Source organism: Streptomyces sp. NPDC088706, assembly GCF_044752765.1.
GTDB lineage: Bacteria > Actinomycetota > Actinomycetes > Streptomycetales > Streptomycetaceae > Streptomyces.
In genome coordinates this window covers 1-57,671 of sequence record NZ_JBIVLW010000005.1, presented here as the reverse complement: position 1 = coordinate 57,671, position 57,671 = coordinate 1, and the positions used below count along the sequence as shown (strand labels likewise).

51 protein-coding genes, 2 tRNA genes and 1 pseudogene (1 of these 54 running past the window's edge) are annotated in these 57,671 nt (G+C 71.5%); 44 read left to right on the top strand and 10 right to left on the bottom strand.

What is annotated here, in order from left to right; translation table 11 throughout:
* A tRNA-Val gene (locus ACIQAK_RS15350) sits at window positions 1-15 on the top strand (it extends 57 nt beyond the left edge of the window).
* 91 nt (window positions 16-106) lie between these two features.
* Here ACIQAK_RS15350 and ACIQAK_RS15345 read toward each other — a convergent pair.
* Complete coding sequence (locus tag ACIQAK_RS15345; protein WP_366389844.1) at window positions 107-2,578, bottom strand: SCO7613 C-terminal domain-containing membrane protein; 2,472 nt, start codon at window positions 2,576-2,578, stop codon at window positions 107-109.
* A gap of 169 nt (window positions 2,579-2,747) precedes the next feature.
* Between ACIQAK_RS15345 and ACIQAK_RS15340 the strand changes: the two genes are divergently transcribed.
* Window positions 2,748-2,819 (top strand) — tRNA-Val (locus ACIQAK_RS15340).
* Between the two features lie 66 nt (window positions 2,820-2,885).
* Here ACIQAK_RS15340 and ACIQAK_RS15335 read toward each other — a convergent pair.
* Entirely contained in the window at window positions 2,886-3,611 is a 726-nt protein-coding gene (locus ACIQAK_RS15335) for a 3'-5' exonuclease (RefSeq protein ID WP_366389845.1), read from the bottom strand.
* 226 nt (window positions 3,612-3,837) lie between these two features.
* On the opposite strand from ACIQAK_RS15335, the pseudogene ACIQAK_RS15330 reads away from it, so the two are divergent.
* From ACIQAK_RS15330 to thrS, 3 genes and pseudogenes are all read left to right on the top strand, one after another.
* A pseudogene (locus tag ACIQAK_RS15330) lies at window positions 3,838-4,424 on the top strand (DUF4365 domain-containing protein); the annotation flags it as partial.
* Window positions 4,425-4,426: 2 nt separating this feature from the next.
* Window positions 4,427-5,677: a hypothetical protein gene (locus ACIQAK_RS15325; protein WP_366389846.1), complete on the top strand. Its 1,251-nt coding sequence runs from the start codon at window positions 4,427-4,429 to the stop codon at window positions 5,675-5,677.
* A gap of 98 nt (window positions 5,678-5,775) precedes the next feature.
* Window positions 5,776-7,752, top strand: coding sequence for a threonine--tRNA ligase (gene thrS, locus ACIQAK_RS15320; protein WP_366389847.1), 1,977 nt, complete (start codon window positions 5,776-5,778; stop codon window positions 7,750-7,752).
* A 29-nt stretch (window positions 7,753-7,781) separates the two neighbouring features.
* Here the strand turns inward: thrS and ACIQAK_RS15315 are convergent, their stop codons facing one another.
* Complete coding sequence (locus ACIQAK_RS15315; RefSeq protein ID WP_366389901.1) at window positions 7,782-8,450, bottom strand: ion channel; 669 nt, start codon at window positions 8,448-8,450, stop codon at window positions 7,782-7,784.
* A gap of 66 nt (window positions 8,451-8,516) precedes the next feature.
* On the opposite strand from ACIQAK_RS15315, the gene ACIQAK_RS15310 reads away from it, so the two are divergent.
* The gene (locus ACIQAK_RS15310; RefSeq protein ID WP_366389848.1) at window positions 8,517-9,077 is read left to right on the top strand and encodes an HIT domain-containing protein; all 561 of its coding nucleotides are present in this window, start codon (window positions 8,517-8,519) and stop codon (window positions 9,075-9,077) included.
* A 71-nt stretch (window positions 9,078-9,148) separates the two neighbouring features.
* Here ACIQAK_RS15310 and ACIQAK_RS15305 read toward each other — a convergent pair whose 3' ends face one another.
* Window positions 9,149-10,819, bottom strand: coding sequence for a hypothetical protein (locus ACIQAK_RS15305; protein WP_366389849.1), 1,671 nt, complete (start codon window positions 10,817-10,819; stop codon window positions 9,149-9,151).
* A gap of 154 nt (window positions 10,820-10,973) precedes the next feature.
* Complete coding sequence (locus ACIQAK_RS15300; protein WP_366389850.1) at window positions 10,974-13,208, bottom strand: elongation factor G-like protein EF-G2; 2,235 nt, start codon at window positions 13,206-13,208, stop codon at window positions 10,974-10,976.
* Window positions 13,209-13,494: 286 nt separating this feature from the next.
* On the opposite strand from ACIQAK_RS15300, the gene pgsA reads away from it, so the two are divergent.
* The 15 genes from pgsA to ACIQAK_RS15225 all read left to right on the top strand — a co-directional run bounded on the left by pgsA (window position 13,495) and on the right by ACIQAK_RS15225 (window position 28,850).
* Window positions 13,495-14,169: a phosphatidylinositol phosphate synthase gene (gene pgsA / locus ACIQAK_RS15295; protein ID WP_366389851.1), complete on the top strand. Its 675-nt coding sequence runs from the start codon at window positions 13,495-13,497 to the stop codon at window positions 14,167-14,169.
* A complete protein-coding gene (locus ACIQAK_RS15290; protein WP_366389852.1) occupies window positions 14,166-15,077 on the top strand; it encodes a phosphatidylinositol mannoside acyltransferase in 912 nt (303 codons plus the stop codon). The genes pgsA and ACIQAK_RS15290 overlap by 4 nt, the downstream gene beginning before the upstream one ends.
* Window positions 15,074-16,234, top strand: a complete 1,161-nt coding sequence (locus tag ACIQAK_RS15285) for a glycosyltransferase family 4 protein (protein WP_366389853.1) — start codon at window positions 15,074-15,076, stop codon at window positions 16,232-16,234. The genes ACIQAK_RS15290 and ACIQAK_RS15285 overlap by 4 nt, the downstream gene beginning before the upstream one ends.
* A 65-nt stretch (window positions 16,235-16,299) precedes the next feature.
* Window positions 16,300-16,848 (top strand): hypothetical protein, encoded by a 549-nt coding sequence (locus ACIQAK_RS15280; RefSeq protein WP_356835664.1) that lies wholly within the window; start codon window positions 16,300-16,302, stop codon window positions 16,846-16,848.
* A gap of 122 nt (window positions 16,849-16,970) precedes the next feature.
* Window positions 16,971-17,891: a pyridoxal 5'-phosphate synthase lyase subunit PdxS gene (gene pdxS, locus ACIQAK_RS15275; RefSeq protein ID WP_003970325.1), complete on the top strand. Its 921-nt coding sequence runs from the start codon at window positions 16,971-16,973 to the stop codon at window positions 17,889-17,891.
* A 6-nt stretch (window positions 17,892-17,897) separates the two neighbouring features.
* Window positions 17,898-18,491 (top strand): pyridoxal 5'-phosphate synthase glutaminase subunit PdxT, encoded by a 594-nt coding sequence (gene pdxT, locus ACIQAK_RS15270; protein ID WP_366389854.1) that lies wholly within the window; start codon window positions 17,898-17,900, stop codon window positions 18,489-18,491.
* Window positions 18,492-18,552: 61 nt separating this feature from the next.
* The gene (locus tag ACIQAK_RS15265) at window positions 18,553-19,305 is read left to right on the top strand and encodes a YebC/PmpR family DNA-binding transcriptional regulator (protein WP_026242063.1); all 753 of its coding nucleotides are present in this window, start codon (window positions 18,553-18,555) and stop codon (window positions 19,303-19,305) included.
* A gap of 155 nt (window positions 19,306-19,460) precedes the next feature.
* The gene (ruvC, locus tag ACIQAK_RS15260) at window positions 19,461-20,075 is read left to right on the top strand and encodes a crossover junction endodeoxyribonuclease RuvC (protein WP_366389855.1); all 615 of its coding nucleotides are present in this window, start codon (window positions 19,461-19,463) and stop codon (window positions 20,073-20,075) included.
* On the top strand, window positions 20,072-20,698 hold the full coding sequence (gene ruvA / locus ACIQAK_RS15255; protein ID WP_366389856.1) for a Holliday junction branch migration protein RuvA: 627 nt from the start codon (window positions 20,072-20,074) through the stop codon (window positions 20,696-20,698). The genes ruvC and ruvA overlap by 4 nt, the downstream gene beginning before the upstream one ends.
* A gap of 29 nt (window positions 20,699-20,727) precedes the next feature.
* Window positions 20,728-21,816 (top strand): Holliday junction branch migration DNA helicase RuvB, encoded by a 1,089-nt coding sequence (gene ruvB / locus ACIQAK_RS15250; protein WP_366389857.1) that lies wholly within the window; start codon window positions 20,728-20,730, stop codon window positions 21,814-21,816.
* Window positions 21,817-21,982: 166 nt separating this feature from the next.
* A complete protein-coding gene (gene yajC / locus ACIQAK_RS15245) occupies window positions 21,983-22,501 on the top strand; it encodes a preprotein translocase subunit YajC (RefSeq protein WP_366389858.1) in 519 nt (172 codons plus the stop codon).
* 150 nt (window positions 22,502-22,651) lie between these two features.
* A complete protein-coding gene (gene secD, locus ACIQAK_RS15240) occupies window positions 22,652-24,427 on the top strand; it encodes a protein translocase subunit SecD (protein ID WP_366389859.1) in 1,776 nt (591 codons plus the stop codon).
* A 1-nt stretch (window position 24,428) separates the two neighbouring features.
* Window positions 24,429-25,529, top strand: coding sequence for a protein translocase subunit SecF (gene secF / locus ACIQAK_RS15235; protein ID WP_366389860.1), 1,101 nt, complete (start codon window positions 24,429-24,431; stop codon window positions 25,527-25,529).
* Window positions 25,529-26,080 carry an adenine phosphoribosyltransferase gene (locus ACIQAK_RS15230; protein WP_366389861.1) on the top strand — a complete coding sequence of 184 codons (552 nt, stop codon included), beginning with the start codon at window positions 25,529-25,531 and terminating at the stop codon, window positions 26,078-26,080. The genes secF and ACIQAK_RS15230 overlap by 1 nt, the downstream gene beginning before the upstream one ends.
* A 433-nt stretch (window positions 26,081-26,513) precedes the next feature.
* Complete coding sequence (locus ACIQAK_RS15225; RefSeq protein WP_401367163.1) at window positions 26,514-28,850, top strand: RelA/SpoT family protein; 2,337 nt, start codon at window positions 26,514-26,516, stop codon at window positions 28,848-28,850.
* Between the two features lie 102 nt (window positions 28,851-28,952).
* Here the strand turns inward: ACIQAK_RS15225 and ACIQAK_RS15220 are convergent, their stop codons facing one another.
* Complete coding sequence (locus ACIQAK_RS15220) at window positions 28,953-30,182, bottom strand: DUF349 domain-containing protein (RefSeq protein ID WP_366389862.1); 1,230 nt, start codon at window positions 30,180-30,182, stop codon at window positions 28,953-28,955.
* A gap of 203 nt (window positions 30,183-30,385) precedes the next feature.
* Window positions 30,386-31,180, bottom strand: coding sequence for a peptidylprolyl isomerase (locus tag ACIQAK_RS15215; protein WP_366389863.1), 795 nt, complete (start codon window positions 31,178-31,180; stop codon window positions 30,386-30,388).
* A 148-nt stretch (window positions 31,181-31,328) separates the two neighbouring features.
* Here ACIQAK_RS15215 and ACIQAK_RS15210 point away from each other — a divergent pair, with 148 nt between their 5' ends.
* From ACIQAK_RS15210 to ACIQAK_RS15195, 4 genes are all read left to right on the top strand, one after another.
* On the top strand, window positions 31,329-32,018 hold the full coding sequence (locus ACIQAK_RS15210) for an MBL fold metallo-hydrolase (protein ID WP_366389864.1): 690 nt from the start codon (window positions 31,329-31,331) through the stop codon (window positions 32,016-32,018).
* A gap of 20 nt (window positions 32,019-32,038) precedes the next feature.
* Window positions 32,039-33,301, top strand: coding sequence for a histidine--tRNA ligase (gene hisS, locus ACIQAK_RS15205; protein ID WP_366389865.1), 1,263 nt, complete (start codon window positions 32,039-32,041; stop codon window positions 33,299-33,301).
* Between the two features lie 330 nt (window positions 33,302-33,631).
* Window positions 33,632-34,270: a vitamin K epoxide reductase family protein gene (locus ACIQAK_RS15200; RefSeq protein ID WP_366389866.1), complete on the top strand. Its 639-nt coding sequence runs from the start codon at window positions 33,632-33,634 to the stop codon at window positions 34,268-34,270.
* Window positions 34,271-34,331: 61 nt separating this feature from the next.
* Entirely contained in the window at window positions 34,332-35,699 is a 1,368-nt protein-coding gene (locus ACIQAK_RS15195) for a replication-associated recombination protein A (RefSeq protein ID WP_366389867.1), read from the top strand.
* A gap of 22 nt (window positions 35,700-35,721) precedes the next feature.
* Here ACIQAK_RS15195 and ACIQAK_RS15190 read toward each other — a convergent pair whose 3' ends face one another.
* Complete coding sequence (locus ACIQAK_RS15190; protein WP_366389868.1) at window positions 35,722-36,423, bottom strand: DUF2470 domain-containing protein; 702 nt, start codon at window positions 36,421-36,423, stop codon at window positions 35,722-35,724.
* A 188-nt stretch (window positions 36,424-36,611) separates the two neighbouring features.
* Here ACIQAK_RS15190 and rpsD point away from each other — a divergent pair, with 188 nt between their 5' ends.
* On the top strand, window positions 36,612-37,226 hold the full coding sequence (gene rpsD, locus ACIQAK_RS15185) for a 30S ribosomal protein S4 (RefSeq protein ID WP_015607373.1): 615 nt from the start codon (window positions 36,612-36,614) through the stop codon (window positions 37,224-37,226).
* A gap of 17 nt (window positions 37,227-37,243) precedes the next feature.
* On the opposite strand, the gene ACIQAK_RS15180 is transcribed toward rpsD, so the two are convergent.
* On the bottom strand, window positions 37,244-39,448 hold the full coding sequence (locus tag ACIQAK_RS15180) for an AAA family ATPase (protein ID WP_366389869.1): 2,205 nt from the start codon (window positions 39,446-39,448) through the stop codon (window positions 37,244-37,246).
* A 240-nt stretch (window positions 39,449-39,688) separates the two neighbouring features.
* On the opposite strand from ACIQAK_RS15180, the gene ACIQAK_RS15175 reads away from it, so the two are divergent.
* The 13 genes from ACIQAK_RS15175 to nusB all read left to right on the top strand — a co-directional run bounded on the left by ACIQAK_RS15175 (window position 39,689) and on the right by nusB (window position 53,011).
* Complete coding sequence (locus ACIQAK_RS15175) at window positions 39,689-40,147, top strand: DUF948 domain-containing protein (RefSeq protein ID WP_366389870.1); 459 nt, start codon at window positions 39,689-39,691, stop codon at window positions 40,145-40,147.
* A 7-nt stretch (window positions 40,148-40,154) separates the two neighbouring features.
* Complete coding sequence (locus ACIQAK_RS15170) at window positions 40,155-40,502, top strand: DUF6167 family protein (protein ID WP_366389871.1); 348 nt, start codon at window positions 40,155-40,157, stop codon at window positions 40,500-40,502.
* On the top strand, window positions 40,502-43,171 hold the full coding sequence (gene alaS, locus ACIQAK_RS15165; RefSeq protein WP_366389872.1) for an alanine--tRNA ligase: 2,670 nt from the start codon (window positions 40,502-40,504) through the stop codon (window positions 43,169-43,171). The genes ACIQAK_RS15170 and alaS overlap by 1 nt, the downstream gene beginning before the upstream one ends.
* 8 nt (window positions 43,172-43,179) lie before the next feature.
* Complete coding sequence (ruvX, locus tag ACIQAK_RS15160) at window positions 43,180-43,653, top strand: Holliday junction resolvase RuvX (RefSeq protein WP_366389873.1); 474 nt, start codon at window positions 43,180-43,182, stop codon at window positions 43,651-43,653.
* A gap of 101 nt (window positions 43,654-43,754) precedes the next feature.
* Entirely contained in the window at window positions 43,755-45,503 is a 1,749-nt protein-coding gene (mltG, locus tag ACIQAK_RS15155; protein WP_366389874.1) for an endolytic transglycosylase MltG, read from the top strand.
* The gene (locus ACIQAK_RS15150; protein WP_366389875.1) at window positions 45,500-46,327 is read left to right on the top strand and encodes a shikimate dehydrogenase; all 828 of its coding nucleotides are present in this window, start codon (window positions 45,500-45,502) and stop codon (window positions 46,325-46,327) included. The genes mltG and ACIQAK_RS15150 overlap by 4 nt, the downstream gene beginning before the upstream one ends.
* Window positions 46,328-46,473: 146 nt before the next feature.
* A complete protein-coding gene (gene aroC / locus ACIQAK_RS15145; RefSeq protein ID WP_366389876.1) occupies window positions 46,474-47,658 on the top strand; it encodes a chorismate synthase in 1,185 nt (394 codons plus the stop codon).
* Window positions 47,655-49,292: a 3-dehydroquinate synthase gene (aroB, locus tag ACIQAK_RS15140; protein ID WP_366389877.1), complete on the top strand. Its 1,638-nt coding sequence runs from the start codon at window positions 47,655-47,657 to the stop codon at window positions 49,290-49,292. Before aroC ends, aroB begins: the two co-directional genes overlap by 4 nt.
* Window positions 49,289-49,729 (top strand): type II 3-dehydroquinate dehydratase, encoded by a 441-nt coding sequence (aroQ, locus tag ACIQAK_RS15135; RefSeq protein WP_366389878.1) that lies wholly within the window; start codon window positions 49,289-49,291, stop codon window positions 49,727-49,729. The genes aroB and aroQ overlap by 4 nt, the downstream gene beginning before the upstream one ends.
* A gap of 130 nt (window positions 49,730-49,859) precedes the next feature.
* The gene (locus ACIQAK_RS15130) at window positions 49,860-50,723 is read left to right on the top strand and encodes a Pro-rich N-terminal domain-containing protein (RefSeq protein ID WP_366389879.1); all 864 of its coding nucleotides are present in this window, start codon (window positions 49,860-49,862) and stop codon (window positions 50,721-50,723) included.
* A gap of 130 nt (window positions 50,724-50,853) precedes the next feature.
* Window positions 50,854-51,960 carry a M24 family metallopeptidase gene (locus ACIQAK_RS15125; protein WP_366389880.1) on the top strand — a complete coding sequence of 369 codons (1,107 nt, stop codon included), beginning with the start codon at window positions 50,854-50,856 and terminating at the stop codon, window positions 51,958-51,960.
* A 50-nt stretch (window positions 51,961-52,010) separates the two neighbouring features.
* Entirely contained in the window at window positions 52,011-52,577 is a 567-nt protein-coding gene (gene efp / locus ACIQAK_RS15120; RefSeq protein ID WP_366389881.1) for an elongation factor P, read from the top strand.
* Between the two features lie 2 nt (window positions 52,578-52,579).
* Window positions 52,580-53,011: a transcription antitermination factor NusB gene (nusB, locus tag ACIQAK_RS15115; RefSeq protein WP_366389882.1), complete on the top strand. Its 432-nt coding sequence runs from the start codon at window positions 52,580-52,582 to the stop codon at window positions 53,009-53,011.
* 199 nt (window positions 53,012-53,210) lie between these two features.
* On the opposite strand, the gene bldD is transcribed toward nusB, so the two are convergent.
* Window positions 53,211-53,711 carry a transcriptional regulator BldD gene (gene bldD / locus ACIQAK_RS15110; RefSeq protein WP_006123181.1) on the bottom strand — a complete coding sequence of 167 codons (501 nt, stop codon included), beginning with the start codon at window positions 53,709-53,711 and terminating at the stop codon, window positions 53,211-53,213.
* 221 nt (window positions 53,712-53,932) lie between these two features.
* Between bldD and pyrR the strand changes: the two genes are divergently transcribed.
* The 5 genes from pyrR to ACIQAK_RS15085 all read left to right on the top strand — a co-directional run.
* Window positions 53,933-54,517, top strand: coding sequence for a bifunctional pyr operon transcriptional regulator/uracil phosphoribosyltransferase PyrR (pyrR, locus tag ACIQAK_RS15105; RefSeq protein WP_018515203.1), 585 nt, complete (start codon window positions 53,933-53,935; stop codon window positions 54,515-54,517).
* Between the two features lie 98 nt (window positions 54,518-54,615).
* Entirely contained in the window at window positions 54,616-55,635 is a 1,020-nt protein-coding gene (locus tag ACIQAK_RS15100; protein WP_366389883.1) for an aspartate carbamoyltransferase catalytic subunit, read from the top strand.
* 2 nt (window positions 55,636-55,637) lie between these two features.
* Window positions 55,638-56,924: a dihydroorotase gene (locus ACIQAK_RS15095; RefSeq protein ID WP_366389884.1), complete on the top strand. Its 1,287-nt coding sequence runs from the start codon at window positions 55,638-55,640 to the stop codon at window positions 56,922-56,924.
* Window positions 56,921-57,499, top strand: coding sequence for a hypothetical protein (locus tag ACIQAK_RS15090; protein ID WP_366389885.1), 579 nt, complete (start codon window positions 56,921-56,923; stop codon window positions 57,497-57,499). The genes ACIQAK_RS15095 and ACIQAK_RS15090 overlap by 4 nt, the downstream gene beginning before the upstream one ends.
* Window positions 57,496-57,671: carbamoyl-phosphate synthase domain-containing protein (locus ACIQAK_RS15085; protein WP_401848211.1), on the top strand; the 176-nt coding region annotated here is incomplete at its 3' end. The genes ACIQAK_RS15090 and ACIQAK_RS15085, both read left to right, overlap by 4 nt.

The following is a 57,671-nucleotide window of genomic DNA, read 5'->3' as shown; positions in this document are numbered from 1 at the left end:
ACCCAGTATCGCCCACCCGGACAGAAGGCCCCGAGACTTTCCGAAGTCCCGGGGCCTTCCGCGTTCCCGTCCCGGGCCCTCGCGGGGGCCCAGGACCGGGCGCCGCTCACCGCATCCGGCCGAGCACGTCCTTCAGCCTTCGCGCGTCGCGCAGCCGTTGCTCGTACGTGGCGCCGACGGCCAGCAACAGCAGTCCGGCCAGCGCCGGCGGCAGCCAGCGGGGCAGTGCACCCGCCACCTGGACGACGTACGGCGCCAGCTCGTGCAGGGTGTCCAGGGCCAGCACCGCGCCGCCGATCAGCAGCAGTGCCTGGAGCCGGTACCTCGCCCCCAGCAGCGTGATCACCAGCGCCGCCACGCCCAGCAGCAGCGGTCGCGGCCAGCCGGGGTCGGTCCAGGCCACGGCCAGGCTCGGCAGCAGCGTCGCCGCCAGCCCCGGCCCGTACGCCGTCCAGGAGGACGCCTCGGGGTCCTCGCGCCGCCGCAGTACGCCGACCACCAGCGCCGGCACCGTCACCGGCAGGGTGTACGCCTCCGGCACCGACACCTCCGAAGCGCCCAGCCGCACCCAGGTGGCCGCCACGAACAGCGCCGCCGCCAGGTACCCCGCCACGGGCCGCCGCTCGGGACGCACCGCCGCTCCCGCCGCGAGCACCCCGCACAGGGCCAGCACCATGGCCAGGAACGGCGCCTCCCGCACCGCCAGACCGACGGCCACCAGCGCACCCGACGCCCCGGTCAGCTCCACCGGCAACGACACCGGGTTCAGCCGCAGCCGCGCGCCCAGCAGCACCGTCAGCGCGGGCACGACGAGCAGCAGCGGCGCGGCCTCGTGCGGCGCGAGCCCCAGGGAGCGGGCCGCGCACCCCGTCAGGACCGTGCCCCACACCACCGCGGCGACCGCGAACACCGCCCGCTCCACCCCCGCACGCGTCCGCAGCGCCGCCGCCACGAACAGCACCGCCAGCGCCCCGGACACCGTGTACGTCGCCGCCTCCGAGGCGAGCGAGAGCAGCCCCGCACTCACCGCCCCGCCGACCGCACCCACCAGCGCGCTCACCGTCACGGCGGGTCCGGCCCCCCGGCCCGCACCCCGCACGGCCACCACCAGCAGCCCCGCCACCAGCACCGTCTCCAGGACCACCGCGACCGCGTACGGCGCCCCCAGCGTCGCCGCCGCGAGCAGCAGCGCCCCCCAGCCGAGGGCCAGCGCCCCCGCCCCCGCCGCACCGCGCGCCTTCGCGCCCGGCGTGACCAGCGGAGCGGCGCCCCGCACGAGCGACGGCCACCAGCGGTAACCCGCTCCCAGCCCCGCCGCCACCACCGCGAGGACCACCGGAGCCGCGACCATCTCCGACCAGGGCATCGAGGGCCCCAGCGCGCCCCGGAACCCCTTCGGCGCCCCCGCCCACACCTCGGCGACCAGCCGGACCGGCCCGAGCAGCACCGCGGCCACCGGCGGCAGCGCCCACACCAGCGCACCGGCCACCACCGCGCCCGCCGCCAGCAGCAGCCCGCGCCCCGCGCTCCGCGGCAGCCGGGCCCGTACGACGGACAGCAGGGCGAGGCCGCAGAGCAGGTACGCCGGAACGTGCCACGTCCCGGGCACCGCCGCCCGCAGCACGCCGCCGCCCGCCGCCACCACCGCCAGACCGGCCACCACGCCGCCCACCTGTGCGTAGCCCTCCGGAGCACGCCACGCCCCGGCCAGGGTCGCCACGGCCGCCGTCAGCAGCAGGGCGGCCGGGAGCAGGGCCACCAGCGGGCCGTCGGCCGTCAGCGACTCCCCGAGCCCCACCAGCAGCGCGGCGGACCCGGTCACCGCCAGGCCGATCCCCGCCGTGACCCGCACGCCGATGCCCCTGCCCCACAGCGCGATCGCACCGTCCAGCACGGCTGTCGCCAGCAGCGCCCACCCGACCACGATCGCCGGTGCGCCGGCGGCCCAGGCCCCGAGCAACAGCGGCCACTGGACGAGGACCACGGCGGCGGGCAGCGGCAGGTACAGCTTGCCCAGGGCCAGGCCGTAGGCCGCCCAGAGCGCGGCGAGCACCGCCGATGCCGCCGCCGTGAAGGTGAGCCCGTCCGCGTCCGGCGCCGCCACCGCGTGGACCGCGTACACGTCCAGCAGCGTGAGCACCAGGGCCAGCGCCGCCAGCGCCTCGGCCGTGGCGGCGAGCTTCCGGCGCAGCAGGACCGCCGGGGCCGTGAGCGCCGCCAGGGTCGCCAGCGCCAGCACGGCGGACCGGCCGCCGATGCCCATCGAGCCCCAGCTGACCAGGGTGAAGGCGACGGCCGCGACCGTCAGCAGCAGGCCGCCCAGCGTCAGCAGCACGTTCTGCGCGCTGCGCGGTGCGGACGGCTTCGCGGACCGGGGTGCGGACCCCCATGGCTGGGCGGGGGCCCAGCCCCGCCCGACGGGCGGGGCGCCCCAGCGGGGCGCGTTCGGCGCCTGCGGCTGCAAGGCGCCGACCAGCCAGGCACGACGGGTCAGCAGATGGGCCCGGCGGGCGTCCAGCTGAGCCAGTTCTCTGTCGAGGAGCGCCAGTTCTTCGGCGGGCGGCGGCACATGTTCCATGTACGGGAGTGTGGGCTCGGCCCTCGGCCTCGTACATGCGCTCGGATACTCAGTTTCCGTGTTTCCGCGTCTGTGTACGTTCCGGAGCGTCAGTGTCCGTTCCGGGGCCGCCGGGCCGGAAGCGGTTTGAACGATGCCCGTCGAGCCCTGTATGGTTCAACCCGTTCCCGGGCGATTAGCTCAGTGGGAGAGCGCTTCGTTCACACCGAAGAGGTCACTGGTTCGAACCCAGTATCGCCCACCGGGGAAAGCCGGTCCGCCAGCATCACGGCGGACCGGCTTTCGCGTGTGCGCGCCGGTGGACCCGTCACGCCGCCGCGGGCAGCTCCGGGCGCAGCGGCCATGCCGGGTCCACCGCCTCCGGCGTCCCGCTCCGGGCGAACCACGCCTCCAGGCCGCGCGCCTGAGCCGCGTGCCAGGTGGCCTGGAGGGTGTGCAGCTCGGCCGGGGAGAGCCGCTCCAGCCGGGAGGAGAAGCGCCGGCATATCGCGCGCACCAGCTCCAGCGAGGCCGTGGCGTCGGCCGCCGCGTCGTGGGCCCCGTCGAGCGGCACCTGGTACAGCTCGCAGAGGTCCGTGAGCGTGCGGCGGCCCTTGCGGTAGCGGTCCAGGTGTTTGTCCAGCACCCGGGGGTCGACCACCCGCAGCGGCACGTCCGCCATGTACCTGGCGAGCGACGAGGCCCGGTGCCGCTTCAGCTCGCGGTCCAGCAGGGTCAGGTCGAACGGCGCGTTCATCACGACCAGGGGGCGGCCCGTGGCGCACTGCTCGGCCAGCGAACGAGCGATCTCGTCCATCACCGGCGCGGGCCAACGGCCGTTGCGCTGGAGGTGGCCGTCGGTCAGGCCGTGGATCCCGGTCGCCCCGGCGGACACCGGGACCCCCGGGTTGACCAGCCAGCGGGTGACGCGGACGCGTCCGCCCGTCGTGTCCTGCGCGACGAGAGCGGCCGAAACGATCCGGTCCTGCTCGACGTCCACGCCTGTCGTCTCCGTGTCAAAAGCGGCCAGCGGCCCTTCGAACCAGTGCATCATCCCCGAACTCCTCGCACCCGCACGGCAGATGGAGTGATTCCTCTGCCCGATATCGGTGATACCCGTGCTGTTTGCCTGATACGCCGTTTGCGGGCATTCTCCTGCGGTGACAACACAAGGGAAGGGGGCGGAAGTTGCTCCCCGGTCCGTCTGCACTGATGCTCCGTCAGCATCCTCTCGGCAGGGGCCTGCCGCCGATCAGCACGCCCGGAAGGCATACGGAGCCATGGCGCTCGCGCAGCCCGACCCAGGAGGGACCGCCCGCGCCGAAGGGTTCGGGCCGGTGGAGCAGCGGAACGCACCGCTGCGCGGCTCCCTCGCCACCACCGCCTGCATGGAGACCCTCCAGGTGGGCTACCTGCACGCCGTCGCGGCGGCGGCGGGATGCTCGCTGTCCCAGCCCTTCCCCGACAACGGCATCGACTGGCACGTCAGCCACGGCTCCGCCACCCACACCGTCGACGACGAGGTGACCATCAAGGTGCAGCTCAAGTGCACCTACCAGATACCGCCGCACCCGGCGGGCGGGGCGTTCTCCTTCACGCTCGACAACGCCCATCTCGTCAAGCTCGCCCGCAGCCCGGTCGCGGTGCACAAGATCCTGGTGGTGATGCTCGTGCCCCGCAGCCAGGACGAGTGGCTGAGCGCCGGGCCCGGCAGCCTCGATCTGCGGCACTGCTGCTACTGGACCAATCTGGCAGGCCACGCGGTGACGGCCGGTACCGGACCACCGTGCGCATCTTGATCTCACGGATCTTCGACGACCGCGCACTCTGCGACATCATGGCCCGGGTCGGGGCCGGAGGGAGACCCTGGTGCACCGGTCGATGGACGAACCCACGGGCCCGGCGGAGCTGTTCGGTGCCCGCTCGCACCCCGTCACGGGCAGGGATCACGCCGGCGCGGGCGGGGACGGCACCCCGCTGCCCGACCCGGCCGTGCTCATCGCACTCCTGCACCGCTACGGCTGGCAGCGGCGCGGCGGCGCGGCCGGGCGGTACAGCCGCTGGTCCCCGCCCGGACCGGCCGCCGGCGCCAGCCTGCTGGTCCCCGAGAACACCGCCCTGCCCGACACCGGCGACCTGCTGGCCGAGGCGCTCGCCGCGCTCTCCCACAGCGCCGCCCCGTCCGCCCGGTCCATCCTGGTCTCCCTCGCCGTCCCCAGCGACGAGATCCGCTGGTGGCGCGAGGTCCCCGAGTCGGCGGCCGCGGTGGCGGGCGCCTCGGGGTGGGCCGAGGCGGAGGAGCTGAGATCGGCGGCCCGGCAGATCCTCCTCGCCGGAGCGCTCGCCGCCCGCGGCCGGGCCGGCTACCACGGGGCCCGGCACCGCAGGAAGGCCCGGGCGGCGCTGGACGGGACGCTCATCGGGCCGGCGCCGGGCGGCCGCCGGCTCACCGCGTTCGTCCCCGTCGCCACCGGACGAGCCGTCGCCGTCCAGCTCTGCCACGCCCTGCACGCCACCCGCGAGGCCGTGGACTACCAGCGGGCCACCGGCGGCATGGAGGCCTTCGACAGCGCGGTGGCGGCGGGCGTCAGCCGGGAGCTGACCGAGGCCCTGGTGAGCCTGGTGCGCGGTACGGAGGGGGCCGGGATCGACCTGCGGTGGGCGCCCGCCGCGGGTACCCCGGACGGCTGCCCGGCCCGCCCCGCACCGGTCGAGTTCTCCCCGGGCGACCTGCCCGCCCTGCGCTCCGCCGGGGCCCGCTACCTCCGCGAGGAGCCCGCCGTCCCGGTCCGGATCACCGGCGCGGTGGTCCGGCTGCGCCGCTCGGGGCCGCGCGGCGCCGGGATCGTACGGCTGCGGGTGCTGGCGGGGGCGGAGATCGCGTACGTACGGGTGGAGCTGGACGAGGAGGCGTACCGGATCGCGGGCCACGCCCACCTCGTCGGGCTGCCGCTGCGGGTGGAGGGGCGGCTGGAGCGGCGGGGCGGGTTCCGGCGGCTCACCGGGGCGTGCCAGGTCGCGCCCGTCCAGGTCGACGAGGCCGAGCGGGACCGGCTGATGAAGTCGCTCCAGGAGAACGTGGACTTCTTCGAGGAGGCGTGCGCGGGGGAGGAAGCCTGACGAGGGGGAAGGCGTTCGCATCGGGACCGTACGGCTCGGTACGATCCATAGCGGCTACCCACTACCGGGCGGGCCACCCCCTCAGTCAGGAGAGACCGGTGTCAGACGTCCGTGTGATCATCCAACGCGATTCCGAGCGGGAAGAGCACGTGGTGACGACGGGCACAACGGCCGGCGAGCTCTTCCCCGGTCAGCGCACCGTCGTCGCCGCGCGCATCGGCGGCGAACTGAAGGACCTCTCCTACGAGCTCCAGGACGGCGAGAGCGTCGAGCCGGTGGAGATCTCCTCCGAGGACGGCCTCGACATCCTGCGCCACTCCACCGCGCACGTCATGGCCCAGGCCGTGCAGGAGCTCTTCCCGGAGGCCAAGCTCGGCATCGGCCCGCCGGTCAAGGACGGCTTCTACTACGACTTCGACGTCGAGAAGCCGTTCACCCCCGAGGACCTCAAGGCCATCGAGAAGAAGATGCAGGAGATCCAGAAGCGGGGCCAGAAGTTCTCCCGCCGCGTGGTCTCCGACGAGGCCGCCCGCGAGGAGCTCGCCGACGAGCCGTACAAGCTGGAGCTCATCGGCATCAAGGGTTCCGCCTCATCGGACGACGGCGCGGACGTCGAGGTGGGCGGCGGCGAGCTGACCATCTACGACAACCTGGACGCCAAGACCGGTGACCTGTGCTGGAAGGACCTCTGCCGGGGTCCGCACCTGCCGACCACCCGGTTCATCCCGGCCTTCAAGCTGATGCGCAACGCCGCCGCGTACTGGCGCGGCAGCGAGAAGAACCCGATGCTCCAGCGCATCTACGGGACCGCCTGGCCGACCAAGGACGAGCTGAAGGCGCACCTGGAGTTCCTGGAGGAGGCCGCCAAGCGCGACCACCGCAAGCTCGGCAACGAGCTGGACCTCTTCTCCTTCCCCGACGAGATCGGCCCCGGCCTCGCGGTCTTCCACCCCAAGGGCGGCGTCATCCGCCGGGCCATGGAGGACTACTCGCGCCGCCGTCACGAGGAGGAGGGCTACGAGTTCGTCTACAGCCCGCACGCCACCAAGGGCAAGCTCTTCGAGAAGTCCGGCCACCTGGACTGGTACGCCGACGGCATGTACCCGCCCATGCAGCTCGACGACGGGGTGGACTACTACCTCAAGCCGATGAACTGCCCGATGCACAACCTGATCTTCGACGCGCGCGGCCGCTCCTACCGCGAACTGCCGCTGCGCCTCTTCGAGTTCGGCACGGTGTACCGGTACGAGAAGTCGGGCGTCGTGCACGGCCTGACCCGCTCGCGCGGCTTCACGCAGGACGACGCGCACATCTACTGCACCAAGGAGCAGATGGCGGAGGAGCTCGACCGCACGCTCACCTTCGTGCTGAACCTGCTCCGCGACTACGGGCTCACCGACTTCTACCTGGAGCTCTCCACCAAGGACCCGGAGAAGTACGTCGGCTCGGACGACACCTGGCAGGAGGCCACCGAGACGCTCCGCCAGGTCGCCGAGAAGCAGGGGCTGCCCCTGGTCCCGGACCCGGGCGGCGCCGCGTTCTACGGCCCGAAGATCTCCGTGCAGTGCAAGGACGCCATCGGCCGCACCTGGCAGATGTCGACCGTGCAGCTCGACTTCAACCTGCCGGAGCGCTTCGACCTGGAGTACACCGGCCCGGACGGCTCCAAGCAGCGCCCGGTGATGATCCACCGCGCCCTGTTCGGCTCCATCGAGCGCTTCTTCGCCGTGCTGCTGGAGCACTACGCGGGCGCCTTCCCGGTCTGGCTCGCCCCGGTCCAGGCCGTCGGCATCCCGATCGGCGACGCCCACATCCCCTACCTCCAGGAGTTCGCCGCCAAGGCGCGCAAGCAGGGGCTGCGGGTGGACGTGGACGCCTCCTCCGACCGGATGCAGAAGAAGATCCGCAACCAGCAGAAGGCCAAGGTGCCCTTCATGATCATCGCTGGTGACGAGGACATGGCCAACGGTGCCGTCTCCTTCCGCTACCGCGACGGTTCGCAGGAGAACGGCATCCCGGTCGACGAGGCCCTCGCCAAGATCGCCAAGGCCGTCGAGGACCGCGTACAGGTCTGATCCGGCCGTGGACGACGGCCCCCGGAGCGCTACCCGCGCTCCGGGGGCCGCTTCTCGTCCTCCCGGGTGAACACCTGGATCAGCCAGGACGAGAACGACCCCGTCACCGTCCCCAGCAGGGCGAGACCGCACGCCATCAGGCCCGCCGCCACCGTCCGCCCCCAGAACGTGACCGGTGTGGTGTCCCCGTAACCGACCGTGGTGAGCGTCGCGCACGCCCACCACACCGCGTCCCCGAACGTCCGGATCGAGGCACCGGGGGCCAGGCGCTCCAGGTGGTAGACCGCGAGCGCGGCGGAGAAGCCGAGCAGGCCGGCGGTCAGGCCCGCGTACGTCATCACCCTGGCGTACAGGCTGAGCCGCGGCCGGTCGGAGCGCTGCTGCACCGCCTGGTAGACCCGCACCATGCGCAGCAGCGGCAGCAGCAGGACCACGGTGTCGAGCCCGTGCGTGTGGACGAAGCGGGCGCCCAGGCCGCTGAGGCGCAGCCGTACCGCGTAGTCCGCCAGGAACAGCGGCCACGTCGACCAGACCAGGATCAGGGCGATGTCGTGCCACGGCTGGGTGTCGTGCGGGGCCAGGACCCGGACCGCGTACCCGGCCAGGAAGAGCAGTGAGGCGGCGAAGAGCGGGATCTCCGTGCGCTGCTCCCAGCGGGTCAGCCGGGCGGGGGCCTCGGGGGCGGGTCGCTGGCTTATCGCCTCAGCATCGCCGGGCGGCCCCGGGTGCGGCCCCGGCGACACGCTCCGCGCGGGTGACGCAATATGCTGATCGGCATGACGAGTGAGCCGGAGCAGCAGATCGGCGTGGGGACGCCCGACGCGTTTCAGCGTCTGTGGACGCCCCATCGGATGGCGTACATCCAGGGCCAGGACAAGCCGAGCGGCCCGGGGGTCGAGGACGGCTGCCCGTTCTGTTCGATTCCGGCGAAATCCGACGAGGACGGCCTCGTGGTGGCGCGCGGCGAGCACGTCTACGCGGTGCTCAACCTCTACCCGTACAACGGCGGGCACCTCATGGTCGTCCCCTACCGTCACGTGGCCGACTACACGGAGCTGGACGGACCGGAGACGGCTGAGCTGGCGGACTTCACCAAGCGGGCGATGGCGGCCCTGCGCGCCGCCTCCGGAGCGCACGGATTCAACATCGGGATGAACCAGGGCTCGGTCGCGGGCGCCGGGATCGCCGCCCATCTGCACCAGCACCTGGTGCCGCGCTGGGGCGGGGACACCAACTTCATGCCGGTCATCGGCCACACCAAGGTGCTGCCGCAGCTGCTGGGGGACACCCGGGCGATGCTGGCCGGCGCCTGGCCGGCCGGCTGAGGCTGCGAGCGCGCACAGAGGAAGGGCCCCCGCCGGGACGACCGGCGGGGGCCCTTCCTCTGTGCGGACACCTAGGCGTCGTAGACGTCGGCCTTACGCGGGGAGGGGTCCTGGACGAGGCCGCTCAGTATCATCGAGCGGTTGTCGAAGCGCTCGGTGTCCACGCCGTTCTCCGCGAGGACCCGCATCGCCGCCGAGTGGACCACGCGCAGCACCGGGGTGGCCGCGCGCATCGCGTCGTCCGCCATGAAGCGGTGGTTCCACGGCTTGGCGGCCCAGGCGTGCCGCAGTCCGAAGGGCTCCGGAAGCACTATCTTCCCGCCCAGGTGGTCCAGCAGCGGCGGATACCAGGTGAAGGGCGCCCGCAGGGCGAGCCGGACGACCTCTCTGGCCTCCACCACCGGCAGTTGGATCTCCCGGGTCTCCCAGAACCTGACGGTCTTGTTGACCGTCTTCGTCCGGGCCGCGGGCTTGGCGAGGAACAGGGCGTGCAGCGGTCCCAGCGCGTGCCCGCTGACCTCGATGCGCAGCGTCTCGTGGAGCACCGTGACCGTGATCATCATGGTGATCACCAGCTGGCCGTCCCAGAGGGTGAACTGCACGCCCAGATAGTGCCGGTCACCGCTGCCGAACTGCTGGTGGTTGCAGATCCGCTGTATCTCGTGCGGCTTCACCTGGAAGGTCGCCACGTCCTCACCCTCGGGGCGGGAGACGGCGTCGGCGTTCTCACCGATGGGGGAGACGATCCAGTGCTTCACGGACGGCTTGGGGAAGCCGCCGGTGTTCAGCGGGCCGCGCTCCAGCATCTTCAGCTGGTCGTGGATGATCCGGATCAGGTCCCAGCTGCGGAACTGGTGGATCTCCTTCGTCGGGTCCTTCGGGGTCAGCTCCTCGGCCAGCTGCCAGTTGCCCCACCGGGTGCCCATACCCAGGATGCCCTTGGGCCCGGCGTAGAAGACCGCGTTGGACTGCTGCTCCGCCGACAGCTTCTCCAACCCCTGGCGCAGGGCCTCGCGGGCGGTCTCGTTGGGGTTCTTCGGCACCGCCTCCGGGATCTTGGCGATGACCCCGGTGCCGGACAGCAGCCCGTCCCAGCGGGCCCGCAGATCCCTGGCCGAGGTCTCCGCGATCCGCTTGGCGAGGAACCAGCCGATCAGCGGGGCGATCAGCGCACCCCGGGCGTAGAGCGGCCAGAACCGGTCCGTGGGCAGCTTCCACATCAGGATCAGCGCGCCGATCCCGAACACGGCGAGCAGCACCGTACCGACCGCGCGGAACGCGGCGTCCTTGGACTTGGCGAGGGCGTCCTTGATCCGGAACGCGATGACCCACAGGATCATCCCGGGCAGGAACAGGAAGCCGAACACCGCGGTCACCAGCGTGAGCCGGGTGTCGCGCGCCTTGCGGAGGTTGGTCGCCGACAGGCAGTGCTCCACCACCGTCTGCGGATCGGTGCCGAAGGACTGGATGAGCGCCTTGCGGGAGCCGCCCAGCATCCGTTCCTGGACGGCGCGGGAGAACGCCTCGCCCAGATTGGGCTTGAAGTAGTCGGACTTGAAGAGCTTGGAGCTCCCCGGCTTCACATCAGATTTGTGCCACTCGCTGTTGGCATCGAGGATCACGTCCACCGGGCTGTCGCGGTACGCGGCCGAGGCCAGGGCGTTGGTCGCCACCGACTGGCCGCCGGACCCCTGGACCGGGATCTGGGCCCCGGGTGAGAAGTCGAATACGTCGTTGGCCACTGTCGCCCCCACTCGCCGCACGGTCTGCTCCTGCGGGTGTGCCCAACTACCGTACGCGGCATACCTTCTGAGCTGCGAGCACAGCGTATCGTCCGGATCCCCGCACCGCCCGTCACCTCGGGGGACGCGGGCGGTGTTTGCGACAGTGCGCCGGTCACGCGCCGGGCGACCGGCCCCCCTGTTCCGCGCGGACCCGGTCGGCGAGCTGCGGCGGCATCGCCTCGAACCGGGCGTGGTCGCGGTCGAAACGGCCGGTGCCGTGGGTCAGGGAGCGCAGGTCGAGGGCGTACCGGCCGATCTCCGTCTCCGGCACCTCGGCCCGTACGAGGACGCGCCCGCCCGGACTCTGCTCGGTGCCCACCACCCGGCCGCGCCGCCCCGAGAGGTCGCTCATCACCGGGCCCACGTAGTCGTCGGGGACCAGCACGGTGACCTCGCAGACCGGTTCCAGGAGCTGGACGCGGGCGTCCGCCGCGGCCTCGCGCAGGGCGAGCGCCCCCGCGGTCTGGAAGGCGGCGTCGGAGGAGTCCACCGAGTGCGCCTTGCCGTCGAGCAGGGTGACGCGTACGTCGACGAGCGGGTGCCCGGCGGCGAGGCCCCGGGCGGCCTGGGCCCGTACGCCCTTCTCCACCGACGGGATGAACTGGCGCGGCACCGAGCCGCCGACGACCTTGTCCACGAACTCGATGCCGCTGCCCGTCGGCAGCGGCTCGACCTCGATCTCGCAGACGGCGAACTGGCCGTGCCCACCGGACTGTTTGACGTGCCGTCCGCGCCCGGCCCCCCGCCCGGCGAACGTCTCACGCAGTGCGACCCGGTGCGGTTCGGCGTCCACCTGGACGCCGTAGCGGCTGCGCAGCCGCTCCAGGGCGACCTCCTGGTGGGCCTCGCCCAGGCACCACAGGACGACCTGGTGGGTGTCCGGGTTCTGCTCCAGGCGCAGGGTGGGGTCCTCCGCGACCAGCCGGGCCAGCCCGTGGGAGAGCTTGTCCTCGTCGGCCTTTCCGTGCGCCCTGACGGCGGTCGGAAGCAGCGGGTCCGGGGTCGACCAGGGCTCGATGAGGACCGGTTCGCCGGCGGCGGAGAGGGTGTCACCGGTCTCCGCCTCGCCCAGCCGGGCCACGCAGGCCAGATCACCCGCGACGCACCGGTCCACCGGGTGCTGCTGCCGGCCGAACGGCGAGGTCAGCGCGGTCACCCGGATCTCCGCCTCGTGGCAGGGACGCGGCTCGTGGCCCGCCGCGTCCAGGCCGTGGCCGCACAGGTGCACGGTGTCGTCGGGCCGCAGGGTGCCGGAGAAGACCCGGACCAGCGAGACGCGGCCCGCGTACGGGTCGGACGACGTCTTGACGACCTCCGCGAGCAACGGGCCCTCAGGATCGCAGGCCGGGGTGGTCCTGGGTTCGCCGGACGGGGTGGTGGTGACGGGCGGGGTGCGCTCCAGCGGGGTCGGGAAGCCGCGCGTGATCAGCTCCAGCAGCTCCACCGTGCCGATGCCCTGCCGGGCGCCCTCGGCCGCTGGGGCTGCGGCCAGCACGGGAAAGAAGGTGCCCCGTGCGACGGCCCGTTCCAGGTCCGCGATCAGGGTCGACATGTCGATGTCGCCGCCACCCTCACTGTCGAGGTACCGCTCCATCAGCGACTCGTCCTCGCTCTCGGCGATGATCCCCTCGATCAGCCGGTCGCGGGCCTCCTTGAGCGGTTCCGCCTGGCCGGGCGTGGGCGCCAGCTCGGCCCGCTCCCCGGAGGAGTAGTCCAGGATCCGCTGGGTGAGCAGCCCGGTCAGCCCGGTGAGCGGGGCGTGCCCGTCGGCGCCCTCGGGGCCCAGGACCGGCAGATAGAGCGGGAGTACGGCGTCGGGATCGTCCCCGCCGAAGGTCTCCGCGCAGATCCGGGTCATCTCCTCGAAGGAGGTACGGGCGGTGTCGAGATGGGTGACGACGATCGCCCGGGGCATTCCGACGAGCGCGCACTCCTCCCACACCGCCCGGGTGGTCGCGGCCACGGACTCGGCCTCCTGGGCCGCCGAGACCACGAAGAGGGCCGCGTCCGCCGCCCGCAGACCGGCCCGCAGCTCCCCGACGAAGTCGGCGTAACCAGGGGTGTCCAGCAGATTGACCTTGCAGCCGTCCCACGCCACCGGGACCGGCGAGAGGTGTACGGAACGCTGTCGGCGCCGCTCGATCTCGTCGTGGTCGGAGACGGTCGCCCCGTCCTCGACCCGGCCCGCCCGGTTGACGGCCCCAGCCGTCAGGGCCAGGGCCTCGACCAGCGTGGTCTTGCCCGATCCGCTGTGGCCGACCAGCACCACGTTCCGTACGGCGGAGGGGTGGCCGGCCGCCGGTACTCCTCCGGCGGCCCCGGGGTGTGTGTGCGTCTTCTCGCCCATGATGTGCCTCCCGGTGGGTGGCGCGGTACGGGAAGAGGAGACGACCGCGCGATGGGGGAGCGGTGGTGACGGGCACGGGGAGGGCCGCCGCGGCGGCCCCGGCGACGCCCGCGGTCCTTCGAGCTTGGCACCCGGGCGCCGACGCGTCCATACATCGGGGGCCGCGGGGACCGCCGGTGACACCCTGCGGGCGGGTGCCCGTCCGATGGAGGGCACCGGTCGTGACTACGATGGGCCAGCCGGTGGCCGAAGGGGCCGCTCGGCCAACCGAACCCTCGGGAAAGCCATGCTGAACAAGTACGCGCGTGCATTTTTCACGCGTGTCCTCACACCGTTCGCCGCTCTGCTGCTCCGCCTCGGGGTCAGCCCCGACGCGGTCACCCTCATCGGCACGGCCGGAGTGATGGCAGGTGCGCTGGTCTTTTTCCCGATGGGGGAGTTCTTCTGGGGCACCATCGTCATCACGCTGTTCGTCTTCTCCGACCTCGTCGACGGCAACATGGCCCGGCAGGCCGGGATCTCCAGCCGGTGGGGCGCGTTCCTCGACTCGACGCTGGACCGGGTCGCCGACGGGGCGATCTTCGCCGGCTTCGCCCTCTGGTACGCGGGCAGCGGCGGGGACGACATCCTGTGCGCCGTCGCCATCTTCTGCCTGGCCAGCGGCCAGGTGGTCTCGTACACCAAGGCGCGCGGCGAGTCGATCGGCCTGCCGGTCGCGGTGAACGGGCTGGTGGAGCGCGCCGAACGCCTGGTCATCTCGCTGGTCGCGGCCGGCCTCGCCGGACTGCACGCGTTCGGCGTCCCGCACATCGACATCCTGCTGCCGATCGCCCTGTGGATCGTCGCCGCAGGCTCCTTGGTGACGCTGATCCAGCGCGTGGTGACCGTACGCCGTGAGTCCGCGGAGGCCGACGCGGCCGCCGCCGGTCCGGCGGAGCAGGGGAGCGGGGCCGACCGTTGAGCGCTCTGCGGGGCAAGATCACCGACGGTCTGTACGGGCTCGGCTGGGGCGCCGTGAAGAAGCTGCCCGAGCCCGCCGCCGAGGCCCTCTTCCGCACCATCGCCGACCAGGCCTGGAAGCGGCGCGGCAAGAGCGTGCTGCGCCTGGAGTCCAACCTGGCGCGGGTGGTCCCGGACGCGAGCCCGGCGCGGCTGGCCGAGCTTTCCAGGGCCGGGATGCGTTCCTACATGCGCTACTGGATGGAGTCGTTCCGGCTGCCGACCTGGAGCCCGCAGCGGATCAAGGACAGCATCGACGTCGCCGGTACCGACCGGCTGGCCGCGGGGCTGGACGCCGGGCGGGGGGTCGTCGTGGCCCTGCCGCACCTGGCCAACTGGGACCTCGCCGGCGCCTGGGTCACCACCGACCTGAAGGTCCCCTTCACCACCGTCGCCGAACGCCTGGAGCCGACCACGCTCTACGACCGGTTCGTCGCCTACCGCGAGGGCCTGGGCATGGAGGTCCTGCCGCACAGCGGCGGGGCGGCCTTCGGGACGCTGGCCCGGCGGCTGCGCGCGGGCGGTCTGGTCTGCCTGGTCGCCGACCGGGACCTGTCCGCCTCCGGCGTGGAGGTGTCGTTCTTCGGCGCCACCGCCCGGATGCCCGCCGGCCCGGCCCTGCTCGCCCAGCAGACGGGCGCGATGCTGCTGCCGGTGACCCTCTCCTACGACAGCACGCCGGTGATGAAGGCGCTCATCCACCCCGCCGTCGAGGTGCCGGAGGAAGGCACCCGCGCAGAGCGGACGGCCGCCATGACCCAGCGAGTCGCCGACGCCTTCGCCCTCGGCATCGCCGAACACCCCCAGGACTGGCACATGCTCCAGCGGCTCTGGCTGGACGACCTGGACCCCAGGGGAGCGCGCACGTGAAGATCGGCGTCGTCTGTCCGTACTCCTGGGACGTACCGGGCGGCGTGCAGTTCCACATCCGGGACCTGGCCGAGCACCTGATCGGCCTCGGCCACACCGTCTCCGTGCTGGCCCCGGCCGACGACGAGACCCCGCTGCCCCCTTACGTCGTCTCGGCCGGCCGGGCCGTCCCGGTCCCGTACAACGGCTCCGTCGCCCGGCTCAACTTCGGCTTCCTGTCGGCCGCCCGGGTACGCCGCTGGCTGCACGACGGCACCTTCGACGTCATCCACATCCACGAGCCGACCTCTCCCTCGCTCGGCCTGCTCGCCTGCTGGTCGGCGCAGGGTCCCATCGTGGCCACCTTCCACACCTCCAACCCGCGCTCCCGGGCGATGATCGCCGCGTACCCGATCCTCCAGCCCGCCCTGGAGAAGATCAGCGCGCGGATCGCGGTGAGCGAGTACGCCCGGCGCACCCTGGTCGAGCACCTGGGCGGGGACGCCGTGGTCATCCCGAACGGCGTCGATGTCGGCTTCTTCGCCGAGGCCGAGCCGAAGGCCGAGTGGCAGGGGCAGACCCTCGGTTTCATCGGCCGCATCGACGAACCCCGCAAGGGGCTGCCCGTCCTGATGAAGGCGCTGCCCGCCATCCTCGCCGCCCGCCCGGAGACCCGGCTGCTGGTCGCGGGGCGCGGTGACGAGGAGGAGGCGGTGGCATCCCTGCCGAAGGAGCTGCGCGAGCGCGTCGAGTTCCTCGGCATGGTCAGCGACGAGGACAAGGCCCGGCTGCTGCGCAGCGTCGATGTGTACGTGGCCCCGAACACCGGCGGCGAGAGCTTCGGCATCATCCTGGTCGAGGCGCTGTCGGCGGGTGCGCCCGTGCTCGCGAGCGACCTCGACGCCTTCGCCCAGGTGCTGGACCAGGGGGCGGCCGGCGACCTGTTCGCCAACGAGGACGCCGACGCGCTGGCGACCGCCGCCATCCGGCTGCTGGGCGACCCGGAGCGCCGGGCCGGGCTGCGGGAGCGGGGCGAGGCGCACGTACGGCGTTTCGACTGGGGGACGGTGGGGGCGGACATCCTCGCGGTGTACGAGACGGTGACGGACGGGGCGGCCTCGGTGGCGGAGGACGAGCGGTCCGGGCTGCGGGCGCGGTTCGGGCTGGCGCGGGACTGAGGGGACGTGCGTCAGCCGGGCTCCCGGGAGAAGGGGAGGCCGCGGCGACGGTAGCGTGTGGGCCCGTGACCGTAACCCTCATCGTCTGGATCGTCGTCGCGCTCATCGCCATCGGCGTGTACCTCAGCTGGACCGCCGGCCGCCTCGACCGCCTGCATTCCCGGATCGACGCCGCCCGCGCCGCACTCGACGCGCAGCTGCTGCGCCGCGCCTCGGTCACCCAGGAGCTGGCCACCTCCGGCGTCCTGGACCCGGCCGCCTCCATCGTGCTGTACGAGGCCGCGCACGCCGCCCGGCAGGCCGAGGAGGACCACCGCGAGGTCGCCGAGAGCGAGCTGAGCACCGCCCTGCGCGCCGTGTTCGGCGAACCGGCCCAGGTGGAGGCCGTGAAGGAGGTCCCCGGCGGGGAGGACGCGGCCACCGAGCTGGCCGCCGCCGTACGCCGCGTACCGATGGCCCGGCGCTTCCACAACGACTCCGTGCGCGCCGCCCGCGCGCTGCGCCGGCACCGTACCGTGCGGCTGTTCCGGCTGGCCGGGCACGCGCCGTTCCCGCTCGCCTTCGAGATGGACGACGCCCCCCCGGTCGCCCTGGCGGACCGTCCGGGAACGTAGGCGCGTAGGTCCGGCGGCGGGAAAACGATCCACCGCCTGCATATTGGCTCTTGCTGTGGCCTGCTCCCACAGCGTTTCCTCGGTGGCGCAGCATCCAGCGTCTTTTCACCGAGTGAGGTCCCGTGTCCACGCTTCCCAGCACCCCGCAGTCCGCCGAGTCCCCCGCCACCGGCACCGCCCGCGTCAAGCGCGGTATGGCCGAGCAGCTCAAGGGCGGCGTGATCATGGACGTCGTCGACGCCGAGCAGGCGAAGATCGCCGAGGACGCGGGCGCCGTGGCCGTCATGGCCCTGGAGCGGGTCCCGGCCGACATCCGCAAGGACGGCGGCGTGGCCCGGATGTCCGACCCCAACATGATCGAGGAGATCATCGGGGCCGTCTCCATCCCCGTGATGGCCAAGTCCCGCATCGGCCACTTCGTCGAGGCCCAGGTGCTCCAGTCCCTCGGCGTCGACTACATCGACGAGTCCGAGGTCCTGACCCCGGCCGACGAGGTCAACCACAGCGACAAGTTCGCCTTCACCACCCCCTTCGTCTGCGGCGCCACCAACCTGGGCGAGGCCCTGCGCCGCATCGCCGAGGGCGCCGCCATGATCCGCTCGAAGGGCGAGGCCGGCACCGGCAACGTGGTCGAGGCGGTTCGCCACCTGCGCCAGATCAAGAACGAGATCGCCCGCCTGCGCGGCTTCGACAACAACGAGCTGTACGCCGCCGCCAAGGACCTGCGCGCCCCTTACGAGCTGGTCAAGGAGGTCGCCGAGCTCGGCAAGCTGCCCGTCGTGCTGTTCTCCGCCGGTGGTGTCGCCACCCCGGCCGACGCCGCGCTGATGCGCCAGCTCGGTGCCGAGGGCGTCTTCGTCGGCTCCGGCATCTTCAAGTCCGGCGACCCGGCCAAGCGTGCCGCCGCCATCGTGAAGGCCACCACCTTCTACGACGACCCGAAGGTCATCGCGGACGCCTCCCGCAACCTGGGCGAGGCCATGGTCGGCATCAACTGCGACACCCTGCCCGAGTCCGAGCGCTACGCCAACCGCGGCTGGTAACCACTGATGAGCGACACCCCTGTGATCGGCGTCCTGGCCCTCCAGGGCGACGTACGGGAGCACCTGATCGCCCTGGCCTCGGCTGACGCCCTGGCCAGGCCGGTCCGGCGCCCCGAGGAGCTCGCCGAGGTCGACGGCCTGGTCATCCCGGGCGGCGAGTCCACCACCATGTCCAAGCTGGCGGTCCTCTTCGGCATGATGGAGCCGCTGCGCGAGCGGGTCCGGGCCGGGATGCCGGTCTACGGCACCTGCGCCGGGATGATCCTGCTGGCCGAGAAGATCCTCGACCCGCGCTCGGGTCAGGAGACCGTCGGCGGCATCGACATGATCGTGCGGCGCAACGCCTTCGGCCGGCAGAACGAGTCCTTCGAAGCCGCGGTCGAGGTCGAGGGGATCGGCGGCGGCCCGGTGGAGGGCGTGTTCATCCGGGCTCCCTGGGTGGAGTCCGTCGGAGCCGAGGCCGAGGTGATCGCCGAGCACGGCGGCCACATCGTGGCCGTGCGGCAGCGAAATGTCCTTGCCACGTCGTTCCATCCCGAACTGACCGGCGACCATCGCGTGCACGCTCTGTTCGTGGACATGGTGCGCGCCGTGAAGTGAGCGGACCCCGGTAGGATCTCTCGGGTTCGACTCGATTTTGGTGACGCGAAGGAGAAGGCAGATGTCCGGCCACTCTAAATGGGCTACGACGAAGCACAAGAAGGCCGTGATTGACGCCAAGCGCGGCAAGCTCTTCGCGAAGCTGATCAAGAACATCGAGGTCGCGGCGCGTTCCGGCGGCGTGGACCCCGATGGCAACCCGACTCTCGTCGACGCCATCCAGAAGGCGAAGAAGAGCTCCGTCCCGAACAAGAACATCGACTCCGCGGTCAAGCGCGGCGGCGGTCTCGAAGCGGGCGGCGCCGACTACGAGACGATCATGTACGAGGGTTACGGCCCCAACGGTGTCGCGGTGCTCATCGAGTGCCTCACCGACAACCGCAACCGTGCCGCCTCCGACGTACGTGTGGCGATGACCCGGAACGGCGGCTCGATGGCCGACCCGGGCTCCGTCTCGTACCTCTTCAACCGCAAGGGCGTCGTGATCGTCCCCAAGGGCGAGCTGGGCGAGGACGACGTCCTCGGCGCGGTGCTCGACGCGGGTGCCGAGGAGGTCAACGACCTCGGTGAGACCTTCGAGGTGGTCAGCGAGGCCACCGACATGGTCGCGGTGCGCACCGCGCTCCAGGAGGCGGGCATCGACTACGACTCCGCCGAGGCCAACTTCCTGCCGACCATGCAGGTCGAGCTGGACGAAGAGGGCGCGCGCAAGATCTTCAAGCTCATCGACGCGCTGGAGGACAGCGACGACGTGCAGAACGTCTTCGCCAACTTCGACGTGTCCGACGAGGTCATGGAGAAGGTCGACGCCTGAGGCGCGGCCGGCACAGCTCGGTGCGACGGGCCGACGGGGACACACCCCGTCGGCCCGTCGTCTTGTCGGTTGCCACGCTTTGTCAGTGCGAGCCGATAGCCTGCGGGAACAGATGAACGAGTGGGCGTGACGAGCGTCGAGGACAGGGGGGCTCCATGCGGGTTCTGGGTGTTGACCCGGGGCTGACCCGATGCGGTGTCGGCGTGGTCGAAGGGGTCGCGGGCCGCCCGCTGACCATGCTCGGCGTCGGTGTCGTGCGCACCCCTTCCGACGCGGAGCTCGGCGACCGGCTCGTCGCCATCGAGCGGGGCATGGAGCAGTGGCTCGACGAGCACTCCCCGGGTTACGTGGCCGTGGAGCGGGTCTTCGCCCAGCACAACGTCCGTACGGTGATGGGCACCGCCCAGGCCAGCGCGGTGGCCATGCTGTGCGCCGCCCGCCGGGGCATCCCGGTCGCCCTGCACACCCCCAGCGAGGTCAAGGCCGCCGTCACCGGATCGGGCCGGGCGGAGAAGGCGCAGGTCGGAGCCATGGTGACCCGGCTGCTGCGGCTGGACGCGCCGCCCAGGCCGGCCGACGCCGCCGACGCCCTCGCGCTCGCCATCTGCCACATCTGGCGGGCTCCCGCGCAGAACCGGCTCCAGCAGGCGGTCGCCGCCCACCGCGCGCCGGGCCCGTCCCGTACGCGGGCCACGCCCGGCATCTCCCGTACACCCGGCACCTCCCGCGCCTCCCGCACGCCTCGTACGCTGAAAGGCCCCACCGCATGATCGCCTTCGTCTCCGGCCCGGTGGCCGCCCTCGCCCCGACCACCGCCGTCATCGAGGTCGGCGGTGTCGGCATGGCCCTCCAGTGCACCCCGCAGACCCTGGCCGGCCTGCGCGTCGGCCAGGAGGCCAAGCTCGCCACCTCCCTCGTCGTCCGGGAGGACTCCCTCACCCTGTACGGCTTCGCCGACGACGACGAGCGGCAGGTCTTCGAGCTGCTCCAGACCGCCAGCGGCGTCGGACCCCGGCTCGCCCAGGCCATGCTGGCCACCCACAGCCCCGACGCCCTGCGCCTGGCCGTCTCCACCGGTGACGAGAAGGCCCTCACGGCCGTCTCCGGCATCGGGAAGAAGGGCGCCCAGAAGCTGCTGCTGGAGCTCAAGGACCGGCTCGGCGAACCGGTCGGCGCGCACATCGGCCACCAGGGCATCGGCACCCCCGTCACCTCCGGCTGGCGCGACCAGCTCCAGGCCGCGCTCATCGGCCTCGGCTATGCGACCCGCGAGGCCGACGAAGCCGTCCAAGCCGTCGCCCCGCAGGCCGAGGCAGCCGTCGCCGAGGGCGTCGCACCCCCCGTGCCGCAGTTGCTGCGGGCCGCCCTGCAGACTCTCAACCGCGCACGCTGACCGGCACCGAACCACCGAAGAGGCCCTTGATGAACTGGGACGAGACCGGACCCGAGACCGACGAGCCGACCGGCCCGGTCTTCGACGACCGGCTGGTCGACGCAGGCCATCTCGACGGCGAGGACACCGCGGTCGAGGCGACCCTGCGCCCCAAGGACCTGGAGGAGTTCGTCGGCCAGGAAAAGGTGCGCGAACAGCTCGACCTGGTCCTCAAGGCGGCGCTCGCCCGCGGCGCCACCGCCGATCACGTGCTGCTCTCCGGCGCCCCCGGCCTGGGTAAGACCACGCTCTCGATGATCATCGCGGCGGAGATGAACGCCCCGATCCGGATCACCTCGGGCCCCGCCATCCAGCACGCCGGCGACCTCGCGGCGATCCTCTCCTCCCTCCAGGAGGGCGAGGTCCTCTTCCTCGACGAGATCCACCGCATGTCGCGGCCCGCCGAGGAGATGCTCTACATGGCGATGGAGGACTTCCGCGTCGACGTCATCGTCGGCAAGGGCCCCGGAGCCACCGCGATCCCGCTCGAACTGCCGCCGTTCACCCTGGTCGGCGCCACCACGAGGGCCGGACTGCTGCCGCCCCCGCTGCGCGACCGTTTCGGCTTCACCGGGCACATGGAGTTCTACGCCCCCGCCGAGCTGGAACGCGTCATCCACCGCTCCGCCCGCCTCCTGGACGTCGGCATCGATGTGGCGGGCGCCGCCGAGATCGCCGGACGCTCCCGTGGTACGCCCCGCATCGCCAACCGCCTGCTGCGCCGTGTCCGGGACTACGCCCAGGTCAAGGCCGAGGGCACGATCGACCGGTCCATCGCGGCGGCGGCCCTCAAGGTGTACGAGGTTGACGCCCGCGGACTCGATCGGCTGGACCGCGCGGTCCTCGGCGCGCTGCTGAAACTCTTCGGCGGCGGACCGGTCGGCCTGTCCACCCTCGCGGTCGCCGTGGGGGAGGAGCGCGAGACCGTCGAGGAGGTCGCCGAACCCTTCCTCGTACGGGAAGGACTGCTGGCCAGGACGCCGCGCGGCCGTGTGGCGACCCCGGCGGCCTGGGCGCATCTGGGACTGGTGCCGCCGCAGCACGGCGCAAAGGGACAACAGGGTCTGTTCGGGGCGTGATCCGTCACAGGTTCGCGCGGACAGGAACCACGGTGCCATGCTGGGCGTTGTTCCAACGATGCGGACTCGCTTAGACTCCGCCGATGCCGCCCTTACAGGTCGGTGTACCCACCCCCGTATATACAGGCCGCATTCCAGCGCGGTCGTGCGAAGGAATTCCCGTCCCGTGGATATCTTGACTCTCCTCCCCTTCATCGTGCTCATCGGGGCCATGTTCCTGATGACCCGCTCCGCCAAGAAGAAGCAGGCGGCGGCCGCACAGATGCGCAGTGACATGCAGCCCGGCACCGGCGTCCGGACGATCGGGGGCATGTACGCCACCGTCAAGGAGGTCCACGACGACACCGTGCTCCTTGAGGTCGCCCCCGGCGTCCACGCCATCTACGCGAAGAACGCGATCGGTGCCGTCCTGGACGACGCCGAGTACAACCGCATCGTGCACGGCGACGACGAGGAGCTGGACACCGAGGGCACCGTCGTTCCCGACGACGCCTCCTCGCTGACCGGTGGGTCCGACACGGACAAGGCCGAGGTCGCCAAGATCGACCTGGGCAAGGACGCGACGGCCGACGACCAGGCCGAGACCGAGTCCAAGGACGAGGCGGCCAAGGACGTCAAGGACGTCAAGGACGTCAAGGACGCCAAGGACGACGGCAAGACCGACGGCGAGACCGACGCCAAGTAGTTCTCATGGTCCCGGGGACGTCGCGCGCCCACCGGCGCGCGGCGTCCCCGGGACCGTGCAGGTCGTCTGCGGGGGCAGGTCCCCACAACACTTCGTGGCCGCTCGGGCGCGTACCCGGCGCGGGGCGGTTGGACAGGGAGAAACGAGAAGGTGGCAGCACCCAAGAAGGGCCGAGGGCCGTCCGGCGGTCAGGGGAGGCCGGGGCGTGCCCTGGTCCTGATCCTCATCGCCATGGTCGCGCTCGTCGGCGGGATGTTCCTGTCCGGGCACACCACGCCGAGGCTGGGCATCGACCTGGCCGGCGGGACGTCGATCACGCTCAAGGCGAAGAGCCAGCCCGGTAAGCCCGACTCGATCAACACGACCAACATGAACACCGCGGTCGGGATCATCGAGCGGCGCGTCAACGGGCTGGGCGTCTCCGAGGCCGAGGTCCAGACCCAGGGCCGCGACAACATCATCGTCAACATCCCCAAGGGGACCAACTCGGAGCAGGCCCGGGAGCAGGTCGGTACCACCGCCCAGCTCTACTTCCGGCCCGTTCTGACGGTGGCGGCGAGCGGCCCCGAGCAGCCCGCGCCCTCCGGCTCCGCGACCCCCTCGGGAAGCGCCACGCCCAAGCCCGGTGAGTCCGCCAAGCCGGACGACAAGGACAAGGGCGAGGAGGCCACCGGTTCGGAGGCCACCCCCTCCCCGAGCGCCACCACCCAGGGCCGTGCGGTCACCGGGGCCCTGAAGAAGGCCCCCACCCCCACGCCCACGGACTCCGGCAAGCCCAAGCCGTCCGGCTCCCCCGAGGCCTCGCCCCCTGCGGACCCGGCGACGGCCAAGCTCCAGGAGGAGTTCGCCAAGCTCGACTGCTCCGACCCCAAGCAGCGCACGGACGCGGGCAAGGACGCCCGGCCCACCGACTCCATCGTCGCCTGCGGCTCGAACGTTCCCGGCAGCTACGAGAAGTACGTGCTCGGCCCCGCCGAGGTCTCCGGCAGCGACGTCGACGACGCCAAGGGCGCCATCGACCAGCAGACCGGTGAGTGGATCGTGTCGATGGAGTTCACCTCCGCGGGCGCCAAGAAGTTCCAGACGATCACCAGCCGGCTCTCCCAGCAGCAGCCGCCGATGAACCAGTTCGCCATCGTTCTCGACGGCGAGGTCGTCTCCGCGCCCTCGGTGCGCACGGCGCTCAGCAAGAACGCCCAGATCTCCGGCAGCTTCGACCAGCAGTCCGCCGAGGACCTCGGCAACATCCTCTCCTACGGTGCGCTCCCGCTGACCTTCGAGGAATCGAGCGTCACCACGGTGACCGCCGCCCTCGGCAGCGAGCAGCTCAAGGCGGGTCTGATCGCCGGTGCGATCGGTCTGGCGCTGGTCGTGATCTACCTGGTCGCCTACTACCGCGGCCTGGCGTTCATCGCCCTGCTCAGCCTCCTGGTCTCCGGCATCCTGACGTACACGATCATGGCCTTGCTGGGCCCGGCCATCGGCTTCGCGCTGAACCTCCCAGCAGTCTGTGGAGCCATCGTCGCCATCGGCATCACAGCGGACTCCTTCATCGTGTACTTCGAACGTGTGAGAGACGAGATCCGCGAGGGCCGCACCCTGCGCCCGGCCATCGAGCGCGCCTGGCCCCGCGCCCGGCGCACCATCCTTGTCTCCGACTTCGTGTCGTTCCTGGCCGCCGCGGTGCTCTTCCTCGTCACCGTCGGCAAGGTCCAGGGCTTCGCGTTCACCCTCGGCCTGACCACACTGCTCGACGTCGTCGTGGTGTTCCTCTTCACCAAGCCGTTGATGACGCTGATGGGCCGGACGAAGTTCTTCTCCCGGGGCGGTTCCTGGTCCGGACTGGACCCGAAGCGGCTCGGCGCCCAGCCGCCGCTGCGCCGCTCGCGCCGTGTCAGCGCTTCCACCGAACCGAAGGAGGCGTGAGATGTCGCGACTCGGCAATCTCGGCGCCCGGCTTTACCGAGGCGAGGTCGGTTACGACTTCATCCGCAACCGCAAGATCTGGTACGGCGTCTCGATACTGATCACCATCACGGCGATCATCGGCGTGGCGGTCGGCGGCCTGCGGATGGGCATCGAGTTCAAGGGCGGCGCGGTCTTCACGACCGACTCCAAGGCCCGGATCTCGACCTCGCAGGCCACGGATGTGGCGACCGAGGCCTCGGGCCACCTGGCCATCGTCCAGGAGCTCGGCAACGGCGGTCTGCGCATCCAGATCACCGAGGTCGACACCGCGAAGGCCAACGAGATCAAGGAGACCCTCTCCGACGAGCTCGGCATCCCGACCGAGAAGATCAACGCGGACCTGGTCGGCCCCAGCTGGGGTGAGCAGATCGCCAACAAGGCCTGGACGGGGCTCGGGATCTTCATGATCCTGGTGGTGATCTATCTGGCGATCGCGTTCGAGTGGCGGATGGCCGTCGCCGCCCTCGTCGCGCTGATCCACGACATCACCATCACGGTCGGTGTCTACGCCCTGGTCGGCTTCGAGGTCACCCCGGGTACGGTGATCGGTCTGCTGACCATCCTCGGGTACTCCCTGTACGACACGGTGGTGGTCTTCGACAGCCTCAAGGAGGGCCAGAAGGACATCACCAAGCAGACCCGCTACACGTACAGCGAGATCGCCAACCGGTCGATCAACAGCACCCTGGTCCGCTCGATCAACACCACCGTGGTGGCGCTGCTGCCGGTGGCCGGCCTGCTGTTCATCGGTGGCGGTGTCCTCGGCGCCGGCATGCTGAACGACATCTCGCTGTCGCTGTTCGTCGGTCTCGCCGCCGGTGCGTACTCCTCGATCTTCATCGCCACACCGCTCGTCGCCGACCTCAAGGAACGCGACCCGCAGATGAAGGCGCTGAAGAAGCGGGTCCTCGCCAAGCGTGCGGCCGCCGCCGCCCGGGGCGAGTCCCCGGAGGACGACGGCCCGGCCTTCCGCCAGGACGAGGACACCGAGACCGCGGGCGCCGTGGTGGGCCAGCGTCATCAGCCCCGCGGCCACGGTCGCACGCCGGGGAAGCGCTGATGACCAGCACCGCCGAGTCCATCCGGGAGCTGCTGCTCAGCCGCATCCGTGACGTCGCGGACCACCCGAAGCCGGGGGTGGTGTTCAAGGACATCACCCCGCTGCTGGCGGACCCGGTGGCCTTCACGGCGCTCACCGACGCCCTCGCGGAGCTGTGCGTACGGCACGGCGCCACCAAGATCGTCGGCCTGGAGGCGCGCGGCTTCATCCTGGCCGCGCCCGTCGCGGTCCGGGCGGGCATCGGCTTCGTACCGGTCCGCAAGGCCGGGAAGCTCCCCGGGGCCACGCTGAGCCAGGCCTACGAGCTGGAGTACGGCAGCGCGGAGATCGAGATCCACGCCGAGGACCTCGAAGCCGAGGACCGGGTCATGATCATCGACGACGTCCTGGCCACCGGCGGCACCGCCGAGGCCTCGCTGGAGCTCATCCGCCGGACTGGCGCCCAGGTCGCGGGCGTCGCGGTCCTCCTGGAGCTCGGTTTCCTGGCGGGCCGGGCCCGGCTGGAGCCGGGCCTGCGGGGCGCTCCGCTGGAAGCGCTGATCACGGTCTGAGAACTCCTCGAAGACGAAGGGCGGGCACCCGGGAACATCCGGGTGCCCGCCTTTCGTTGTCCAAGCTCTCACCTCCCCGGGCGAGGACCCGCCGGGGGATCGTTACCATGGGCTCTCCGGGTACTCCGGATCCGCACGAGGAGCGCTCTTGCCAGACGAGGCCCAGTCAGCCGCCGCCCCGCAGCCCGACAAGCCCGTGGCGGACCCCGCCACGCCCCGGAAGGCCGCGCCCTCGAACGCGCCGAAGCCCGCGCCCCCGGAGTCGGCCGACGGTTCCGCGAGCACCCCGGCCGCCGCGGCCCCCGCGCAACCCGCCGAGCCGACGAAACCGGCCACGCCCGCGAGCCCGCCGCCGAAGACCCCCGAGCGGGGCCAGGCGGAGCCCGCCGCCACACCTCAGCCGAAACCTCCGGCCCCCGCACCCCCGGCCCCCGTGAAGCCCGCCGTCCCGGCCGGTTCCGCACCTCGCTCCGGCGGCTCGTCCAACCGGGTGCGGGCCCGCCTCGCCCGGCTCGGCGTGCAGCGCTCCAGCCCGTACAACCCGGTCCTCGAACCCCTGCTGCGTACGGTCCGGGGCAACGACCCCAAGATCGAGACGGCCACCCTCCGCCAGATCGAGCGCGCCTACCAGGTGGCCGAGCGCTGGCACCGCGGCCAGAAGCGCAAGAGCGGCGACCCGTACATCACGCACCCGCTCGCCGTCACCACGATCCTCGCCGAGCTGGGCATGGATCCGGCCACCCTGATGGCCGGGCTGCTGCACGACACCGTCGAGGACACCGAGTACGGCCTGGACACCCTCAGGCGTGAGTTCGGCGACCAGGTCGCCCTCCTGGTCGACGGCGTCACCAAGCTGGACAAGGTCAAGTTCGGCGAGGCCGCGCAGGCCGAGACCGTACGCAAGATGGTCGTCGCCATGGCCAAGGACCCCCGGGTCCTGGTCATCAAGCTCGCCGACCGGCTGCACAACATGCGCACCATGCGCTACCTCAAGCGGGAGAAGCAGGAGAAGAAGGCCCGCGAGACCCTGGAGATCTACGCCCCGCTGGCGCACCGGCTGGGCATGAACACCATCAAGTGGGAGCTGGAGGACCTCGCCTTCGCGATCCTCTACCCCAAGATGTACGACGAGATCGTCCGTCTCGTCGCCGAGCGCGCCCCCAAGCGCGACGAGTACCTCGCCATAGTGACCGACGAGGTCCAGTCCGACCTGCGCGCCGCCCGCATCAAGGCCACCGTCACCGGCCGCCCCAAGCACTACTACAGCGTCTACCAGAAGATGATCGTGCGAGGCCGCGACTTCGCCGAGATCTACGACCTGGTGGGCATCCGCGTCCTCGTCGACACCGTCCGCGACTGCTACGCGGCGCTCGGCACCGTCCACGCCCGGTGGAACCCGGTGCCCGGGCGGTTCAAGGACTACATCGCGATGCCCAAGTTCAACATGTACCAGTCGCTGCACACCACGGTGATCGGCCCCAGCGGCAAGCCCGTCGAGCTCCAGATCCGCACCTTCGACATGCACCGCCGCGCCGAGTACGGCATCGCCGCGCACTGGAAGTACAAGCAGGAGGCCGTCGCCGGCGCCTCCAAGGTCCGTACCGACGTCCCCAAGAACACCGGACGCGGCCAGGACACCGTCAACGACATGGCGTGGCTGCGCCAGCTCCTGGACTGGCAGAAGGAGACCGAGGACCCCAGCGAGTTCCTGGAGTCCCTGCGCTTCGACCTCTCGCGCAACGAGGTCTTCGTCTTCACACCCAAGGGCGACGTGATAGCGCTGCCCGCCGGCGCGACCCCCGTCGACTTCGCGTACGCCGTCCACACCGAGGTCGGCCACCGGACCATAGGCGCACGCGTCAACGGGCGGCTCGTCCCGCTCGAATCGACGCTCGACAACGGCGACCTGGTGGAGGTCTTCACCTCCAAGGCGGCCGGCGCCGGACCCTCCCGGGACTGGCTCGGCTTCGTCAAGTCACCGCGCGCCCGCAACAAGATCCGCGCCTGGTTCTCCAAGGAACGCCGCGACGAGGCCATCGAGCAGGGCAAGGACGCCATCGCGCGGGCCATGCGCAAGCAGAACCTGCCGATCCAGCGCATCCTGACCGGCGACTCCCTGGTCACCCTCGCCCACGAGATGCGCTACCCCGACATCTCCTCGCTGTACGCGGCGATCGGCGAAGGCCATGTCGCGGCGGCCGGCGTCGTACAGAAGCTGGTGCAGGCCCTCGGCGGCCACGACGAGGCCAACGAGGACCTCGCCGAGTCGACTCCGCCCTCCCACGGCCGCAGCAAGCGCCGCGCCAACGCCGACCCCGGCGTCGTCGTCAAGGGCGTCGAGGACGTCTGGGTCAAGCTCGCCCGCTGCTGTACGCCCGTCCCCGGCGACCCGATCATCGGCTTCGTCACCCGGGGCAGCGGCGTCTCGGTGCACCGCGCCGACTGCGTCAACGTGGAGTCGCTCTCGCAGCAGCCCGAGCGGATCCTCGACGTCGAATGGGCCCCCACCCAGTCCTCGGTCTTCCTGGTCGCCATCCAGGTCGAGGCGCTGGACCGCTCCCGGCTCCTGTCCGACGTCACGCGGATCCTCTCCGACCAGCACGTCAACATCCTCTCGGCGGCCGTCCAGACCTCCCGCGACCGGGTGGCCACCTCACGCTTCACCTTCGAGATGGGCGACCCCAAGCACCTGGGCCACGTCCTGAAGGCCGTACGCGGTGTGGAGGGCGTCTACGACGTCTACCGGGTCACCTCGGCCCGCAGGCCGTAACAGCGGCAACGGATGGCCGCAGGCCGTAACAGCGGCAACGGAAGGCCCCGGTACGCGATGCGTACCGGGGCCTTCCGACAGCCGTCCAGCCGTCCAGTCGTCTCAGCCGCCGAACTCCTCCAGGCCCTTGAGCGCCTGGTCCAGCAGCGCCTGGCGGCCCTCCAGCTCCTTGGCCAGCTTGTCCGCGCGGGCGTTGTTGCCCGCGGCGCGCGCGGTGTCGATCTGGCCGCGCAGCTTGTCCACCGCCCCCTGGAGCTGACCGGTCAGACCCTCGGCGCGGGCCCGCGCCTCCGGGTTCGTCCGGCGCCACTCGGACTCCTCGGCCTCCTGGAGCGCCCGCTCCACCGCCTGCATCCGGCCCTCGACCTTCGGGCGGGCGTCACGCGGTACGTGGCCGATGGCCTCCCAGCGCTCGTTGACGGACCGGAACGCGGCCCGGGCCGCCTTCAGGTCCTTCACCGGCACCAGCTTCTCGGCCTCGGTGGCGAGCTCCTCCTTGAGCTTGAGGTTCTCGCCCTGCTCGGCGTCGCGCTCAGCGAAGACCTCGCCGCGGGCGGCGAAGAACACGTCCTGGGCACCGCGGAAGCGGTTCCACAGGTCGTCCTCGGCCTCGCGCTGGGCGCGGCCGGCGGCCTTCCACTCGGTCATCAGGTCGCGGTAGCGCGCGGCCGTGGTCACCCAGTCCGTGGAACCGGACAGCGCCTCGGCCTCGGTGACCAGCTTCTCCTTGGCCTTGCGGGCGTCATCACGCTGGGCGTCCAGCGCGGCGAAGTGGGCCTTGCGCCGCTTGGAGAACGCGGACCGGGCGTGCGAGAAGCGGTGCCACAGCTCGTCGTCCGACTTGCGGTCCAGCCGGGGGAGACCCTTCCAGGTGTCCACCAGCGCCCGCAGCCGCTCACCGGCCGACCGCCACTGCTCGCTCTGCGCCAGCTCCTCCGCCTCGGCGACCAGGGCCTCCTTGGCCTCCTTGGCCTCGTCGGTCTGCTTCGCCTTGAGGGCCTTGCGCTCCTCGCGCCGCGCCTCGACCGTCGCCACGAGCCCGTCCAGACGCTTGCGGAGTGCGTCCAGGTCGCCCACCGCGTGGTGCTCGTCGACCTGCTGGCGCAGATGGCCGATCGCGGTCGTCGCGTCCTTCGCCGACAGGTCGGTGGTCTTCACCCGCCGTTCGAGGAGGCCGATCTCGACCACAATGCCGTCGTACTTGCGCTCGAAGTAGGCCAGAGCCTCCTCGGGGGAACCGGCCTGCCACGATCCGACGACCTGCTCGCCGTCGGCTGTACGCACGTACACGGTGCCCGTCTCGTCGACGCGGCCCCACGGGTCGCTGCTCACAGCGCCTCCTCCACCTGATGCCTGCGAGGGGGTTCGCCCCCCGGGCATCGTCCACAGTTTCCTCGGGCGGGCCTCGCCCGCCCTGCACAACGCCAATCTAGGCGACCGGCCACCCGGCTGTCCGCACTCAGCGCGGCTGAAATTCTCCGCTCCCGTCCTTCCGGCCCGGGCCGGAAGTCCAGCCTCCGGGCCGTGCGTCCGGATCAGTCCTTCTCGACGGTCGCCTTCTCGATCTCCACGGCCTTCTTGGGCGCACCGTCGCCCGCGCCGCCTTCCACACCCGCGGCGCCGACCTTCTCCACGGCCTTCAGGGAGGCCTTGTCGAGCTTGCCGAACGGGGTGTACGTAGGTGGCAGCTTGGTGTCCTTGTAGACCAGGAAGAACTGGCTGCCGCCGGAGCCCGGCTGGCCGGTGTTGGCCATCGCCACCGTGCCCGCCGGGAACGTCACCGTGCCGTCGGCCCCCGCCTTGCCGAGCGCCGTGAGGTTCTCGTCCGGGATGTTGTAGCCGGGACCGCCCGTGCCGTCGCCCTTCGGGTCACCGCACTGCAGGACGAAGATGCCCTGCGTGGTGAGCCGGTGGCACTTCGTCCCGTCGAAGTAGCCCTTGTCGGCGAGCGCCTTGAAGGAGTTCGCGGTGTGCGGGGTCTTCGCCCCGTCCATCGAGAACGCTATGTCGCCCTGGCTGGTGCCGAGCGACATCGTGTACGACGCCTTCTTGTCGATCTTCATCGGCGGCGCGGGAGCCTTGCTCTCGCTCTTCGAAGGCGTCGGCTCCGGGCTCCGGCTCGCGGCCGCGTCGTTCTTCTTGTCGTCCTTGCCGTCGTCCTTGCCCGCCACGACGAACGCGCTCACACCCGCGACGGCGATGACGGCCACCGACGCCGCGACGATCGCGGTGACGCGCCTGGTCCTGCTCCGGGCTTCCTCCCGGCGCTTCTGCTGGCGCTCGAACTTCTCCCGGGCGAGCTGCCGCCGCCGCTGTTCGCTGCTGGACACCGGTTGGGCTCCTTGTTACGTCGTGGGATCGGGGCTGGGCTGCCCGTACCGTATATGGGTTACCTGTGTCATGAGGAGCGCCGGTAGGCTCTGATCCGCTGCATCCTCCGCTGCGGCCGCATCCTCCGGACGAACATTAAGGACGATCGTGCTCATTGCCGGGTTCCCCGCCGGGGCCTGGGGGACCAATTGCTACCTGGTCGCCCCCGCCGCCGGTGAGGAGTGCGTGATCATCGACCCGGGCCACCAGGCCGCCCAGGGCGTCGAGGAAGCGCTGAAGAAGCATCGGCTCAAGCCCGTCGCCGTCGTGCTCACCCACGGCCACATCGACCATGTCGCCTCGGTCGTCCCCGTCTGCGGCGCCCACGACGTCCCCGCCTGGATCCACCCCGAGGACCGCTACATGATGAGCGACCCGGAGAAGGCGCTCGGCCGTTCCATCGGGATGCCGCTCATGGGCGAGCTGACCGTGGGGGAGCCGGACGACGTCAAGGAGCTGACCGACGGGTCGAAGCTGACCCTGGCCGGCCTGGAGTTCGGCGTCTCGCACGCGCCCGGCCATACCAAGGGGTCGGTGACGTTCAAGATGCCCGAGGCCGCGGACATCCCGCCGGTCCTCTTCTCGGGCGACCTGCTCTTCGCCGGCTCCGTCGGACGCACCGACCTGCCCGGCGGCGACCACGCCGAGCTGCTCGAGTCGCTGGCCCGCGTGTGCCTGCCGCTCGACGACTCGACCGTGGTGCTGTCCGGCCACGGCCCCCAGACGACCATCGGCCGCGAGCGCGCCACCAACCCGTTCCTGAACGGTCTGGACGCGTCACCGCGCCGAGGACTGTAGAAGACGAGAGACGTAACTACGTGAGCACCTTTCAGGCCCCCAAGGGCACGTACGACCTGACCCCGCCGGACTCCGCGAAGTTCCTGGCGGTGCGCGAGGCCATCGCGGCCCCGCTGCGCGACTCCGGTTACGGCTACATCGAGACGCCCGGCTTCGAGGACGTCGAACTCTTCGCGCGCGGTGTCGGTGAGTCCACCGACATCGTCACCAAGGAGATGTACACCCTCACCACCAAGGGCGGCGCGGAGCTGGCGCTGCGCCCCGAGGGCACGGCGTCCGTGCTGCGCGCCGCCCTGGAGGCCAACCTCCACAAGGCGGGCAACCTCCCCGTCAAGCTCTGGTACTCCGGCTCGTACTACCGCTACGAGCGCCCGCAGAAGGGGCGCTACCGCCACTTCTCGCAGGTCGGCGCCGAGGCCATCGGCACCGAGGACCCGGTCCTGGACGCCGAGCTGATCATCCTCGCCGACCAGGCGTACCGCTCGCTGGGGCTGCGCCAGTTCCGCATCCTGCTGAACTCGCTCGGCGACAAGGAGTGCCGCCCCGTCTACCGCGAGGCGCTCCAGACCTTCCTGCGCGACCTCGACCTCGACGAGGAGACCCGCCGCCGCATCGAGATCAACCCGCTGCGCGTCCTGGACGACAAGCGGGCCGACGTACAGAAGCAGCTCACCGACGCCCCCAAGCTCCGCGACTACCTCTGCGACGCCTGCAAGGGGTACCACGAGGAGGTCCGCGCGCTGCTGACGGCGGCCGCAGTCGGGTACGAGGACGACGAGAAGCTCGTCCGCGGCCTCGACTACTACACCCGCACCACCTTCGAGTTCGTCCACGACGGCCTCGGCTCCCAGTCCGCGGTGGGCGGCGGCGGCCGCTACGACGGCCTCTCCGAGATGATCGGCGGCCCCGCGCTGCCGTCGGTCGGCTGGGCCCTCGGCGTGGACCGCACGGTCCTCGCGCTGGAGGCCGAGGGCGTCGAGCTCGACCTGCCCGTCACCACCAGCGTGTACGCGGTCCCGCTCGGCGAGGAGGCCCGCCGGGCCCTGTTCGGCGTCGTCACGGAGCTGCGCCGGGCGGGCGTCGCCGCCGACTTCGCCTTCGGCGGCCGCGGCCTGAAGGGCGCGATGAAGAGCGCCAACCGCTCGGGCGCCCGCTTCACCCTGGTGGCGGGCGAACGCGATCTGGCCGAGGGAGTCGTCCAGCTCAAGGACATGGAGTCCGGCGAGCAGAGCGCGGTGCCGCTGGCCGAGGTCGCGGCGGAGCTGACGACGCGGCTGGGCTGAGCGAGCCGGGAACCGGGGCGCGGCGGGGGAAGATTTCATGCTTCCCGCGCCGCGCCGCGCCCCGCCGTCGCCGAGGACCCGACGCCCTAGGACAGCGGGCCGTACGTCACCAGGTCGTACGTCACCAAGTCGTACGTCAACATGGAGAGGTCCGGTTCATCCCGCCACACCGTTTCCGCTTCGGGGAGCCCGGACCGCGCCGGTTGCCCGACGGAGGGCAGGTCCCTCGCCCACCGGCCGTACACCTTTATGTCCATCGAACAGCTGACCCGTCCCGGGGTGCGGCACAATGACCGTGCCCGGCTGACCACTCAGTGATGGAACGGCGATATGACGACTGCAGCGGTAGACCACCACCCCTCATCCGACCAGGACGAGGACGGCGGCAAGCGCACCTTCGGGGCCGGCCGCGGTCTCGCCCTGCTCCTGGTGATCACCGGTGCGGCCGGACTGCTGGCCTCCTGGGTCATCACGATCGACAAGTTCAAGTTGCTGGAGGACCCTTCCTTCACCCCCGGCTGCAGCCTCAACCCGGTCGTCGCGTGCGGCAACATCATGAAGAGCGAGCAGGCCGCGGCGTTCGGGTTCCCCAACCCGATGCTCGGCCTGGTCACGTTCGGGATGGTCATCGCCATCGGGATGGGGCTGCTGGCCGGCGCCCGCTACCGCGGCTGGTTCTGGCTCGGCCTCAACGCGGGCACCCTGTTCGGGGTCGGCTTCTGCACCTGGCTCCAGTACCAGTCGCTGTACAACATCAACTCGCTCTGCCTGTGGTGCTGCCTGGCCTGGGTCGCCACGATCGTCATGTTCTGCTACGTGACCACGCACAACGTCAGGCACCGCATCCTCCCCGCGCCCGCGTGGCTGCGGAACGGGCTGACCGAGTTCCCCTGGGTGCTTCCGGTCCTGTGGATCGGTGTCATCGGCATGCTGATCCTGACCCGCTGGTGGGACTTCTGGACCAGCTGATCACCGACCACCCGGTAGGTGACCCGGGGCGTTGTCAGTGGGGTCGCATAGGCTTCATGATGTGGAGCCCGACCTCTTTACCGCAGCCGCCGAAGACCGCCAGGAGAAGGACCCGTCCAGCAGCCCGCTCGCTGTCCGGATGCGTCCGCGCATCCTCGACGAGGTCGTCGGCCAGCAGCACCTGCTGAAGCCGGGCTCGCCGCTGCGCCGGCTGGTCGAGGGGAGCGGCGGTCCGGCCGGCGCGTCGTCGGTGATCCTGTGGGGGCCGCCCGGCACCGGCAAGACGACCCTGGCGTACGTGGTCAGCAAGGCCACCAACAAGCGCTTCGTCGAGCTCTCCGCGATCACCGCGGGCGTCAAGGAGGTCCGGGCCGTCATCGAGAGCGCGCGCCGCGCCACCGGCGGCTTCGGCAAGGAGACCGTCCTCTTCCTGGACGAGATCCACCGCTTCTCCAAGGCCCAGCAGGACTCCCTGCTCCCCGCCGTGGAGAACCGTTGGGTGACCCTGATCGCCGCCACCACGGAGAATCCGTACTTCTCGATCATCTCCCCGCTGCTGTCGCGCTCCCTGCTGCTCACCCTGGAGCCGCTGACCGACGACGACCTGCGCGATCTGCTGCGCCGGGCGCTGACCGACGAGCGCGGGCTCGGCGGAGCGGTCACTCTTCCCGAGGACGCGGAGGCGCATCTGCTGCGCATCGCCGGTGGCGACGCGCGCCGGGCGCTCACCGCCCTGGAGGCGGCCGCCGGTGCGGCGCTCGCCACGCACGAGGCGGAGATCACGCTGGAGACGGTCGAGGCGACCGTCGACCGGGCCGCCGTGAAGTACGACCGGGACGGTGACCAGCACTACGACGTGGCCAGCGCGCTCATCAAGTCCATCCGCGGCTCCGATGTGGACGCCGCCCTGCATTACCTCGCCCGGATGATCGAGGCGGGGGAGGACCCCCGGTTCATCGCCCGGCGGCTGATGATCTCCGCCAGCGAGGACATCGGCCTCGCCGATCCCACCGCCCTGCCGACGGCGGTGGCGGCCGCCCAGGCCGTGGCGATGATCGGCTTCCCGGAGGCGGCACTCACCCTCAGCCACGCCACCATCGCCCTGGCACTCGCGCCCAAGTCCAACGCGGCGACGCTGGCCGTCTTCGCCGCCCAGGAGGACGTACGCAAAGGGCTCGCGGGCCCCGTCCCGGCCCATCTGCGCGACGGCCACTACAAGGGCGCCGCCAAGCTCGGCCACGCCCAGGGCTATGTCTATCCGCACGACGTCCAGGGCGGCATCGCCGCCCAGCAGTACGCCCCGGACGCGGTCCGCGACCGCGTCTACTACACCCCCACCCGGCACGGCGCCGAGGCGCGGTACGCGGACGTGGTGGAGCGGGTCCGCGAGCGCCTGGGCCGTACCGGCGGCGGTACGGACCCGTCCTGAACCGCTGATGACGGCCCCGCGATCAGGACGCGGCCGCCTCGACGAGCGTGTGCATCGCCCGGCGCAGCTCGGTGACGTCCCGTACGGGCTCCGGGAACTCGAAGCGGGCGTCGAAGCACGACCCCTTGTCCTCCACGAAGCGCACCCGCAGCCCGAAGCGGTCCAGCGCCACGGGCACGGCGGTGGGCTGGTGGGAGGAGCAGGCCCGCGCCGTGCGCTCCCCGAGCAGCCCGCACAGGGTGCGCATCTGCTCGTCGTGGGCGGAGTGCAGGTGCTGGAGCAGCTCCGCCTCGTGGCCGGCCAGCGGATCGGGGGCGGCGTCCCGGAAGTCCTCCGCCTCGATGTCCTCGGCGCCCCAGAGGTCGTCAACGTACGCCTCGCCGAACTCGAGGCGCAGCATCATGCGGCCCGGTTCCGCGAGGCCGGGTACGGAGGTGAGCCAGCCGGAGACCCAGGCGCGGCCGCGGATGCGGTGCGGTACGGAGACCGGGGCGACGTCCGTGATCTCCAGCACGGCCGTCAGCTCGTCGCCCTGCGCGTGGGTGGCGGCCCGGACTGCCGGGGAATCGGCGGGGAACTCGAGGAACAGATCGCCCTCGGGTCCCACGCTCCTGCTGTCCGGGACCAGGGGTTCGGCGCGGGCCAGATCCAGTCCCGGTACGACCAGCAGTGCGGAGCAGGTACTCTGTACGAGAGTTCGTGTGCGCTCGGCTGCTGACGGCATCCGAGTGTTTTCAAGCCCGCTGGGACGCGGCTGACCACGATCAGATCGGCCTTCCGTCGTAGCAGCACCTTCAGGTGTGCTGCCGCTGTCTGTGCTGTCCGTGACGTGAGTGGTGTTCCCAGGGCGAGACATGCGATCTCCTTGAGTAAGGTAAGCCTAACCTAACCTACAACGGAGGTCTGGAGAACGTGCCTAACCAGTCGCGTCCCAAGGTCAAGAAGTCGCGTGCCCTCGGCATCGCTCTGACGCCCAAGGCTGTCAAGTACTTCGAAGCGCGTCCGTACCCGCCGGGCGAGCACGGCCGTGGCCGCAAGCAGAACTCGGACTACAAGGTCCGTCTGCTGGAGAAGCAGCGCCTGCGTGCGCAGTACGACATCAGCGAGCGCCAGATGGCGCGCGCCTACGACCGCGCCAAGAAGGCCGAAGGCAAGACGGGCGAGGCGCTGGTCGTCGAGCTCGAGCGCCGTCTCGACGCCCTGGTCCTGCGTTCGGGCATCGCCCGCACCATCTACCAGGCCCGTCAGATGGTCGTCCACGGCCACATCGAGGTCAACGGTGGCAAGGTCGACAAGCCGTCCTTCCGCGTGCGCCCCGACGACGTCGTCCAGGTCCGCGAGCGCAGCCGCACCAAGGTCCCCTTCCAGGTGGCCCGCGAGGGTGGTTACGACACCGACGGTGAGACCCCGCGCTACCTCCAGGTGAACCTGAAGGCCCTGGCCTTCCGCCTGGACCGGGACCCGAACCGCAAGGAGATCCCGGTGATCTGCGACGAGCAGCTCGTCGTCGAGTACTACGCCCGCTGATCCAGGCGTAGCCGCTCTCACCAGTGCTCCGGCCCGCCCCTCCCTGTCATCCGGGAGGCGGCGGGCCTTCGCATTCCCCCGGGAGCCGGCCCACCGCCCGCCCCGGATGTGCCGCGCCGCTCCCGCGGACCGCCGCCGGCCAGCCCCCGCTCGACCGCGGCGGCCCGGTCCAGCCGCCTCCCGGCCCGCAACCCCGCCTCGTACGCCGCGTCCCCCAGCTCCCGGCGCACCTGCTCCTCGCACTCCACCCGTGGCCGGCCGAAATACACCGAGCCGAACAGCGGCAGCCCCACCGACGGCCAGATCCGCTCCGCCGCCCCCTGGAGCACCGCGGCCTCCCCGGCGCCGCCCTCCACCACCGTCACCAGCGCCAGCAGCTCCAGCGAGAGCGCGGTGGCCAGCAGGTCGTCGAAGGTCCGGCCGATCGCCAGGCACTCCCCGAGCATCCCCCGCGCCCGCTCCGGTTGGCCGCGCCGCAGCGCCGCGTACGCCAGGACGTAGAGCGCGTACGCCAGCGCCCACCGCTCCCCGTGGTCCTCGCAGACCCCCCGTACCTCCTCGCAGATGGCCGCCGCCGCGTCCAGATCGCCCTGGAACGCCACCGCCATGGCCAGCTCGACCTGCGCCATCACCACATTGCTGTTCAGTTCGCCGATCTCGCGGTAGCGGCCGAGCGCGTCACGCAGCAGCTCCTCGGCGCGGGGCGGGTCGTCCGTGACGATCGCCAGGCAGCCCGTGCGGTGCACGGCGTACGCCATCGCCGTGGCGTCCCCGGACCGCTCGGCCTCCTCCCGGCACTCATGGAGCGCCGAGACCGCCCCGACCGCGTCGCCCTGGAGCACCGCCACATAACCCAGCACCCACAGCACCTTGAGCCGCGAGGCGTCGTAGGGGGTCGGCTCCTCCAGTACGTGCTCCAGCCAGTACCGCCCCTCCGACAGCCGTCCGCACCCGGCCCAGTAGAACCAGAGCGAGCCCGCCAGGTGGTGGGCCAGGTGGACCTCGGCGGGGCTCTCCATGGAGCACTCCATCGCCCGTCGGAGGTTGGGCAGCTCACTGTCGATCCGGGCCGCCACCTCCGCCTGGCGCGGGGAGAACCAGTCCAGTTCGCACCAGGTCGCGAGACCCAGGAACCAGTCCCGGTGGCGGCGCCGCATCCGCCAGGTGTCCCCGGCCGCCGCCAGCCACTCGGCGCCGTACTCGCGGACCGACTCCAGCAGCCGGTAGCGGGTCCCGACCGCACCGTCCTCGCGCTCCACCACCGACTGGGCCAGCAGCTCCTCCAGCACGTCGAGCACCGAGTCGGCCGGCAGACCGGCCCCGCCGCAGACGTACTCGGCGGCCTCCAGGTCGAACTGCCCGGCGAAGACCGACAGCCGGGCCCACAGCAGCCGCTGCGCGGGCGTACACAGCTCATGGCTCCAGCCGATCGCCGTACGCAGCGCCCGGTGGCGGGGCGGAGCACCACGGCTGCCGCCCGTCAGCAGCCGGAACCGGTCGTCCAGACGCAGCAGCACCTGGTCGACCGAGAGCGCGCGCAGCCGCCCCGCCGCCAGCTCCAGCGCCAGCGGAATCCCGTCCAGGCGGTGGCAGAGCTCCAGGGCCGCCGCCCGGTCCCCGGCCGTCGGCTCCCGGTCCGGCCGCACCGCCCGGGCCCGCCCCCAGAAGAGCTCCGCCGCGTCCTCGTCGCACATCGGAGCGAGGGGGAACGTCACCTCGCCGTCCACCAGGAGGGGGCGCCGCCCGGCGGCGAGCACCTGGAGCCGGGGCGCGCGGCGCAGCAACTCCCGTACGAGGTCGGCGCAGCGGTCGACGAGATGCTCGAAGCCGTCCAGCACCAGCAGCGCCCGACGCTCACGGAGGTGCTCCACGAGGACGGTGCGCGGCGGTCTGCCGGTGTGATCGGTCAGCCCCAGCGCCTCGGCCACGGCGTGTTCCAGCAGGCCGGGATCGTGGACGGGGGACAGCTCGGCGAGCCAGACCCCGTCGCAGTACCGTTTCTCCATCAAAGCGGCGACCTTGCCGACGCACCGGGTCTTGCCCACGCCCGCCACTCCGACGACGGTGACGAGCCGGGACTCCTCCAGCAGCCCGCCCAGCGCGTCCAGTTCGCCACCGCGGCCCACGAACCGGTTCAGCTCCGCCGGGACGTTGCCGGCCGGGGCCGTGCGGCGGGAGTCCGGATCGTCCGGGTTCGGGGAGGGGTGCTGCAGGCGTCGCATGAAACACGCAGAGTACTGGCCCGAAAGCTCTCCGTGCAATCGCGTCCGCGGGCCCGGGCCCCGTCCCGGGAGAATGCCGCAGGACCGGCGGGGAATGCGGTAGGGGAGAAGATGTGCGGCGCGATAGGCTCGTGGGACGACGATCGGGCGCGCGGGCAGCAGCCGGCCGCACCGGCGGAGACAAGCCCCGGCAGGGGCCGATCGATGAGCAGAGAGCGGTGCACAGTGTCCGGTGGAGAGGTGGCCGGGATTCTCGTGGCCGTCTTCTGGGCGATCCTGGTCTCGTTCCTCGCCGTGGTGCTGGTGAGGCTCGCCCAGACGCTGAAGGCGACCACCAAACTCGTGGCGGACGTGACCGAACAGGCCGTTCCGCTGCTGGCCGACGCGTCGGCGACGGTGCGGTCCGCGCAGACCCAGTTGGACAAGGTCGACGCCATCGCGAGCGACGTCCAGGAGGTCACCTCCAACGCCTCCGCGCTCTCCACCACCGTCGCCTCCACCTTCGGCGGCCCGCTCGTCAAGGTGGCCGCGTTCGGTTACGGCGTACGGCAGGCCCTCGGCCGCCGCACCGCCCCCGAGCCCGCACCGGAACCGGCGCGGAGCCGCTCCTCCCGCCGCACGGTGATCGTCGGCCGAACCGTACCTTCGGCGCGCGGACGCAAGCGCGAACGCCGAGACACCCGCGGACAGAAGGACTGATCCAGCGATGTTCCGCCGCACGTTCTGGTTCACCGCCGGCGCAGCCGCCGGTGTCTGGGCCACCACCAAGGTCAACCGCAAGATCAAGCAGCTGACGCCCGAGAGCCTCGCGGCGCAGGCCGCCGACAAGGCGATCGAGACCGGCCACCGGATCAAGGACTTCGCACTGGACGTCCGCGAGGGCATGGTCCGGCGCGAAGCCGAACTGGGCGGCGCCCTGGGCCTGGAGGCACCGGTCGACCCCGACCTCCCCGTACAGCGGCACTACGCCGTCGAGGCGTCCGAGCCGCCCGCGGACAAGAACACGTACCGCAAGCTCCCCTACAACTCGAACAACCGGAATGAGGACCACTGATGGAGTCGGCTGAAATCCGCCGCCGCTGGCTGAGCTTCTTCGAGGAGCGCGGTCACACCGCCGTGCCTTCGGCGTCGCTCATCGCGGACGACCCGACTCTGCTGCTGGTCCCCGCGGGCATGGTCCCCTTCAAGCCGTACTTCCTCGGCGAGGTCAAGCCGCCCGCCCCGCGCGTCACCAGCGTGCAGAAGTGCGTGCGTACGCCGGACATCGAAGAGGTCGGCAAGACCACCCGGCACGGCACCTTCTTCCAGATGTGCGGCAACTTCTCCTTCGGGGACTACTTCAAGGAAGGCGCCATCCAGCTCGCCTGGGAGGCCCTGACCAACTCCGTCGAGGACGGCGGTTACGGTCTCGACCCCGAAAAGCTCTGGATCACCGTCTACCTCGACGACGACGAGGCCGAGTCCATCTGGCGCGACAAGATCGGCGTCCCCGCCGAGCGCATCCAGCGCCTGGGCAAGAAGGACAACTTCTGGTCCATGGGCGTGCCCGGACCCTGCGGCCCGTGCTCCGAGATCAACTACGACCGCGGCCCCGAGTTCGGCGTCGAGGGCGGCCCCGCCATCAACGACGAGCGCTACGTGGAGATCTGGAACCTGGTCTTCATGCAGTACGAGCGCGGCGCCGGCGACGGCAAGGAGGACTTCCCGATCCTCGGGGACCTGCCGTCGAAGAACATCGACACCGGACTCGGCCTCGAACGCCTCGCCATGATCCTGCAGGGCGTGCAGAACATGTACGAGACCGACACCCTGCGCGTCGTCATGGACAAGGCCACCGAGCTGACCGGCGTCCGCTACGGCGCCGAGAGGGCCACGGACGTCTCGCTCCGCGTCGTCGCCGACCATATCCGTACGTCGGTGATGCTCATCGGCGACGGCGTCACCCCCGGCAACGAGGGCCGCGGCTACGTGCTGCGCCGCATCATGCGCCGCGCCATCCGCAACATGCGCCTGATGGGCGCCACCGGCTTGGTCGTCAAGGACCTGGTCGACGTCGTGATCGACACGATGGGGCTCCAGTACCCGGAGCTGGTCACCGACCGCAAGCGCATCGAGACGGTCGCGCTCGCCGAGGAGGCCGCCTTCCTCAAGGCCCTCAAGGGCGGCACCAACATCCTGGAGAGCGCCGTCACCGAGACCAGGGCCGCCGGCGGCCAGGTCCTCCTCGGCGACAAGGCGTTCCTGCTCCACGACACCTGGGGCTTCCCGATCGACCTGACCCTGGAGATGGCCGCCGAGCAGGGGCTCTCCGTGGACGAGGACGGCTTCCGCCGCCTCATGCAGGAGCAGCGCGACAAGGCCAAGGCCGACGCCCGCGCCAAGAAGACCGGTCACGCCGACCTGTCCGCCTACCGCGAGGTCGCCGACACCTCCGGCGCCACCGAGTTCACCGGCTACACCTCCACCGCCGGCGAGTCCACCATCGTCGGCCTGCTGGTCGACGGTGTGCCCTCGCCCGCCGCCACCGAGGGCGACGAGGTCGAGGTCGTCCTCGACCGCACCCCCTTCTACGCCGAGGGCGGCGGCCAGCTCGCCGACACCGGCCGCATCCGGCTCGACACCGGTGCCGTGATCGAGATCCGCGACGTCCAGAAGCCGGTCCCCGGCGTCCACGTCCACAAGGGTGTCGTCCAGGTCGGCGAGGTCACGGTCGGGGCCCCGGTCTTCGCCGCCATCGACTCCACCCGCCGCCGGGCCATCGCCCGTGCCCACAGCGCCACCCACCTCACCCACCAGGCGCTGCGCGACGCGCTCGGCCCGACGGCCGCCCAGGCCGGTTCGGAGAACTCGCCGGGCCGCTTCCGCTTCGACTTCGGTTCGCCCGCCGCCGTTCCCGGCACGGTCCTGACCGACGTCGAGCAGAAGATCAACGAGGTCCTCTCCCGCGAGCTCGACGTCCAGGCCGAGGTCATGTCGATCGACGAGGCCAGGAAGCAGGGCGCCATCGCCGAGTTCGGCGAGAAGTACGGCGAGCGGGTGCGGGTCGTCACCATCGGCGACTTCTCCAAGGAGCTGTGCGGCGGCACCCACGTCCACAACACCGCCCAGCTCGGCCTGGTCAAGCTGCTCGGCGAGTCCTCCATCGGCTCCGGCGTGCGCCGGATCGAGGCCCTCGTGGGCGTGGACGCGTACAACTTCCTCGCCCGGGAGCACACGGTCGTCGCGCAGCTCCAAGAGCTGGTCAAGGGCCGTCCCGAGGAGCTCCCGGAGAAGATCGCGGGCATGCTCGGCAAGCTGAAGGACGCCGAGAAGGAGATCGAGAAGTTCCGCGCGGAGAAGGTCCTGGCCGCCGCCGCCGGACTCGTCGAGTCCGCCAAGGACGTCCGGGGCGTCGCCCTGGTCACCGGCCAGGTCCCCGACGGCACCTCCGCCGACGACCTGCGCAAGCTGGTCCTCGACGTGCGCGGGCGCATCCAGGGCGGCCGGCCGGCCGTCGTGGCCCTGTTCACCACGGCCAACGGCCGTCCGCTCACGGTCATCGCCACCAACGAGGCCGCCCGCGAGCGCGGTCTCAAGGCCGGTGACCTCGTCCGTACGGCGGCCAAGACGCTCGGCGGCGGTGGCGGCGGCAAGCCGGACGTCGCCCAGGGCGGTGGCACCGACCCGGCCGCCATCGGTGACGCCGTGGCCGCTGTCGAACGCCTCGTCACCGAGACCGCGTGACCGGCGGGATGACACAGATGCGCCGCGGACGACGGCTCGCCGTCGACGTCGGGGACGCCCGGATCGGGGTCGCCTCGTGCGACCCCGACGGGATCCTGGCCACGCCGGTGGAGACCGTGCCGGGACGCGATGTCCCGGCCGCCCACCGGCGGCTGCGCCTGCTGGTCGAGGAGTACGAGCCGATCGAGGTCATCCTCGGCCTGCCGCGCTCCCTCGGCGGCGGTGAGGGCCCGGCGGCAGCCAAGGTCCGTGACTTCGCCCGGGCGTTCGCCCGTTCGATCGCACCCGTTCCGGTGCGTCTGGTGGACGAGAGGATGACCACAGTGACGGCCGCTCAGGGCATGCGCGCCTCGGGTGTGAAGTCCAAGAAGGGCCGGTCTGTCATCGACCAGGCTGCCGCTGTGGTGATCCTTCAGAACGCTCTGGAGTCCGAACGGGCGTCAGGTCGTCCCCCTGGCGAGGGCGTCGAAGTGGTTGTCTGATCGCGATACGGTAACGTTCCGCGCGATGCGGCGGTAGTTCGAACAAACACCGCACAGCGAAGCGAAGAGGCGGAACGTCGTCTCGCGGCTCTAGGGGATCGATGACTGAGTATGGCCGGAGCCCCGGCTCCGAACCGTGGCATCCCGAGGATCCCTTGTACGGGGACCAGGGATGGGGAGGCCGGCAGGCTGCCCACGGCCAGAGCCAGTACGGCGACCAGCAGCAGTCCTATCCGCAGGACCCGTACGCCCAGCAGCACCAGCATCAGCAGTACCAGCAGCAGGCGTACGACCAGAACCCCCAGCAGCACCAGCAGCACCCGCAGCACCAGAACCAGCAGTACGAGCAGCAGCAGTACGCCGCGCAGCAGCAGGACCCGTACGGTCAGCAGCCCCCCGCCCAGCCGCGGTACGACGGCGGCTGGGACTCCGGTCAGCACGCCGCCGTGCCGTACGGGGCCGAGCCCCAGGACCCGTACGCCCAGCAGCCGGCCGGTTACGGCGAATCGCACGACTACTACGGCACGCCCGAGGCCTACCCCCCGCCGCGGCCTCCGGGCCGCCGGGACGCGCCCGAGCAGCAGAGCACGTCGGCGGAGTGGGATCCGGACGAGCCGCGGGAAGAGACGCATCCCTTCTTCACCGGCGCCGACGAACCCGCCGGCCGCGAGCCCCGCGACAACGACGACGACCCGGACGACGACACCTCGCGCTCCACGCGCCGGGACCGCGGCGGCAACGACCGCCGGGGTGGCAAGGGCAAGAAGAAGAGCCGCAACGGCGTCGCCTGTCTGGTCGTCTCCGTCGTCCTGGTCGGCGGCCTCGGAGGAGTGACGTACGTCGGCTACACCTTCTGGAAGAAGCAGTTCGGCGCCCCCGCCGACTACGCGGGGGCGGGCACCAGCGAGCAGGTCGAGGTCGAGATCCCCGAGGGTTCGCTCGGCTACGACATCGCCAACATCCTGCGCAAGAAGGGCGTCATCAAGTCCTCCGACGCCTTCGTCGCGGCGCAGAACGGCAACCCCAAGGGCAAGTCGCTCCAGGCGGGCGTCTACCTCCTGAACAAGGAGATGTCGGCGGCCAGCGCGATCGAGCTGATGCTCGACCCGAAGAGCCAGAACGCGCTGGTGATCCCTGAGGGCACCCGTAACGTCACGGTCTACGCGAAGATCGACGAGCGGCTCGGGCTGGCGAAGGGCACCACGGCGAAGGTCGCCAAGACCAAGGCGGAGTCGCTGGGCCTGCCCGACTGGGCCGAGGACGATCCGGATGTGAAGGACCCGCTGGAGGGCTTCCTGTATCCGGCGGCCTACCCGGTCGCCAAGGGTTCGAAGCCGGAGGCCGCGCTGAAGCGGATGGTCACGCGGGCCAACAAGGAGTACGGCGAGCTCGACCTGGAGGCCGGTGCGGCGAAACTCGGGTTGAAGAATCCCTGGGAGCTCATCACCGTCGCCAGCCTCGTGCAGGTCGAGGGCAAGTACAAGCATGACTTCGACAAGGTCGCTCGGGTCGTCTACAACCGGCTCAAACCGGGCAACATGGAGACGGTCGGCCGGCTGGAGTTCGACTCCACGGTCAACTACATCAAGGGCCAGAGCACGCTGGACATCGGCGCCGTCGACGAGGTCCGGAAGATCGACGACCCGTACAACACGTACAAGATCATCGGCCTGCCCTCCGGTCCGATCAGCAATCCGGGTGCGGAAGCCCTCCACTCGGCCATGAACCCCACGCCCGGCCCCTGGTACTACTTCGTCTCGATCAACGAGGACAAGACGGTCTTCGCGGAGACCAACGAGGAGCACGAGAGGAACCGGCAGGAGTACGAGGAGGGGAAGACCGGCCAGTGAGCACGCCCACCCGCGCCGCCGTCCTCGGCTCGCCCATCGCCCACTCGCTCTCCCCGGTGCTGCACCGCGCCGCCTACGCCGAACTCGGCCTCGACGACTGGTCCTACGACCGGTTCGAGGTCGACGAGGCGGCGCTGCCCGGCTTCGTCGAAGGGCTGGACGCCTCCTGGGCGGGCCTGTCGCTGACCATGCCGCTGAAGCGGGCGATCATCCCGCTCCTCGACGAGATCAGCCCGACCGCCGCCTCGGTGGAGGCCGTCAACACGGTCGTCTTCACCGAGGACGGCAGACGGGTCGGCGACAACACGGACATCCCCGGCATGATCGCCGCGCTGCGCGAGCGCGGGACCGAGAAGGTCGAGTCCGCCGCCGTCCTCGGCGCCGGCGCCACCGCCTCCTCCGCCCTCGCCGCGCTCGCGGTGATCTGCGCCGGACCGGTCACCGCCTACGTCCGCAGCCGGGAGCGCGGCGACGAGATGCGGGGCTGGGGACAGCGCCTCGGCGTGGACGTCCGGGTCGCGGACTGGGCGGAGGGCGCGCGCGCACTGGAGGCGCCGCTCGTCATCGCCACCACCCCGGCGGGCACGACCGACGCGGTCGCCGCCGACGTACCGCCCCACCCGGGTCTCCTCTTCGACGTGCTGTACGAGCCCTGGCCGACCCCGCTCGCCGCGGCCTGGTCGGCGCGCGGCGGCGCCGTCGTCGGGGGGCTCGACCTCCTCGTGCACCAGGCGCTCCTCCAGGTCGAGCAGATGACCGGACGGCGCCCCGCCCCGCTGGCGGCCATGCGGCGGGCCGGGGAAGCCGCGCTCGCGGCCCGCTGACACGTTCGACCTGATGAAGAGCCGTCCGGTTGCTGGACCGGCGGCCGGACACCGCGCACAGTCGTGGGAGGATCAAAGGCGGCGGGCCGGGGCCGCGCACCCGGTCGCGCCGTCGGATTTTCAGGCGCGAGCATGAGGGAGCACCTTTGAGCAGGTTGCGTTGGCTGACCGCGGGGGAGTCGCACGGCCCCGCACTGGTGGCGACGCTGGAGGGACTTCCCGCCGGTGTCCCGGTCACGACGGGGATGGTGGCGGAGGCGCTCGCCCGGCGGCGGCTCGGTTACGGCCGCGGTGCGCGGATGAAGTTCGAGCAGGACGAGGTCACCTTCCTCGGCGGGGTACGGCACGGCCTCACCATGGGCTCCCCGGTCGCCGTCATGGTCGGCAACACCGAGTGGCCCAAGTGGGAGCAGGTCATGTCGGCCGACCCGGTCGACCCCGCCGTGCTGGCCGCGTCGGCCCGTAACGCCCCGCTGACCCGGCCCCGCCCCGGCCATGCCGACCTGGCGGGGATGCAGAAGTACGGCTTCGACGAGGCCCGGCCGGTCCTGGAGCGTGCCAGTGCGCGGGAGACCGCCGCACGCGTCGCCCTCGGGGCCGTCGCCCGCTCCTACCTCAAGGAGACCGCGGGCATCGAGATCGTCAGCCATGTCGTCGAGCTGGCCGCCGCGAAGGCGCCGTACGGCGTCTACCCGGTCCCCGCCGACGTGGAGAAGCTGGACGCCGACCCGGTCCGCTGCCTGGACGCCGACGCCTCCAAGGCGATGGTGGCCGAGATCGACCAGGCCCACAAGGACGGCGACACCCTCGGCGGGGTGGTCGAGGTGCTGGCGTACGGCGTGCCCGTCGGGCTCGGCTCGCACGTCCACTGGGACCGCCGCCTGGACGCCCGGCTCGCCGCCGCGCTCATGGGCATCCAGGCCATCAAGGGCGTCGAGGTCGGCGACGGCTTCGACCTCGCCCGGGTCCCCGGCTCGAAGGCGCACGACGAGATCGTCGCCACCGACGACGGCATCAGGCGCACCTCCGGCCGCTCCGGCGGCACCGAGGGCGGGCTGACCACCGGCGAGCTGCTGCGGGTCCGCGCCGCGATGAAGCCCATCGCGACCGTGCCGCGCGCCCTGGCTACCGTGGACGTCGTCACCGGCGAGGCCGCCAAGGCCCACCACCAGCGCTCCGACGTCTGCGCCGTCCCGGCGGCGGGCATCGTCGCGGAGGCGATGGTCGCCCTGGTCCTGGCCGACGCGGTCGCGGAGAAGTTCGGCGGCGACAGCGTGGCCGAGACCTCCCGCAACGTCCGGTCGTACCTCGACCACCTCCAGATCCGATGAGCGGCCCCCTGGTCGTCCTGGTCGGCCCGATGGGCGTCGGCAAGTCCACCGTCGGCGAGCTGCTCGCCGCCCGGCTCGGCACCACCTACCGGGACACCGACGCGGATGTCGTCACCGAGGCGGGCAAGCCGATCGCGGAGATCTTCTACGACGAGGGCGAGGAGCACTTCCGCGCCCTGGAGCGCCGGGCCGTGGCCGAGGCCGTCGCCGGACACACGGGCGTCCTCTCCCTCGGCGGCGGCGCCGTCCTGGACGGGGCGACCAGGGAGCTGCTGGCGGACGGCCCGGTCGTCTACCTCTCCATGGACGTGGACGAGGCCGTCCGCCGCGTCGGGCTCAACACCGCCCGCCCGTTGCTCGCGGTCAACCCGCGCCGGCAGTGGCGCGAGCTGATGGACGCCCGCCGCCACCTCTACGAAGAGGTGGCCCGTACGGTCGTCGCCACCGACGAACGCACCCCCGAAGAGGTCGCTCAGGCGATCATCGACGCACTGGAACTGCCGGAGGGCGCAGCCGCCCCCGGCGTGGAGAACACCGGCATGACGCAGCAGGGCCCCACCCGCATCCAGGTCGCAGGCTCCGCGGGCTCCGACCCGTACGAGGTCCTCGTCGGCCACCAGCTCCTCGGCGAGCTGCCCCAGCTCATCGGCGACCGGGCCCGGCGGGTCGCCGTCCTGCACCCCGAGGCGCTCGCCGAGACCGGTGAGGCGGTCCGCCAGGATCTCGCCGACCAGGGGTACGAGGCCATCGCGATCCAGCTGCCGAACGCGGAGGAGGCCAAGACCGTCGAGGTCGCCGCCTACTGCTGGAAGGCGCTCGGCCAGACCGGCTTCACCCGCACCGACGTCATCGTCGGCATCGGCGGCGGCGCCACCACGGACGTCGCCGGCTTCGTCGCGGCCAGCTGGCTGCGCGGCGTGCGCTGGATCGCCGTCCCCACCACCGTGCTCGGTATGGTCGACGCGGCCGTCGGCGGCAAGACCGGCATCAACACCGCCGAGGGCAAGAACCTCGTCGGCGCCTTCCACCCGCCCGCCGGGGTCCTCTGCGACCTCGCCGCGCTCGATTCGCTGCCGGTCAACGACTACGTCTCCGGCATGGCCGAGATCATCAAGGCCGGCTTCATCGCCGACCCGGCCATCCTCGGTCTGGTCGAGGCCGACCCCGCGGGCGCCCGCACCCCGGCCGGACCGCACACCGCCGAGCTGATCGAGCGGTCCATCCGGGTCAAGGCCGAGGTCGTCTCCAGCGACCTCAAGGAGTCCGGACTCCGCGAGATCCTCAACTACGGCCACACCCTGGGCCATGCCATCGAGAAGAACGAGCGCTACAAGTGGCGCCACGGCGCCGCCGTCTCCATCGGCATGGTCTTCGCCGCCGAGCTGGGCCGGCTCGCCGGACGTCTCGACGACGCCACCGCCGACCGGCACCGGAGCATCCTGGAGTCGGTCGGCCTGCCCCTCACCTACCGCGGTGACCAGTGGCCCAAGCTGCTGGAGAACATGAAGGTCGACAAGAAGTCCCGCGGCGACCTGCTGCGCTTCATCGTGCTGGACGCCCTCGGCAAGCCCACGGTCCTGGAGGGCCCCGACCCGGCCGTGCTGCTGGCCGCCTACGGGGAGGTCTCCGCGTGACCCGCAGGGTCTTCGTGCTGAATGGCCCCAACCTCGGTCGGCTCGGCTCCCGCGAGCCCGACGTCTACGGGGCCACCTCCTACGCCGGACTCGTCGAGACCTGCACCGCGCTCGGCAAGGAGCTCGGCTTCGACGTCGACGTCCGTGAGACCAACGACGAGGGCGAACTGATCCGCTGGCTCCACGAGGCGGCGGACGGTTCGATCCCGGTCGTCCTCAACCCGGGTGCTTTCACGCACTACTCGTACGGGATGCGGGACGCGGCGGCGCAGCGCACCGCCCCGCTGATCGAGGTGCACATCTCCAACCCGTACGCCCGCGAGGAGTTCCGGCACACCTCCGTGGTCGCCCCGGTGGCCACCGGTACCGTCGCCGGATTCGGCATCGGCTCCTACCGGCTGGCCCTGCGCGCCCTGGCCGACGAACTGACGGACTGACACCCCTACCGGCCCACGTGGCCGCCGGGCACTCCCTGCCCTCCCGGGCCGTTCACCCTGAGACGGCCCGGGAAGGTACGGTGGCCGTCCCATCAGCGTCAGTTGCGGTTACGAGACGGAGTGGCACCGGATGCAGCACGCAGTGGGGGCCCCGCTGCCGCCGCCCCAGGGACCCGGCAACGGGCCTGTCGGCTGGTCGCACCAGGCCCAGCACCCCGGTCACCCCGGACCGCCGGGCCCGCCCCCGATACCCCCGCCGCCCCCAGCCCCGGGTCAGGCCCCACAGCCTCCGGCCCCGGGTCAGGCTCCGCCGTACGGCTGGGGCGGCACCGGACCCACGCCGCCCCCCGCCGGCGGCCAGGCCACCGGGCACATGCAGCTGCCCCCCGGCGGCCCCGTGCCGCTACCCGCGCCCCCCGCCGAGCCCGGCACCGGCGGCGCCACGCTCGCCGTGCTGCTGATCGGCCCGGCCGGCGCCGGCAAGACCACCGTGGCCCGGCTCTGGGCGGCCCGCCGCCGGGTGCCGACCGCCCACGTCTCCCTGGACGACGTCCGCGAATGGGTCTGCTCCGGCTTCGCCGACCCGCAGGCCGGCTGGAACGACCACTCCGAGGCCCAGTACCGCCTGGCCCGCCGCACCTGCGGCTTCGCCGCCCGTAACTTCCTCGCCAACGGCATCTCCTGCATCCTCGACGACGCCGTCTTCCCCGACCGCCCGGTCGTCGGCCTCGGCGGCTGGAAGCGCCACGTGGGCCCCGGCCTGCTGCCCGTCGTGCTGCTGCCCGGCCTGGAGATCGTCCTGGAGCGCAACGCGGCCCGCAGCGGCAACCGCAGGCTCTCCGACGAGGAGGTCGCCCGCATCCACGGCCGGATGGCCGGCTGGTACGGCTCCGGGCTGCCGATCATCGACAACTCGGCCTACGACGTGGAGACCACCGCCCGGGTCCTGGACGACGTGCTGGCCCGCTCCATCGCGTCCCCGCCCGCCTGGTAGCCAAGGCCCTCTCCGGGGGAGACGACCGCCTGTAGGGTGCCGCGGCCGCATAGAGGGGCGCCGCGGTGCCCGCCCCCCGGTCGGCTGCGCTGGCCGGGCGGGCGACCGCCCCCGCTCGTACGCTCGGAGCATGTCTGAGGTGCACGCCGTCCGACGCGGGCTGCTCCGCGACCGGTGCGCCGCCGCGGGGTCCGCGGCCGCCCTGGTCTCCCGCCCCGCCAACGTCCGCTATCTGGCGGGCGGAGCGCCGCCCGGCGCCGTGCTGCTGATCGGCCCCGGCGAGGACGTTCTGCTCTGCCCCCGCGCCCCGGCCGGCGAACCCGGCCACGGGCGGCCCGACGAGGCGCTCCGGATCGACCTGCTGTCCGTACCGGACGGGGATCCGGTGGTGGAGGCCGCCGGTCTCGCCGCCGCGTCGGGCGCGGACTCGCTCGCCGTGGAGGAGCACGACCTGACCGTGGCCCGGCACCGGGCCATGGGCAAGGCGGCCCCGCGCCTGCGCCTGGCCGATCTGGGCTTCACCGTGGAACAGCAGCGGATCGTCAAGGACGAGGAGGAGATCGGCTGCCTGCGGATCGCCGCCGAGATCACCGACCAGGCCCTCGGCGAGCTCCTCGAATCGATCCTGGTGGGCCGCACCGAGCGCCATCTCGCGCTGGAGCTGGAACGCCGCCTGGTCGACCACGGGGCGGACGGCCCCGCCTTCGCCACCTCCGTGGCCACCGGCCCCAGCTCCGGCCAGGGCGGCCACCGGCCCTGCGACCGCAGGGTGGAGGAGGGGGATTTCCTCTCCGTCCGCCTGGGCGCGAGCTACCACGGCTACCGCTGCGAGATCGGCCGGACCTTCGTCATCGGCACCGCTCCCGCCGCGTGGCAGATCGAGCTGTACGACCTCGTTTTCGCCGCTCAGCGGGGAGGCCGGGAGGCGCTGGCGCCGGGCGCCGCCTACCGGGACGTGGACCGTGCGGCCCGCCACCTGCTGGAGTCCGCGGGGCACGGAGAGGGTCTCCAGCCGAGCACCGGGCACGGTGTGGGGCTCGAAATCGAGGAGGACCCGCAATTGGCACCGACAGCCATGGGTAAACTGGACGCTTGTGTGCCGGTCACCGTCGGACCGGGGGTCCACCTCCCGGGCCGGGGCGGTGTCCGGATCGATGACACGCTCGTCGTGCGCCCCGAGGCGGACGGCGGACCCGAGCTACTCACCATGACGACCAAGGAGCTGCTCGCGCTCTAGCGCGCGTTCCCGGTCGTTCCACCAGCTTCAGTCCAGGAGATTCCGCAACCGTGGCTTCCACGAACGACCTCAAGAACGGCCTGGTGCTCAAGCTCGACGGAGGCCAGCTCTGGTCCGTCGTCGAGTTCCAGCACGTCAAGCCCGGCAAGGGCCCCGCCTTCGTGCGCACCAAGCTCAAGAACGTGCTCTCCGGCAAGGTCGTCGACAAGACGTTCAACGCCGGTGTGAAGGTCGATACGGCCACCATTGACCGCCGCGACATGCAGTTCTCGTACATGGACGGCGAGTACTTCGTGTTCATGGACATGGACACGTACGACCAGCTCATGGTCGACCGCAAGGCCGTCGGCAACGCCGCCAACTTCCTGATCGAGGGCTTCACCGCCTCCGTCGCCCAGCACGAGGGCGCGGTGCTCTACGTCGAGCTGCCCGCCGCGGTCGAGCTGACCATCCAGCACACGGACCCGGGCGTCCAGGGCGACCGCTCCACCGGCGGCACCAAGCCCGCCACCCTGGAGACCGGTTACGAGATCGGCGTGCCGCTCTTCATCACCACCGGCGAGAAGATCAAGGTCGACACCCGCACGGGCGACTACCTCGGCCGGGTGAACAGCTAACCGTGGCTGCCCGGAACAAGGCCCGCAAGCGCGCCTTCCAGATCCTCTTCGAGGCCGACCAGCGCGGTGAGTCCGTGCAGAGCGTTCTCGCGGACTGGGTCCGGCACGCGCGGACCGACGACCGTCAGCCGCCGGTGGGCGAATTCACGATGGAGCTCGTCGAGGGGTACGCGCAGTACGCGGACCGGATCGACGACCTCATCGTCACCTACGCCGTGGACTGGGAGATCGACCGCATGCCGGTCGTCGACCGCAGCATCATCCGGCTCGGCGCGTACGAGCTGATCTGGATGGACGAGACCCCGGACGCCGTGGTGATCGACGAGGCGGTCCAGCTCGCCAAGGAGTTCTCCACCGATGACTCCCCGTCGTTCGTGAACGGCATGCTGGCCCGGTTCAAGGATCTCAAGCCGAACCTCCGCCGGGAGCAGTAGCCCCCGTGCGGGCCGGTTTCGCCCCGCACGCCACGAAGGGCCCACGGTCAGCTGACCGTGGGCCCTTCGGCGTACGTCCTGATGGGGTGCCGGGCGAGGAAGACGCCGGGCCGGCGGGAACCCGAAGGCTCCCGCCGGCCCGGCGGCACGTTTCTGCTGTGGGGTCCGCTGTGGGCGGTCGACCCGGACCCCGTCGGTCTCAGCTCTCGTCGTGGGAGACCGCGCGACGCGCGTCCGCGTCCAGCACGCCCCAGCTGATCAACTGCTCCGTGAGCACGGACGGCGACTGGTCGTAGATCACGGCGAGGGTGCGCAGGTCGTCCTGGCGGATCGAGAGCACCTTGCCGTTGTAGTCACCGCGCTGGCTCTGGATGGTCGCCGCGTAGCGCTGCAGCGGACCGGCCTTCTCCGGCGGGACATGGGCGAGGCGCTCCAGGTCCAGAACGAGCTTCGGCGGCGGTTCGGCGGCCCCGCCCGGAGTGGTACCGGGCAGCAGCTCCTGCACCGGGACCCCGTAGAAATCCGCCAGCTCGGCCAGGCGTTGTACGGTCACGGCGCGGTCGCCGCGCTCGTACGAACCGACCACGACGGCCTTCCAGCGGCCCTGTGACTTCTCCTCCACGCCGTGGAGGGACAGGCCCTGCTGGGTGCGGATGGCACGGAGTTTGGCCCCGAGCTGTTTTGCGTATTCGCTGGACATATGGCTCCCCGGACGCTGGAACAGTGTGCGGCTCCGCCGCGTGGCTGGTAACTCACTGTGAGGTTACGCAGCGTTACTTGGATGCGTCAAGCCGAATGGTCCGGACCGGCACCTCCAGGGGGCGGGGCCAGAGCCTTACGCAAGCCCTGGTAACGTGGATGACGTAATTTCGACGTCCTTTAAGGTCCGTCCCGTGAGGCGGAGAAGGAGGTCCGTTTCTTATGGACGCACAGCACGACGACACCGGCAACGCGGCACGCCCCGTTCTCGAGGCACCCGACATCGCCCGTGTTCTGACCCGAATCGCCCACGAGATCGTCGAACGCGCCAAGGGCGCCGACGACGTGGTGCTGCTCGGCATCCCGACGCGGGGCGTCTTCCTCGCCCGCCGGCTCGCCGACAAACTCGAAGAGATCACCGGCCGGAAGATGCCGGTCGGCTCCCTCGACATCACCATGTACCGCGACGACCTGCGGCTGCGCCCGGCGCGCGCCCTGGCCCGTACCGACATCCCCGGTGAGGGCATCGAGGGAAAGCTGGTCGTCCTGGTCGACGACGTGCTCTTCTCCGGCCGCACGATCCGCGCCGCACTCGACGCGCTCGGCGACATCGGCCGCCCGCGCGCCGTGCAGCTCGCGGTCCTCGTCGACCGCGGTCACCGCGAACTCCCGATCCGCGCCGACTACGTCGGCAAGAACCTCCCCACGTCGCTGCGGGAGACGGTCAAGGTCCAGCTCGCCGAGGAGGACGGCCGCGACGCCGTGCTGCTCGGCGTCCAGCAGGCCGCTCCAGCGGACGCGCAGTAGCCCGAAGCCCTGCCGTACGCCCCTTCGGGGGAGTCGTACGGCCGCTCCCGCGCGCCCGCATGCCTGAAACGCCCCCTCCAGCCACCGGAGAACCCCAGATGAAGCGCCACCTCATCTCGGCCGCCGACCTCACCCGCGACGACGCCGTCCTGATCCTCGACACCGCCGAGGAGATGGCCCGGGTCGCGGACCGGCCGATCAAGAAGCTCCCGACCTTGCGCGGCCGTACCGTCGTCAACCTCTTCTTCGAGGACTCGACCCGGACCCGCATCTCCTTCGAGGCCGCCGCCAAGCGGCTCTCCGCCGACGTCATCAACTTCTCCGCCAAGGGTTCCTCCGTCTCCAAGGGCGAGTCCCTGAAGGACACCGCGCTGACCCTGGAGGCGATGGGCGCCGACGCCGTCGTCATCCGGCACGGCGCCTCCGGCGCCCCCTACCGCCTCGCCACCTCCGGCTGGATCGACGGGGCCGTCGTCAACGCGGGCGACGGCACCCACGAGCACCCCACCCAGGCCCTGCTCGACGCCTTCACCATGCGCCGTCGGCTCGTCGGCGCCGACGCCGGCCTCGGCCGGGACCTGGACGGCCGCCGGATCACGATCGTCGGCGACATCCTGCACAGCCGCGTGGCCCGCTCCAACGTCCACCTGCTCACCACCCTGGGCGCGCACGTCACCCTGGTGGCCCCGCCCACCCTGGTGCCCGTCGGCGTCGAGCAGTGGCCCTGCGACGTCAGCTACAGCCTGGACGACGTGCTGGCGAAGTCCGATGCGGTCATGATGCTGCGTGTGCAGCGTGAACGGATGAACGCCGCCTACTTCCCGACCGAGCGCGAGTACTCCCGCCGCTACGGCCTGGACGGTCAGCGGATGGCGAAGATGCCCGAGCACGCCATCGTCATGCACCCCGGCCCGATGGTCCGGGGCATGGAGATCACCGCCGAGGTCGCCGACTCCGACCGCTGCACGGTCGTCGAGCAGGTCGCCAACGGCGTCTCCATCCGGATGGCCGTCCTCTACCTGCTGCTCGGCGGCTCCGACACCGCCCTGTCGGCCCCTGCCCGTACCGAGAGCCCTGCCCGTACCGAGAGCCCTGCCCGTACCGAGGAGACCAAGTAACCATGAGCAAGATCCTTATCCGCGGTGCGCGGATCCTCGGCGGCGAGCCGCAGGACGTCCTGATCGACGGCGAGACCGTGGCCGAGGTCGGCACCGGCATCGACGCCCCCGGCGCCACGGTCGTCGAGGCGGTCGGCCAGATCCTGCTGCCGGGCCTCGTCGACCTCCACACCCACCTGCGCGAACCCGGCCGCGAGGACTCCGAGACCGTCCTCACCGGCACCCGGGCCGCGGCGGCGGGCGGCTTCACCGCCGTCCACGCCATGGCCAACACCTTCCCCGTCGCCGACACCGCCGGCGTCGTCGAGCAGGTCTGGCGGCTCGGCAAGGAGTCCGGCTACTGCGACGTCCAGCCCGTCGGCGCCGTCACCGTCGGCCTGGAGGGCAAGCAGCTCGCCGAACTCGGCGCGATGCACGACTCGGCCGCCGGAGTGAAGGTCTTCTCCGACGACGGCAAGTGCGTCGACGACGCGGTGATCATGCGCCGCGCCCTGGAGTACGTGAAAGCCTTCGACGGCGTCGTCGCCCAGCACGCCCAGGAGCCCCGCCTCACCGAGGGCGCCCAGATGAACGAGGGCATCGTCTCCGCCGAGCTCGGCCTCGGCGGCTGGCCCGCCGTCGCCGAGGAGTCGATCGTCGCCCGCGATGTCCTCCTCGCCGCCCACGTCGGCTCCCGCGTCCACATCTGCCACCTCTCCACCGCCGGATCCGTGGAGATCGTCCGCTGGGCCAAGTCCAAGGGGTGGAACGTCACCGCCGAGGTCACCCCGCACCACCTTCTCCTCACCGACGAGCTGGTCCGCTCCTACAACCCGGTCTACAAGGTGAACCCGCCGCTGCGCACCGAGGCCGACGTCATGGCCCTGCGCGAGGCGCTCGCCGACGGCACCATCGACTGCGTCGCCACCGACCACGCCCCGCACCCGCACGAGGACAAGGACTGCGAGTGGGCGGCGGCCGCCATGGGCATGGTGGGCCTGGAGACGGCGCTCTCCGTCGTCCAGCAGACGATGGTGGACACCGGCCTGATCGACTGGGCGGGCGTCGCCGACCGCATGTCGTTCCGCCCCGCGGCCATCGGCCGCCTCGAAGGACACGGCCGTCCCGTCTCGGCGGGTGAGCCCGCCAACCTCACCCTGGTCGATCCGGCATACCGTGGAGCAGTGGACCCCGCGGGCTTCGCGTCCCGCAGCCGAAACACCCCCTACGAGGGGCGTGAGCTGCCGGGCCGCGTCACCCATACCTTCCTGCGGGGCCGCGCCACGGTCGTCGACGGGAAGCTCGCGTGACAACACTGACCCCCCTGTACCTCCTGGCCGCCGAGCAGAAGTCGGCGGAAGTGACGGACTGGTCCGCCCGCATCGCCTGGGTGATCGGCCTGCTGGTCTTCGTCGCCCTCGTCTACTGGCTGATGCGCCAGGGCTGGAAATGGCGCGGCAGCCTCCAGTCCGACCTGCCCGAGCTCACAACGACCCCCGACGGCTTCGCCGACGACGAGGTGCTGCTGACGCTCACCGGGCGCTACCACGCCTCCACCACCGCCGGGCAGTGGCTGGACCGGATCGTTGCCCACGGCCTCGGCACCCGCAGCCGCACCGAGCTCACGCTCACCACGCGCGGCCTGGACGTCGTACGCCCCGGCGCGAGCGACTTCTTCATCCCGGCCGACGCCCTGCGCGAGGCCCGTCTCGACAAGGCGCTCGCCGGCAAGGTCCTGCCCGAGGGCGGCCTACTGATCATCACCTGGGCGCACGGCGAGACCCTGATCGACTCCGGCTTCCGCTCCGACCACGCGGCCGAGCACCGGGCCTGGGTCGACGCCGTCACCCATCTCACCAGCACTACGGAAGGCGCCGCACGATGACGATCTCCACCCGGGGAGCCCAGGCTCCCGCCGTACTCGTCCTGGAGGACGGTCGTGTGTTTCGCGGTCGTGCTTACGGGGCTGTGGGGGAGACTTTTGGGGAGGCGGTGTTCTCGACCGGGATGACCGGTTATCAGGAGACCCTCACCGATCCTTCCTACCACCGGCAGGT

Excerpts from the sequence above, each read along its gene's own strand:
- ACIQAK_RS15190 (WP_366389868.1), bottom strand. The coding sequence starts at position 36,423 with ATGCCGTCAGCAGCCGAGCGCACACGAACTCTCGTACAGAGTACCTGC.
- ACIQAK_RS15100 (WP_366389883.1), top strand. The coding sequence starts at position 54,616 with ATGAAGCGCCACCTCATCTCGGCCGCCGACCTCACCCGCGACGACGCC.
- alaS (WP_366389872.1), top strand. The coding sequence starts at position 40,502 with ATGGAGTCGGCTGAAATCCGCCGCCGCTGGCTGAGCTTCTTCGAGGAG.
- bldD (WP_006123181.1), bottom strand. The coding sequence starts at position 53,711 with ATGTCCAGCGAATACGCAAAACAGCTCGGGGCCAAACTCCGTGCCATC.
- ACIQAK_RS15230 (WP_366389861.1), top strand. The coding sequence starts at position 25,529 with ATGACCAGCACCGCCGAGTCCATCCGGGAGCTGCTGCTCAGCCGCATC.
- ruvB (WP_366389857.1), top strand. The coding sequence starts at position 20,728 with ATGAACTGGGACGAGACCGGACCCGAGACCGACGAGCCGACCGGCCCG.
- ACIQAK_RS15300 (WP_366389850.1), bottom strand. The coding sequence starts at position 13,208 with ATGGGCGAGAAGACGCACACACACCCCGGGGCCGCCGGAGGAGTACCG.
- ACIQAK_RS15335 (WP_366389845.1), bottom strand. The coding sequence starts at position 3,611 with ATGATGCACTGGTTCGAAGGGCCGCTGGCCGCTTTTGACACGGAGACG.
- ACIQAK_RS15095 (WP_366389884.1), top strand. The coding sequence starts at position 55,638 with ATGAGCAAGATCCTTATCCGCGGTGCGCGGATCCTCGGCGGCGAGCCG.
- mltG (WP_366389874.1), top strand. The coding sequence starts at position 43,755 with ATGACTGAGTATGGCCGGAGCCCCGGCTCCGAACCGTGGCATCCCGAG.
- ACIQAK_RS15130 (WP_366389879.1), top strand. The coding sequence starts at position 49,860 with ATGCAGCACGCAGTGGGGGCCCCGCTGCCGCCGCCCCAGGGACCCGGC.
- ruvA (WP_366389856.1), top strand. The coding sequence starts at position 20,072 with ATGATCGCCTTCGTCTCCGGCCCGGTGGCCGCCCTCGCCCCGACCACC.
- ACIQAK_RS15310 (WP_366389848.1), top strand. The coding sequence starts at position 8,517 with ATGCTGATCGGCATGACGAGTGAGCCGGAGCAGCAGATCGGCGTGGGG.
- pdxT (WP_366389854.1), top strand. The coding sequence starts at position 17,898 with ATGAGCGACACCCCTGTGATCGGCGTCCTGGCCCTCCAGGGCGACGTA.
- ACIQAK_RS15345 (WP_366389844.1), bottom strand. The coding sequence starts at position 2,578 with ATGGAACATGTGCCGCCGCCCGCCGAAGAACTGGCGCTCCTCGACAGA.
- pgsA (WP_366389851.1), top strand. The coding sequence starts at position 13,495 with ATGCTGAACAAGTACGCGCGTGCATTTTTCACGCGTGTCCTCACACCG.
- aroB (WP_366389877.1), top strand. The coding sequence starts at position 47,655 with ATGAGCGGCCCCCTGGTCGTCCTGGTCGGCCCGATGGGCGTCGGCAAG.
- ACIQAK_RS15170 (WP_366389871.1), top strand. The coding sequence starts at position 40,155 with ATGTTCCGCCGCACGTTCTGGTTCACCGCCGGCGCAGCCGCCGGTGTC.
- ACIQAK_RS15125 (WP_366389880.1), top strand. The coding sequence starts at position 50,854 with ATGTCTGAGGTGCACGCCGTCCGACGCGGGCTGCTCCGCGACCGGTGC.
- ruvC (WP_366389855.1), top strand. The coding sequence starts at position 19,461 with ATGCGGGTTCTGGGTGTTGACCCGGGGCTGACCCGATGCGGTGTCGGC.
- ACIQAK_RS15265 (WP_026242063.1), top strand. The coding sequence starts at position 18,553 with ATGTCCGGCCACTCTAAATGGGCTACGACGAAGCACAAGAAGGCCGTG.
- pyrR (WP_018515203.1), top strand. The coding sequence starts at position 53,933 with ATGGACGCACAGCACGACGACACCGGCAACGCGGCACGCCCCGTTCTC.
- ruvX (WP_366389873.1), top strand. The coding sequence starts at position 43,180 with ATGACACAGATGCGCCGCGGACGACGGCTCGCCGTCGACGTCGGGGAC.
- secF (WP_366389860.1), top strand. The coding sequence starts at position 24,429 with ATGTCGCGACTCGGCAATCTCGGCGCCCGGCTTTACCGAGGCGAGGTC.
- ACIQAK_RS15180 (WP_366389869.1), bottom strand. The coding sequence starts at position 39,448 with ATGCGACGCCTGCAGCACCCCTCCCCGAACCCGGACGATCCGGACTCC.
- ACIQAK_RS15200 (WP_366389866.1), top strand. The coding sequence starts at position 33,632 with ATGACGACTGCAGCGGTAGACCACCACCCCTCATCCGACCAGGACGAG.